We start from the raw sequence: 57,671 nt of genomic DNA, 5'->3' as shown, positions 1-57,671 counted from the left end.
GACTGGGGTTCCATAACGGCGATGGTCTGCGCATCGGTCTGCTCCTGGGAGGCGTCCGTGCGGCCCGGGGTGAAGGGTACGTTCACGTCATGCCCGGCTGCCTTGGCCGCGGCTTCAACGCCGGCGCATCCGGCCAGGACGATGAGGTCCGCCAGGGAGATTTTCTTGCCGTCCGCCAGGGCGTCGTTGAAATCCCGCTGGATGGTTTCGAGGGTCTCCAGCACTTTGGCCAGTTGCCGGGGTTGATTGACTTCCCAGTCTTTTTGCGGCGAAAGTCGAATACGTGCGCCATTGGCGCCGCCCCGCTTGTCCGAACCGCGAAAGGTCGAGGCCGAGGCCCAGGCGGTTACAACCAGTTCCGCCAGGGTCAGGCCGGAGGCCAAAACCTTGGACTTGAGGTCGGCGATGTCCCTGGCGTCGACCAGGGGGTGATCAACAGCCGGAACCGGGTCTTGCCAGATTAGGTCCTCGGCCGGGACTTCGGGCCCTAGATAACGGGCCTTGGGGCCCATGTCCCGGTGGGTCAGCTTGAACCAGGCCCGGGCGAAATCATCCGCGAATTTCTCCGGATTCTGCAGGTAGCTCCGGGCGATGGGCTCATAGATCGGGTCGTAGCGCAGGGAAAGGTCCGCCGTGGTCATCATCGGCCGACGCTTCTTCGAGGGATCATGCGCGTCAACCACCATGTCCTCTTCGGCCACGTCCTTGGCCAGCCACTGATACGCGCCGGCCGGGCTCTTGACCTTCTCCCACTCGTATTTGAACAGCACCTTCAGATAGCCCATGTCCCAGGTGGTCGGGTTCGGCTTCCAGGCGCCCTCAATGCCGCTACTGATCGTATCGCCGCCTTTGCCGCTGCCGAAGCTGCTCATCCAGCCGAAGCCCTGTTCCTCCAGGCCCGCGGCTTCTGGCACAGGGCCGACATGCGACGCATCGCCGGCTCCATGGCACTTTCCAAACGTGTGGCCGCCGGCGACCAGCGCGACGGTTTCCTCGTCGTTCATCCCCATGCGGGCAAAGGTTTCCCGCACATCTGGTCCTGAAGCAACCGGGTCCGGATTGCCGTTGGGACCTTCAGGGTTCACGTAGATCAAGCCCATCTGCACCGCGGCCAGCGGGTTGGCCAGATCGCGATTCCCGCTGTAGCGGGTGTCTCCCAGCCATTCGGACTCCGAGCCCCAAAAGATGTCCTCTTCCGGCTGCCAGATATCCTCACGGCCGCCACCGAAGCCGAAGGTCTTGAAACCCATCGATTCCAGTGCGCAGTTGCCCGCCAGGATGATCAGGTCGGCCCAGGAGATCTTGTTGCCGTATTTCTTCTTGACGGGCCAAAGCAGTCGGCGCGCCTTGTCCAGGTTGACGTTGTCCGGCCAGCTGTTGATCGGTGCGAAACGCTGATTTCCCGTGCCCCCACCGCCGCGACCGTCCGCCGTGCGGTATGTGCCCGCGCTGTGCCAGGCCATGCGGATCATCAGACCGCCGTAGTGACCCCAGTCGGCCGGCCACCATTCTTGTGAATCGGTCATCAGTGCGTACAGATCCTGCTTCAGGCCAGCCAGGTCAAGTTTGTTGAATTCCCGGGCGTAGTTGAAATCAGGTCCCAGCGGGTTGGAGGCCGGCGCGTGCTGGTGCAGGATGTCCAGGTTGATTTGGTTGGGCCACCAATCGCGGTTTGAACGGCCTCTGGCGGCCGCATGGTCGTGTATCTTTCCGGTTACAGGACATTTGCCGGCTTCGCTCATGGTACTCTCCTTTTTTGTGTGAATGTTTGATTGGTTGCGGTGATTTGATCACAAACCAGGCTTGGTTTCCGTTGCCGCGGCATCCTTCGGCCTTTTTGCGTGCTCCGCCTCCTGACAGGCTCGGCACAGTCCGAAAAAATCCAATCGGTGCGTGGATATCCGAAAACCGGTTTTCGTACTGACCTCCCGAGTCAGATCCGTCACACCGGCCAGGTTCGGGTCCTGAACAGTCCTGCACATGGTACAGATGACGTGGGGATGGGGAAAAGGCTTGTTGCCGTCGTAGCGGTTGCTGCCGTCGGGAAAACCCAGTTCGAGGACCTCGCCCAGTTCGCGAAGCAGGGCCACGGTTTTATAGATCGTGGCCCTGCTGGTTGTCGGGAAGTCTTGGTGAACCTGCTCATAAATCTGGTCCACCGAGGGGTGCCCGTCACTCAGGGCGAGAATCTTGAGCACGGCCACACGCTGCGGGGTGAGCCGAAATCCACGCTCCTTGAGCCGGTTGATCATCTGCTCAAGTCGTGCCTCGGAATCAGGGGAAAAAATGGGAGTTTGCATAGACACCGTGTCTTTGTGGATAGTATTTATCTCTGGATAATGATTATCCAGAAATTGGTCAAGTATTTTTTCTGACAACGTGGTGATCCTGGATGGCAAGCGCTTACAAGTTATGCCGGCAACACAGAAGACATTGACATAGAGAATCCAGATGTATATTTTTTTTATATACAAAGGGAGGCTCTTGTGACTCAACCTGAAACGAGAAATTCTCCAATCAACATTCGAGCGTTGCCGGTGCAAAGGGCCTTGATTGACAAGGCCGCGGACATCTTGAAGAAAAGTCGCTCCGAATTCATGCTTGAAGCGGCATGTCGGGAAGCGGAGAACGTGCTCCTGGATAGACGCCTTTTTTTCCTGGATGATGCACAGTATTTGGAGTTTGAAAAGCTGTTGCGGGCTCCTGTGGCCGAATCCGTCGGCAACCTGCTTTCGGCCAAGGCGCCATGGGAATGATCCGGCTCGATCCTCCCACCCCAGTTACGTCTCTGTATCATCTTGAGGAATTCGACTGCGGCACGCCCGTGCTCAATGCCTGGCTGATCAAGCAGGCTTTGCGAAACGAAGCATCCGGAGCTTCCCGCACGTTCATTGTCGGCAAGGAGCGAGTTGTCGTGGGGTATTATGCTCTGGCTGCTGGAAGTGTCGAACGAATGAACGCACCCGGAAGAATACGCCGGAACATGCCTGAGCCTCTGCCTGTCATGGTTTTGGGAAGGTTGGCGGTGGACATTCGGTGGCAGGGGCAGGGGATTGGAAAAGGGATGCTCAAGGATGCCCTGCTGCGGACTCTGGCCGTCTCAAGACAGGCAGGTATCAGAGCGCTTGTTGTCCATGCCATTTCCGAAGAAACCCGGTTGTTTTACATACGTCACGGCTTTCTTGAATCGCCTCTGGATGAACTGACGCTGATGCTTGGCCTGGAAAATCTCATGCCATTGCGGTGAACACGGTTCCGGACTTGAACCGGCACCTGTTTTTCCCGCGAAATGAACCACCCTGATAACTGATAACCAATAATAGCCAATAATAGATAACAGGTAACCGATAACCAAGTTCACGGCACCACTTTGGACCAGCAAATCCTCTCAAACCCCAAAGCCACCACCACGAAAGCGTGCAGGCGCAGGGCGGGGTATTTGCGATTGAGGCGTTGGGCGTATTCTTTGGCCTGGATCGAGCCCTGCCTTAGGGCTTGGCGGACCTGGGGCAGCTTGTCCAGGTCGTCCTGGGACATGGCCTTGAGCGCTTCTCCTGTCAGACTCAAATCCTTCAGGGACACGAACTTGAACTCCATGAGCACGTCCACCAGCCGGCCGTGCCGCTTGTCCGGGCGGATGATCATGGTCAAGTCGGCGTAACGTCGATCCAGCTCCGGCTCGGAATCCATGATGAACAGCAGATCGTTGTAGAGCAGGGTCAAAAACGCCGTCTTCACGGTCAGTTCGTTGGCCTGGGCATAGTCGCGGTTCTTGAACACCGTGAACAGGTGCTTTTCGACAAACGTGGCTAACTGAACCAGCTCCCCATCCTGATAGACCTTTTCCGCGGCCCAGCGCCCGGCGTCGCGCAATTGGGGATCGGGCAAAAGCATCTGCTGGAGGCGGGCGACGTACAGCCCCTGGATGACCAGATTCGGAACCCGTAGTGTCAATTGCAGAGTATCCGTCTCCCCGGCCAGGGTCAGGACGCCGAAATAGTAGAGGAACGAGGCCAGGAAGGTCTGATCCTTGGAGCTGTCCGAAAGCATTTCCCGCAGCCCGAATCGATCCGCGATCTCCGGAACGATCACTTCCCCGCCCTTGTGGCTCAAGTTCGCGATCATCTCCCGCCCACTGGGCAGGGCGGCCACATATTCCAATTTGGACTGATCCATGGCCAGGTTGGCGTCCAGCATTTTCGTCGGATACGCGCATCGTTTCTGGAAATGCTTGAAAAAATACAGGCATAGCGTGGGGTTGTAGACCATGTCCGTGCCCCTGGGCACGAAATTGTAGCCGTTGTAGTAGGTGCGAAGCAGTTCCAGGGCCTCCTGGGCTTTCTCCGCATCCAGTCCACATTCCCGGGCAATGGATCGCAAAGTCTCTGCCACCTCCTCTTCCCGGAACCCGCACAAATCCGCGAATTCGGGCTCAAAGAAAATATCCTCAGCCACATTGTACCCGCTGGTCAGATCACTCATGACCACCGGCGAGACCCCGGTGATGAACACGCGGTCGAACATGCTGGCCTGGGTTGACGCCTTGACCACCTTGAACAAGGTACGCAGGATGCCCTCATCATGCACCAGGGCCTCGTACCGGCCCCGGGAATCCGGCTCTGGCAGCATCATGACCGTGTTGGCGAAGTTGTCATACTCGTCGATGAGTAGGTAGATCGGAATACCAGAGTTCCTGGTCGCGCCGAGCAAAGACCCAATGGAAAAAAGAGCATCTTCGGTATTGAGGTCAACTTGGCCCATATCAAAGCCATTTTTTTTGTAATACTGAAGAAAGTTGGAAATTTGGACATTGATATGATTGAAAAGCGACTGCCGCATGTCCTCCGGCGTTCCGGTGGGATCAACACAGGAGAAATCCCAGCGCAGGATGAAATAACTGTTACGCAAGGGGGTCGGATTGATACCGATGGCTAGGTGGCCGAACAGGGCCGAGAACTGATCCTTGCGGGCGATGTCGTAGTAGTTTTCCAGCATGGACAGCAACAGGCTCTTGCCAAAGCGCCGCGGCCGGATGAACAGGGAGGACTTGGTCCGCTCCAGGTGGAGAATGGCCTGGGTCCGGTCGCAATAGTAGTACCCTTGGGTTGCGATTTCCTGAAAGTCCCAGATGCCGTAGGGAAAGGTGATCATCGGTTGTCCTTGCACGATTTTTCAGCGTTGAGAGGGAAATGTCTCGCTTTGTCGCGGTAGCATCAGGATTCGGCATGTGGTGAAAATCCTGACATATTCCCTCAAAAGTTAAAAGGGACACCTTTGATATCCTCATGCAACGATTCATCTCCCTGGACGAGCACCCACGCCGGCCCGATGCTTGATCCGCCTTGGCATCCGCCGACGGCACTCCCCCATATCCGGAACCTGATAATCGTTCTGGATCGGCTCAAATATTTGAAATCGTCGGGACAGGCTGTGAAAATCACCCTGACTGTATTGCTGCAAAAGCTCAAAATCTTATGTATGAGGATATACTTTCAGTCGAGTTGCTTATTGTACTGCCATCGAGTTTTGAAACTACTCAGCCCACCTGAGCAAAAACGGACAGGATACCCGCCTTCGCTGGTATGACTGACTTGCAGACGACTTTGAAAACAAGTCATTCCCGCGAAGGCGGGAATCCAGTCCATACTTGTCGCAATTCTTGAGAAAGCTACCATTTTCCGGCCCAAGCTGAGTAATTACCGAGTTTTTTTGAACAGCATGCAGAATCGGAATTTATTACAACACATTGATAGAGGTGCCATGCAATTTTCCGTTTTGACGGCGGCCATTCTTTCCCTGGCGTTGCTGGACTGTCCGACGACTCCAAACTGCGTTTCCAGTCAGGCCGCGGATTCGGCCCGGCGGGTCGAGCCTCTGACGTATCCAACCGGTCAGGATCAGTTGGCCATGCAAGTCCTGCTTCAGGTGCTTCGCGGCCTGCCGCGCACCGTGATAACCAAACAGTCGGATACCATTGTCAAAGCTGTAGTTCAAAGCGCCGTGTTTCGGTTCAAGGATGATCTGGAGTTTTATTTCGATCCCGATCATCCCGTCATCCATGTCCGTTCGGCCTCACGGGTCGGCACCTGGGATTTGGGGGTGAATCGTCGGCGTGTGGAACAAATTCGCGCCGACTTTGCCGCGCTTCTGGCCCGTGAGCCATGATTATTTTTCGGTTCGTACTGTAGCCCCATGCTCCACTGCCTCACCCAGACCCAGACCCTGCCCCTGAGCCTTGATCAGGCCTGGGAGTTCTTTTCCGACCCGGCCAACCTCAGCCGGATCACCCCCGGCTGGCTGGCCTTCACCCTGACCTGTTCACCGCATACCGCCATGTATGCCGGTCAGATCCTGACCTACTCCATCCGTCCCATCCCCTTGCTGCGTTTGCGCTGGGTGACCGAGATCACCCATGTTCGCAAGCCGTACTTCTTCGTGGACGAGCAGCGCATCGGCCCCTACCGGTTCTGGCATCACCAGCACCATTTTCAGGAGACGGACACGGGCCTTCTCATGACCGATCAGGTCCACTACGCCTTGCCTTTCGGTCCTCTGGGCGACCTGGTTCACGCACTGTGGGTCAGAAATCGCCTGCAGGCCATCTTCAGCCATCGCCGGACCGTTCTGTCCGGCTTGTTAGGCTGAAGGCGCGGACTTGTCTCATTTTGCTCGGATTGGAATGTCCTTGCGTGGGAAAAGGGTAACTTGCTCAAAAACTTGCGGCAATTGACAGGTTAAATCCTGGGAGCACCGCACCCCAGTGCGGCAATGGCGTGACGCACACAGGACAGAATTCCGGCTGGAGCGTGGACCCAGGAGCTGGGTCACGAAACTCTGCCAGGGAAACTCATCGCCAATTTTTGTGCAGTTACGAAAAGCAGGTCGGGAAGATGTTCGGGAATCAGGGCTGTCTGCGGTCCACCACGCGGCCGGAACCTGTTTCCAGTTCGGCGATGGTCTGGCGTTCCACCAGCTTGACCTTGAAGACGAGCCCCAGCTCCATGGCCAGCTGCTGGCGGGTCAGGTCGATGAAACGCTGCTGGGCCTTGATCTGATCCGGCTCCACCATGTCCGCCTCCACCAGCAGCATGGCCCGGTCCAGACCGCCGTGGCGATCCACCACGAGCAGGTAGTTGGGCTCGGCATGGTGGGTTTCGGCGAGAATGGCCTTGATCCGTTCCGGATAGACATTGATTCCCTGGATGATCAGCATGTCGTCGCTGCGGCCCTGGATGCGGTCCATGCGCTGAAAGGTGCGGCCGCAGGGACATGGTTCAGGAATCAGCCGGGTCAGATCCCCGGTCCGGAAGCGGATCATGGGCAGGGCTTCCTTGGTCAGCGTGGTCAGGACCAGTTCGCCGACTGTCCCGGGAGGCAACGGCTGCAGTGTTTTTGGATCGACGATCTCGGCCAGGAAGTGGTCTTCCTGGATGTGCATGCCCCGGCGCTCCAGACATTCTCCGGCCACTCCCGGCCCCATGACCTCGCTGACGCCGTAGTTGTCCGTGGCCGTGATATTCAGCCGGTCCTGGATGCGTTCCCTGGTGGCCTCGGACCAGGCTTCCCCGCTGAACAGGCCCCAGCGCAGGGGCAGGGCGTTGCGGTTCACGCCCAACTCGTCCATGACGTCGGCCAGGTACAGGGCGTAACTGGGAATGCAGGCCAGAGCCGTGGCCCGGTAATCGAGGATGATGCCCACCTGTCGTCGGGCATTGCCGCTGGAAACAGGCACCACGGTGGCGCCCAGAGTTTCGGCGCCATAGTGCATGCCGAAAGCCATGGTGGACAATCCGTAATTGTGGGCCACGTGGACCACGTCTTCCTTCGAGGCCCCTCCCGCGGAAAGGATGCGAGCCGTGAGCCGGGACCACTTCCGGATGTCGCTCTGAGTGTAGCCAAAGACCGTTGTGCCGCCGGAAAAGCCCGACGAAGTCTGCAGCCGGACCACCTCGCGCAGGGGCACGGCGAACAGCCCGTAGGGAGCATTGTCGCGCAGGTCCTGGCGAGTGGTCAGGGGCAGGTTGCGGACATCGGCCAGGGATTCGAAGTCATAGGGGTCAATGCCCAGTTCCTCGAATTTCTTGCGGTAGAAGGGTACGTTGCGGGAGACCCTGGTCAGGGTGGACTGCAAGCGTTCCAGCTGGAGTTGCTCCAACTCCTCCTTGGTCATGGATTCAAATTCGGCTTCAAACATCGTCGCTCCTCCACGCATAAGTATCCTGCACCTCAAGCATCACATGGCATTTCAGATTGCATTCAAAATTTTTGCAGCTACTCAGCATAGGCGGGAAAAGGTATTTTTTCAGAAACTTGTGGCAAGTATGATCAGGGTTTTCACATCGCGGGAATGACTTGTTTTTTCAATGCCGTCTCCGAGTCAGTCATGCCCGCGAAGGCGGGTATCCAGTCAGTATTCATTCGGGTGAGCTGTATGTTTCTCCGCAGATACACAGATAGGGATTAAGAAGTTTCATCCCCCACGTCCCGGCCCAGGTAGGCGCGTTGGACGTCCCGGTTCAGCAGCAGTTCCTCGGATGGCCCCTGCAGGATGATCCGTCCTGTTTCCAATACATAACCCCGGTCCGCGATTTTCAGTGCGCTTTTGGCGTTTTGCTCCACCAGCAGGACGGTCAGGCCGAACACGTCGCGGAGTTCGGCCACATGGCGGAAAATCATCTGCGACAGAGCCGGGGCCAGTCCCATGCCCGGCTCGTCCAGGAGCAGCATGCGCGGTTTGGCCATCAGGGCCCGGCCGATGGCCAGCATCTGCTGTTCACCGCCGGAGAGGTTCCCGGCGGGCTGGTCGCGGCGCTGGCCCAGGACCGGAAACATCTCATAAATCTGGTCCACGTCCTTGGAGATCAGGGCCTTGTTTGTCAGACTATAGCGGTGGTAGGCGCCAAGGAGAAGATTGTCCGCCACGGTCATGGGCTTGAAGACCAGGCGGCGTTCCGGAACCTGGGAAATGCCGGCGCTGACAATGCGTTCCGGGCGCTCCCGAGTGATGTCCCGGCCCTCGAACCCGAGGCTCCCGCCCCTGGCCCGCAAGAGGCCCGAGATGGTGGTCAGCAGAGTGGTCTTTCCCGCGCCGTTGCCGCCGATCAGGGCCACGATCTCTCCCTGGTTCACGTGCATTGAGACCCTGCGTACGGCGTGCACCCGGCCGTAGAAGACGTCCACATTTTTCAGTACCAGCATGGAACTACTCCGCCTCCTCGCCCAGGTATGCCGCGATAACTTCGGGGTTCTTCTGGATTTCCGCGGGTGTGCCCGAGGCGATGACCTGGCCGAAATGGAGAACGGTGATGGCGTTGCTGACGCCCATGATCAGATCCATGTCGTGTTCCACGATGGCCACGGTGATGCCCAGTTCGTCGCGGATGCGGCGGATCAGTTCGGCCAGGGCCCGGGTTTCCGTGGTATTCAGGCCCGCCGCGGGTTCATCCAGAAGCAGCAGCCGCGGCTGGGCCGCAAGGGCCCGGGCCAGTTCGAGCAGGCGCTGTTTTCCGTAGGGCAGTTCCCCGGCGGGCAGATCCCATCCGGATTCGATGCCGACAAAGGCCAGCTTTTCCTCGGCCAGGTCCCGGCAACGATGCTCCCCGCGAAAGTAGGCCGGCGTCTTGAACAGGGCGTTGATCGGACTGTAGCGGACCACCCGGTGCGCACCGGTCATCACGTTTTCCAGAACGTTCATGGTGGTGAAGACTTCCAGGTTCTGGAAGGTGCGTACCGCCCCGGCCCTGGATCGTGCCCATGCCGGAGCACGGGTCATATCCTGGCCCAGGAGTTCGACGCGGCCGCCGGAGCAGGGCACCATGCCGCTGACCACGTTCAGCAAGGTGGTCTTGCCCGCGCCGTTGGGGCCGATCAGGGCGGTGATGGTTCCTTCCCGGACCTGAAAATCCACATCGGTCAAGGCCATCACCCCGCCGAATCGGACATGGACCCCCTGACAGCGCAACAGGACGTCATGATCGGACACGGCTCAACCTCCCGCGAATCAGGCCGATCAGCGATTTCATCCCCCCGGCCATGCCCTGGGGCAGATACATCATGCACAGGATGAGAATCAAACCATAGATGATCACTTCCATGTTTTCATAGGCCCGCAGGAACTCCGGCATCGCTATTAGGAAGACTGTCCCGGCGATACCTCCCCAGAGACTGGCCATGCCGCCCAGGACAACCATGGTGATCAACTGCACGGAGAAATGGAATCCGAATGACGAAGGGGCCACGAAGCTGAGATAGTGGGCGTAGAGAACCCCGGCAATGCCCGCGTAGATCGCGGACAGCACGAAAATGAACAGCTTGTAGCGGGTCACGTTGATGCCCATGGACTGGGCTGCCTTGTCGCTGGCATGCAGGGCCATCAGGGCCCGCCCGGTGCGGGACTGGATCAGGTTCAGGGAGATCAGCAGGACTATGGTGACCGTGGTCCAGACAAGAAAAAAGTAAGAGAGTTCCGAATCAAAAACAAATCCGCCCACCTGGAGCTGCGGAATGCCCACGAATCCGGAAGGGCCGCCGGTCAGGCCGATGGCTTCGTTGAAAAAAATGTAGACGATCAACCCGAAACCCAGGGTGGCCATGGCCAGGTAGTATCCCTTGAGCTTGAGTACGGGCATGCCCACCACCAGGGCCACGAGTGCTGTCAGGCCCACGCCGGAAAGCATGCCCACCGCCAGAGGTAGGCCATGGGTTCCGGTGAGCACCGCGGTGGTGTAGGCGGAAATCCCGAACAGGGCCGCATGGCCCAGGGAGATCTGACCGGCAAAGCCCAGCAGCAGGTTCAGTCCCATGACGATGATGGCGATGATCCCGGCCATGGTCAGGATGCTCAGATAGTAATAGTCATGAGACAGAATCGTCGGCGTGGCCAGAACCAGCACGAAAAAGGCGGCCACAGGGGCCAGTTGACGGTAGGTGGAAGTCATGAATGCCGGAAATCAGGTTTCGGAGGTTGGTTGCGGGTTCTGTTCATAAAAAATTTTTCCGACTCTCTGGATATGTTCGACGAGGTCCGGATCGTCGATGTCGTGGTAGAGGGAGAGATCGATGGTGTACGGAAGCAGCAGGTCGTCTAGTTCGTCCATGATCTGGTAGAGATCCTTCAGATCCAGGTCCCCGATCAGCGTTAGGTCGATATCCGATCCCGTTTTCTGCGTGTCCTTGGCCCGGGAACCGTAGAGGATCGCCTTTTTCACTTTCGTGTGGCGGGCGAGGACATTGTTGATTTTTTGAACCGTACGAACCTGTAAACCATGGGTCATTGCCGGTCATCCCGATGGACCTGGTCCATGGTTTGCCGCATCAGGAGAAACTCGGGGTAGTACTCCGCAATGATTTCTCCAACAATTTTCTTGGCCAAGGATTCACTGTAGGTGTGGGAGGACAGGTTGCGGCTTTTGATCATGTTCATCACATGCGGACCGTGCCGCGGCTTTCAAGAAAATCCTTCAGTGTGTTCCAGGCCAGTTCGTGGGTGAATTCGAAGGCCTGGATCAAGCCCTGTTCCTCCAGCCGGGAAAGAGAGCGTTGGCGGGCCAGTTCCACGCCTTCGCCAAGCTGGATCAGCGCCTTGCGAAAATGGGCCAGGCGTTGGACCCAGCGGACATCATCTTCCTGCACATCCATCTCTCATTATACCCGTTCCGTGTCCGGTGCGCCGAACAGGCCGGATGGACGCCAGAGAAGGATGGCCAGGATGACCACGAAGGCGATGGCGTCCTTGTAGGCCGAAGAGATCATGCCCGCGCCGAAGGCTTCCAGGACGCCGAGGATCAGGCCGCCGGCCGCGGCGCCGAAGGGGTTGCCCAGGCCGCCGAGAATGCAGGCGGCGAAGCCTTTCAGACCCAGGAGCACGCCCACATCATAGGAGGTCATGGTCAGCGGGGTGAGGATCGCTCCGCCCACGGCTCCCACAAAGGCCGAGAGCATGAACGAGGCCATGACCATCCGCTCCACGCTGATGCCCATCAGCCTGGCCGCCTTGGGTTCGAAGGAACAGGCCAGCATGGCCCGGCCGAAAATGGTTCGGCTGAAAAAGTAGCGCATCGAGGCCAGGACCATCATGGTAATGCCCAGGATCCACAGGCTTTGCGGGGCAATGGTCGCTCCCAGGAAGGGAATTGGAACATTGCCGGAGAATGCCGGCAAAACGTAGGTGTCCTTGCCCCAGAGCAGCATCATCACGCCGCGGATGGTAATGGATACGCCAATGGTCACGATGATCAGGTTGATCACCGAGGCGTGTTGGACCGGGCGAATGGTCAGACGTTCCATCACCAGGCCGACCAGGGTGGTGGTGAACACGGCCAGGATAACGGCCACGGGAAGTCCGGGATCCAGCCAGTGGACGAAGATCACGGACAGGATTCCGCCGAGCATCACGAACTCGCCCTGGGCAAAGTTGATGATCCCCGTGGTGTTGAAGATGATGGTAAAACCCAAAGCGGCCAGACCGTAGGTGCTGCCCACGGTCAGTCCGGCCACAAGGAACTGCAGGAAACTGGAAAGCTCCATTATTCGCTCACAAGCTCCCAGTCGCCGTCCGTGATCCTGACCATCACGAAGGCGCGCTCGTCCAGGCCGTTATGATCTTCGGGGGAAAGGTTGAAAATGCCGCCCGTAGCAACAAATCCACTGATGTTTTCCAGGTTGTCCCGGATGGCCTGCGGCGTGGCTTCCCCGGCACGGGTGATGGCTTCGGCAATCAGGGCCAATGCGTCGTAGGCGTAGCCGCCAAAAGTGGAAACTTCAGTGTTGAACCGCTTTTCATAGTTGCGGATGTATTCCAGAAGCAGCGCTTTTTGGGGATGATCGTCGGGCAGTTGGTCAGCGACCGTCAGACGGCCGGCCGGCAGGATCAGGCCTTCGGCGGCCTCGCCGGCCAGTTCGATGAAGCGCTTGGAGGCAACGCCGTGGCTCATGTACATGGGGATGTTCATGCCCAGCTGGACGCGGTTGCGGGCAATGACCGCCGGGCCCGGATTGGTGCCCCAGCAGATGATCGCATCAGGATTGAGGCTGCGGATTTTGGTCAGTTGCGGCGTCATGTCCGTATCCCTGGGACCGTAGATTTCGTCCGCAACAAGGGTCATGCCGTAGGCCGGAATCAACTCCTGCAGCACCTCGCGACCCGCCTGGCCGAAACCATCTGAGACCGTGATGATCGCGATGGATTGGAAACCTTGTTCCTGGGCATGTTCCAGGATCCTGATCACGGCATGCCGATCCGACTGGGGAGTTTTGAAAACCCAAGGGTTGATGGGCTTGACGATACGTTCCGCCGCGGCCATGGACACCAGGGGAATCCTGGCCGAGGTAAATCTGGGCATGATGGCCAGGGTATTGCCGGAGGTGGTGGCGCCAATGGCCGCCACCACTCGATCCCGGCTCAGGAGCCTGTTTGCGGCGGCAACGGCCTTGTTCACCTCGGTTTCGTCATCGTAGATGATCACTTCCAGGGGGCGGCCCAGCAGGCCGCCCTGGGCATTGATCTGGTCCTGCAGCATGATCAGCGTGTTGCGCTCCGGCTCCCCGAGAAAGGACGCAGGCCCCGTGGCCGAGAGGATGGCCCCGATCTTGATCGGTTGCGCTGCCGATGCAGCCGAGGACATGACAAGGATCGTCATGGTTATGAGAACAAACAGGTGTCGAATCATGGCGCAAACTCCTTGGTTGAACAAAAGGGGGCGATCCGCCTTCGCGATGCGGAAGGGAGTATTCACATTACAAGCAAATGTCACGTGAAAACACGCTTGCCGTGCAAATTCCTCCGGTCAGCGGGCGGCGGTATAGCGGCGCATGAGATATTTCTCCCCTTCAACCAGCAGGAACAGGATTACGCCAAAAACGAAAATCCGCAGCCAAGTCCCGATATCCACTGCTTCGGTGCGGAAAAGAAACTGCATTGGTGGAAAATAGGTGAACCCAATCTGCAGGACCGTCAGTACAAGAATGGACCAGAGCACTGCTTTACTGCCTGTGAAGGTCGTGAGGCGCATGGAACTTTCGTAGATAAACCGGCTGTTGAAGAGGTAGCAGACCTGACCGAAGACCAGGGTGTTGATGGCCACGGTGGCTGCCAGTTCCTGGGATCCGTTGCCGCCCAGTATGAACATGTAGTGGCCCAGCGCGCCGACGGTCAGCAGCAACGAGACAAAGGTGATCCGCCAGAGCAGGAACCGGGAAACCAGAGGCTCGTCGCCTTCCCTGGGAGGACGCCGCATCACGTTGCTTTCCGAAGGCTCAAAAGCCAGGGCCAGAGCCAGGGAGACCGCGGTGACCATGTTGATCCAGAGGATCTGCGGAGGAGAGATGGGCAACGTGAACTCTCCGGCCGCACCGGACGCGCCCAGGCCCAGAAATATCGCGGCAATAACCACCAGGGCCTGCCCGCCGTTGGTGGGCAGGATGAACAGGATGGCTTTCTTGATGTTGTCGTAGACCGTTCGCCCTTCCTCCACGGCATTGGCGATGGAAGCGAAATTGTCGTCCGCCAGGACCATGTCCGAAGCCTCCTTGGCCGCTTCGGTTCCGCTTTGCCCCATGGCCACCCCGACGTCCGCCCGTTTCAGTGCCGGAGCGTCGTTCACCCCGTCTCCGGTCATGGCCACGATTTTGTCCTTGGCCTGCAGGGCCGTGACAATGCGCAGCTTGTGCTCGGGCGAGACCCGGGCAAAAACGTCCACATCCGGAATCTCCTCCTGCAACTGCTCGTCGCTCATGGATTCGATATCCTTGCCCGTGAGCGCGGTCTTGCCGTCGCCGATGCCCAGTTGTTTGCCGATGGCCGTGGCCGTGACCACATGATCGCCGGTGATCATTTTCACCCGGATCCCGGCCGTGTCGCATTGACCCGACGGGTCGCATTCGCCGATCAATTTGCCCGCGGCATCGACGGCTTCATCCCGCGGCGGATCGATGATCCCGTAAAAGCCCAGAAAGGTGAAGCCTTCAGCCACGTCGTCCATGTTCAGCTTACCCTGGCCGTTGTCCAGGGGGCGAATGGCCAGGCCAAGCAGGCGCTGACCCTTGGAGGCGATTTTTTGCTCTTCATCCTCCCAGAATGATGGATCCAGCGACTCGTCGCCGTCTTCGGTGCGCTGCGTCGAGCAACGTTCGAGAACTTTTTCCGGCGCCCCTTTGAGAATGATCAGGCTGCCTGATTCGGAATGCCGGTGCAGGGTGGCCATGAATTTTTGTTCCGAACTGAAGGGAATAGCATCCAGTCGCTCATACTGTTCGTTTTCTTCCTCCTGATCCAGGCCGGCTTTCATGGCCGCCACAACGAGGGAGGATTCCGTCGGGGCTCCCTGGGCCTTCCAGTCGCCGTCGGTTTTCGTGATCTCGGCTTCATTGCACAGCAAACCGAAACGCAGCAGGTCCAGAATGACGCCTTTATTCTCGCGGGGGTCAAATTTTTCATCATCCAGCTTGAATTCGCCCTCAGGAGCATAGCCGACCCCGGAAACAGTCACGGTCTTGTCCCCGGTGCGCAAGGTCTGGACGGTCATCTCGTTGCGGGTCAAGGTGCCGGTCTTGTCCGTGCAGATCACGCTCACCGAACCCAGGGTCTCCACCGCGGGCAGGTGGCGGATGATCGCATTGCGTTTGGCCATGCGCTGCACGCCGATGGCAAGGGTGATGGTCACGATGGCCGGGAGGCCTTCGGGAATGGCGGCCACGGCCAATCCCACGGCGGCCATGAACATCTCGCCCGGAGCAAATCCTTGAAATAAATAGCCGAAAGCGAAGGTCACGGCGGCCATGCCGATGATGGCCACGCTGAGCACGTTGCCGAAACGGCCAAGCTGTTTGAGCAGCGGGGTGGTCAGGGTTTCCACGTCCGACAACATTTCACTGATCCGGCCGATCTCGGTATCCGAACCGGTTCCGACAACCAGTCCCCGGCCCTGACCATTGGCGATCATGGTGCCGGAGAAGGCCATGCTGGAACGGTCACCGATGGAATCGCCCTCGTCCACGGGCTCGGTATCCTTTTCCACGGGCACGGATTCACCGGTCAGGGCAGCTTCCTCGGCCTGGAGGTCGCGGGCTTTGAACAGGCGAATATCCGCCGGTACCTTGTCGCCGGCATTGAGCAGGATCACATCCCCCGGGACCAACTCCTTGGCCTCGACCTCTTTTTTCTTGCCGTCGCGCAGAACCACGGCCGTGGGCGAGAGCATGTTCCGGATGCTGTCCAGGGATTTTTCGGCTTTCCCTTCCTGAATGAAGCCGATCAGGGCGTTGATCAGCACCACGCCGAGAATGACGCCCATATCCAGCCATTCGGCGAGCAGTCCCGTGATCACGGCCGCTGCCAGAAGCAGGTAGATGAGAACGTTGTTGAACTGGGCCAGAAAGCGCATCAGGGCGCTGCGGCCTTTGGCCTGGGGCAATTCATTCGGGCCGTAACGTTCCAGCCGACTGCTCGCTTCTGATGCACTCAAGCCCTTGGTATCGGTCTCCAGCCGTTCAAGAACGTCGGAGACGGAAAAGGCATGCCAGGGGGTTTTGTCTTTCTTTTTTTCGTTGTGTTGCGGGGTTTCTTTTTTCATAATCCGGCTCTCTGTTGCTGGTTTGAGAAAAGACCTGCTCCGCATGGAGGGAAATTCTCGGTTATTGCAAATGCAAAAAACATTATCCCGGCAGTCGGCATGAAGATGGGCTGACCCACAAGGCCGCGCCTTCCAGCTTGGCCAAGAGCGTTCTGCTGACCGAGCCCATGGAGAAAAAACCTGGAGCGGACGTGCCGGTTCGGCCGACGGCAACAACCGCGTACCGCCCATCCTCGGCTTCCTGGAGCAGGGCTTGAGCGGGGGATGAAGACCGCAGGATCTTGGTTTGGATCCGTTCTCTGGCCACGCCGTTGTTCAGGACAGAGGACAAGGCATGGTCGAAAAAAGAAAGCGCGTCCGGATCGGAAGTCTTGGAATCTGCGTTCACATAGGCCAAAACCACGGAATGATCGGGCTGATCAGCCATTACGAAACCGACATGGTCGGCAATCTGGACGCAGGGCTCGGAACCGTCCACGGCAACCAGAACATTTTTGCGTTTGCTGTCGGTTCGCTGACAAACCCAGATGGGAAATGACAGATCCTCGTTCATGATGGTTTTCGTAACGCTGTCCACGAAAAGCTCCTCAAACCGCGAAAGTCCGCGCCGTCCAAGGACAAGTGCGTCGTAATGTCCTTTGGCACACTCCTGAATCAAATCCTTGGCAGACCCAAACTGGCTGTAGATAAACTTTGTGGCAACATTGCTCGAGGAGAAACCGGAACTCACCAACATGGCGCGCCCTTTTTCCAGAAGCTCGTCAGAACGCTGCTGCTGCGCCTTCTTCCAGCCATCCGTCCATTTTTTTCGCTGGTAGACATCGCTGTCATCCAGATAAACGGCAGGCGGTTGGGGGGCCACATAAAGCAGCGTCAATCGAATGTGGTGTTTGTGGAGAAAAAAGTGATTGATGAAGCGTCCGGCAAGAAATGAGCTTTGATCGTCGCCAATTGCAAGCAAGAAGTGTTTTTCCATTCCAGGTCCTTTTTTCGACTGGTGCGGTGATGCTGCGTTATGAAAAAGGGGGGGCCACTACTCATTCAGGCTGACGACACGATGATGTCACGCGGATTAAGGCCTTTTTTCCATAAGCATGCACTTGGGGACAACCCTCGTCAACCCATGTCCGCCCTCATCCTGATCTTCTGGTCCCGGAGCTTGCATTCTTCCGGTGAATGCCGTTGAATATGGCAAAACATATAAAGAACGCGCTCAGTGACCTTGGCTGAGTAGCTACCACGCACTTATCAAATTGAAAACCTGAAGTCCCAAGAAAGGAGGGCGTGATGAAAAAATCTTTGGGAGCAAAAACCTTGGTATTCCCGACACCGGTATGGGTTGTCGGATCGTATGATCAGGAAGGAAAGCCGAACATCATGACCATTGCCTGGGGAGGGATCTGCTGCTCAAAGCCTCCCTGTTTGAACATTTCACTGCGCAAGGCAACGTATACCTACGAATGCATCACCAAGAGCGGAGGATTCACGGTCAATGTCGCAACGGAGAACAGCATCATCATGGCCGATTATTGCGGCACTGCCTCCGGAAGGACCGTGAACAAGTTCGCGGCCACGGGCCTTACCCCTGTCAAAAGCGAACTGGTAGATGCGCCTTATATCGAGGAATTTCCACTGATAGCCGAATGCCGCCTGCTGCAGACCATTGACCTGGGGCTGCATACCATGTTCATCGGAGAAATTCTGGATATCAAGGCTGACGAAGCGGTGCTTATGGCGGAAGGACTGCCGGATGTGGAAAAACTGCGTCCCGCGGTCTTCGGACCTGTGGTCCGGACCTACCATGGGTTGGGAGAGTATCTTGGACCGGCATTCACCATTGGTCAGGAAATCGAACGTCCCAAGGATGAATCGCCCAAACGCGAGCATTGAGGTTCCTTGTGCGCTCATGCCCGTTTTCAAAATCAATCTTTGCTATCATCCTTGGATGTATCGTCAGCCTGCTGCTCTTGGGTGGTCTCGGCGGATGCGGCGGCTATACTCAGGGCAATCTGGCCTTGGCCCGTGGAGACTACCGACAAGCTGAACAACACTTTCAGGAGATGCTCGTTCAGAATCCCGATGATGCCACCGCCCGGAGGCGTCTGGCCATGACCTACTTTTATATGGGCAGGGACATTGATCCGGCATATTATGCGCAATCAGTCCAGGAATTTGTGCGCATAGCTGAAATACGCGATCCAACACCGGAGGAGCAGTTTCATCAAGGTTTGGCTCTGATTGGACAGGGGAGGAGGGCTGAAGGATTCAGTCTGCTGAAGAACTTCAGCTATCCCCGCCAGTTCCGCACGCAGCAGTTCGTGCGGGAACGCGCCGCCCAACTGGAGTCGAGCCATGATCTCACGCCAGTTGAAATATTCGCACGTATGGAGCGGGCCTGGAGGGAAGGAGAAAAAGAAGATCTACGGGAACGACTGGATGAACAACGCGACCGTTGGGAAATCCGTTGATCCTTGTATTGTCGTTGCATGAGCGGCCTCGACAAGTGCCAAGACGGGAGGGGTGATTGCATTCCTCCCGTCTTGGCGCTACACACCGCGCCATGCCCATTGGAACATTTATCAATGCCGCGGCCATCATTCTCGGCAGCCTGCTCGGATTGCTGCTTGGTGGACGCTTTTCGGACCGCTACCGAACCCTCGTCTACCACTCCATCGGATTGTGCGTTCTGGTCATCGGCCTGCACATGGCCCTGAGCTTCGACAATGTCCTGATCCTTGTCTTTGCCATGCTCTGCGGCGCATTATGCGGCCAGCTCCTGCGCCTGGACGAACGACTGACCAGCGTCGGAAACATGCTCAAGACGCGTCTCGGTTCCAAAGACGCCCGTTTCACCGATGGTTTCGTCACGGCCTCGCTGCTGTTTTGCATCGGTTCCATGGCCATCCTCGGCTCCATCGACGAAGGCATCCGCGGTGACCGCACCATCCTGCTGACCAAATCCATTCTTGACGGATTCATCTGCATCCCCCTGGCTTCCACCTACGGGATCGGGGTCCTTTTCTCCTTTCTTTCCATTCTTCTCTACCAGGGCTCCATCACTCTCCTCGCCGGGCAGGCTCAAGGCGTGTTCACCGATCCGATCATCAATCAGCTGACCTCCACCGGCGGCCTGCTGATCATGGGCATCGGCATCAATCTCCTGGACTTGAAAAACATCAACGTCACCAACATGCTCCCGGCGCTTGTCTTTGCTGTGCTTTTCACAATTTTGTTTCCAGTGGGGTTGTAACTATTCAGTTTATCCGGAGGGTGGTCATTCACCTGCACTGGATTCCGGCTTTCGCCGGAATGACTTATCGTGGCAAGCTGCATCTATACAGTCATACCGGCGAAAGCCGGTATCCAGATCTTTTTCGCGGATTTTGCTGAATAGATACAATTTTTTTGAGCTGAATAGTTACGTGGGGTTTTGATTTACCCTGGTCCGCCGGAATACGCGGCTGAAAAACCAACGGTCCCGATGCTTTTCTGTCTTCGATGAAAAGTTGCTGAAGGGATGCTGTTTTGATAGCTTTTCCCAGCTCTACTGAAATCCACGAATCACTCTCATCTCCAAAACCTGAAGATAATGGTGCCTTCCTTTATTTGAAAAGCATGATTGAAACCAAGATCCCCAATGAAAAAGCCTGAGTTCGTCAAGCAAAAAATCATGCTTCGGGTGCTGTACGCACTCCTGCCCGTCGTTGTTGTGGCTACTTATTATTTTGGTCTGCGCGTTCTGGCTGTTCTCGCGGTTTCCATGTTTTTTGCCTTCTTGACGGAATGGTTTATGGCCTCGCGGCGAGGCGCGAAGGTGACCCAGGCCTGTTTTGTGACCGGAGCCCTCTACGCCTTGGCCTTGCCCCCGAGTATCCCGTTCTGGATCACCGCCGTGGGCATTGTTGTGGGCATCTTGTTTGGCAAGGAGCTGTTCGGCGGGTTCGGCAAGAATGTCTTCAATCCGGCCATCGTGGGCCGGGCATTTGTCTGGGTAAGTTTTCCTCTGGAGATGACCAACCAGTTTGTGCCGGCATTTCGTGATTTTCCCGGCGGCTTCGTTCATTGGAGCATGGCCAAGGCCGGGGAAATTCCGGACTATCTGTTGCGCGCCGGCCATGGAGCTGTGGATGTCTTTACTTCGGCGACCCCCATGGTTGCCAGCAAGACCCATGGTCATGAAACTGCTGTCGAGGATCTTTTTTTCGGAAATATCGGCGGTGTATTTGAGGCCGGAGAACAAACCCTGCTTCTGGGCGCCGGTTCCATGGGCGAGGTCAGCGCAGCGGCGATTCTGTTGGGAGCCGTCTACCTGCTCTACACCAAGACGGCACAGTGGCGCTTGATGATCCCCCCCATTCTGGGAGCAGGCTTTTTGTGCGTCGCCTTGCGCTACGGCCTGGGCGTTGACGCCGTCCCTCCGCTGGAGTTCACCTTGTTGTCGGGAGGCCTCCTATACGGAGCCGTGTTCATGGTCACGGAACCGGTCAGTGCTCCCAAGTTGCCGAAGTCGCAATGGATTTACGGACTATTCATCGGCATGATGATCGTCTTTTTGCGGACCTACGGTATCTTTTTCGGCGCCGTGGCCTTTGCCATTCTCCTGGGCAACATGATTGCTCCTTCCCTGGATCTCTGGATCAAGCGTCTGTCCGCCACGACGTCGCCACGGCCGGTCCAGACCAATGCCGCCGGCATAGGGGAACGCAAATGAAGAATGACTCCATCCCCTATGTACTGGGCTTCATGCTGGTTATCACCTTGTTTTTCGGCACCGGGGTTTCCCTGGTCCATCACGGTACCAAGGACATGCTGGCCCGCAACGAACAACTCCATCGCAACAGAACCATCGCCCAGGCCTTCAATCTGGACGTGCCGGGACGCGACGCCGAGGCCTTTGCCCAGGCTGTTCAGGAACATGTGCGCGAGTTCTCGCTGCAAACGCCCGAGCGCACCTGGGCTGTTTTTGAGCGGATTACTGAACGGGACGGCGAATCTCGTGATATCGGGTTCATTTTTCAGGGGCGCGGCGTCTGGGACATCATTCGAGGCATCATCGTTCTTGATCCGGATTTGGATAATGTTCTCAATCTGCGGATCATGGAACAGGCCGAGACCCCCGGCCTGGGGGGACGGATCGAGGAAGAGAGTTTCCTGGCACAGTTCCAAGGGTTGAGCATCAATTGGGAGCGACCGCCGGATCGCCGGGTGGTTCTTGGAACGGGGATGGATCCGGATGCCGAGGGTCGTGTGGACGGAATTACCGGTGCCACGGGAACATCACGGGCCTTGATCGAGATGTTGAACAACGAACTGCATGATTTCCGTTTTGCCTATCAGGCAAATACTCAGACCTCGAATCTCGGGATGTAAGCCATGGCCGATACATCCAAAAGCATCTTTGAAAAAGGAATCTGGGCGGAAAACCCAGTCTACCGGCAGGTTCTGGGCATTTGTTCGGCCTTGGCGGTCACCAATCTGCTGACCAACACCCTGCTGATGTGCGCCGGCGTCATCTTCACGACGGCCATGTCCAATCTGACCGTTTCGGTTTTACGCAGTTTCATCCCCAAGCGCATCCGGATGATGGTTCAGGTGTTGATCATTGCAAGTTACGTGATGATGGTGGACATTGTTATCCGTGCTGTTGCTCCGGATATTCATCGCTTTATCGGACCCTATGTGGGCCTGATCATTACCAACTGCATCATCATGGGGCGGGCTGAAGCCTTTGCCAGCCAGAATCGACCATTTCCATCCCTGCTGGACGGCCTGGCAACAGGACTTGGGTATTCCCTGGTGCTCATCGCCATCGCCTTGATTCGCGAACCCCTGGGCTTCGGCACTGTCCTGGGATATGCCCTTCCTGCCAGGGACCTGTGGTGGCAATCCTGGACCATCATGATCATGCCCCCGGGCGCTTTCTTCACCTTGGGACTGCTGACCTGGTGGGCACGGGCCAAGACGGATCCCAGCCTGAAAGAAACGCGATAGGGGCCGAACTAAAGCCGGAGAGCGCCTTCGACGTGACGGCATTTGGGCATTGAAAAGGAAAGCCCGGAAGGATCTGCTTGATCTCTCCGGGCTCTTTTTTTCTGCTAAAACAGAATCTTGGCGGATTATTCAGCTAGGAAGCGAGGATTTTTTTTGCGGTCTCGTCGTTGAAGTCCGCAACGTGCGGGATGCCGGTTTCCTGGGCGGTTTCCCTGTTGCCGGAGAACAGATCTGATCTGGAGATCTGGTTCATGGAAAACTTGCGCACCCCGGCCATCATCTGCTGCATGCCGCAGGCAAGCTTGTCCGCCATGGTCCAGAAGGCAATGGCGCCGTAGGGAATATTCTTCATCTCGTCCTTTCCGACCCGCTCTTCCACGTCATAGTAGCCGGCGAAGATCTCTTCCGGGCTGCTGCCGAGATCCTTCACCGTTTTCGGAAGCTGCTCCCAGTTACCGTAGATTTCTTCACGCCGATCCGGATGGAGCGCGCCCTCGATGTTGGTTCCGAGAAAGCCGGGGATCATGATCGCCCTGCCCATGCAGACCAGCTTGGTGAAGGGCGCGCCCAGGGCAAGCGCCTTGAAGATGTGATCTTCCAGGGCAAAGCCGCCGGCAAAGGACATGTCCACCACCTGCTGGCCGCGGGCCGCCAGAATGGAGGCGTATTCGTAGGCTTTGGCATGCAGATTGATGGAGGGGACGCCCCAGCTCTGCATCATGTTCCAGGGGCTCATGCCGGTGCCGCCTCCGGCGCCGTCGATGGTCAGAAGGTCGAGTTTGGCATCGGTGGCGAACTTGACGGCCATGGCCAGTTCTTCCATGCCGTAGGCTCCGGTCTTCAGGGAAATGCGTTGCAGACCGAGACCGCGGAGGTATTCGACGCTTTTCATGAAGTCTTCGCGAACCTGGTCGACCTTGCTCAGGTTCGTGGCCCCCAAACGGCTGTGTCTGGCAAAGGAGGTGATCGCTCCCTTCTCGAATGCCGCCTGGACCCAATCGAGTTCCGGATCCGGATCAACGATGTATCCGCGGTTTTTCAGGAACTTTGCGTATTCGATGCTGTAAACCTGGATTTCGCCGCCGATGTCTTTGGCTCCCTGGCCCCATTTGAGCTCAACGATACAATTGTTGCCGTATTTCTCGGCAATATACTCGAGGACGCCATTGCGGGTGTCTTCCACATTGACCTGGATGATGATCGCCCCATAGTCGCCGTTGTACCTGGTATAACTTTCGACGCGACGTTCCAGTTCCGGCGCCTTGGTGACCTTTCCATTGGAGATGACGGATTGTCTGTCCACGCCGACCACGTTCTCGCCGATGACAACGGGAACGCCGACGAGAGCCGCGCCGATGGCAAAGGAATTCCAGTACTTCTGGGCGATTATTGTAGACCCGAGGGCGCCGGTCATGATCGGCATCCTGGCTTTGGTCTTTATCTCCCGGCCGAAGCTTGTCTCCAGGCTGACGTTGGGGAAAGTGCAGTCGTCGGGATCCGTGGACAGGCCGGGAGCCAGTCCGTGGGCGCCGTAGGCATGGCCCTGGATGCGCAGGGAATTGTAGGAAACCCCGACATGGGTGGTATTGTTGGCGCCGGCGGTAACCAGTCCGAAGCTTCGAGGATAGAGAAGCGAACGGCCGACCAGGCTGGACATGAAGGTTTCGCATTTGCCCTGGCAATCGGCGCGGCAAAGGGTACAGAGGCTTGATTCCGCCGGATTGCCGCGGTTTGTCGTGCCAAGAACATCATTGGATTTTGAAAAACGCAATTCACTCATGATCTGGATCTCCCTGGGATGAAGCAATTTCGGGAATAGACGCGGCCAAGAAAGCCTGATGTTGAAAATAAAAAAAGACGTCTCTTCCCGGTTCAATAATAGTGGGTATAAGACGCCTTTGTCTTGTACGGCACATGAGATGTTACTTGTTCTGCACGCCTTTGTGCAAAACAGAAAGGGGCAGAATCTAATGGTGCTTGTGGGATTATGTCAAGCGGAGCTGTGTTTGTTACAGGGCAATTTTGTTCGTCGTGTGAATAAACAGCAATTGGTGCTTCAGAAGTACGCAATGGCCTGATCAAATCCTGGTTCAAAAAGGCTGCGAGACAGCATCCCGGGCAAGCTGAACCAGTTCCTTCCGTCGCAAGAGCTGTCCATGTATGGAAGAGGTTGGATTGGTTCTGGATGAGCTCAATAGATTTCTTCTGAAAGCAATACCGCCTCGGCTATTCTGCGCATGGTTTTCCGGGAGTCCATGCTTTTCTTGCGCAACCAGCGATAGGCTTCCTCCGCGTTCATTTCACTGCGTCGCATCAGAACTTCCTTGGCTCTGTCCACCAGTTTCCGTGTTTCCAGTTCCTCCTGGATGACCTTCGTCTTGATGAGCAGTTCCGAGTTGTAGATGGCCACGGCCGCCTGGTTTGCCACAGTGGTGATCAGGTTCACTTCCATATCAGAAAAGACATGATGGACGGATGTAAAACAGTTCAAAACGCCCACCACCTGATGGTCCTTGAGCAGCAGTGGAACGCTGACCATGGATTTCAGGCCGAGCTTGCCGGCCATTTCCTTTTCCTTGAACAGCGGTTCCGAAAGGACATCGTATACGATCAGGGGCTTTTTTTGCGCGGCGACATGACCGACAGCCCCTTCATTGATGTTCAGTTCCCGGTCCAGAAGATAGGCTGGTTCTATAGTCTGGGTGGCCTTCAGGCGCAGCTTTTTGCCCTTGTCGGTGTCTTCAACCAGCCATAAGGAACATATCTCGACACCCGTCACCTTTGCGGTAACCATGACAATGAGCCGCAAGATGTCTTCAAGGTACAGATCGGAATTGATCGCGCTGCTGATATCCATCAGCGCCTTGATCACCTTGTCGGCATCTTCGGAAAACTTTCCGCTATCCATTCTCAAACCTGCTTTTGTAATCAACAATCGATAGTTGCATTATGTTCAGACAGTGCTGGGCAAAAACGATGATGCGGCTCAGTCGCGCTACAGGCCCTCGTCGTGTTCTCAAGGTTTCCGGATTCCCGGAGACGGTTCCTCATGTCGCAAACATGTAGCAGAATTTGACGGAGTGGCAAGAGGATAAAACGGGGCAGCGGGATCACCTGGGGAAATATCACGTGAGGAATCACATTGATTTCCTCACGAAGTTGGCCAAGAATCATTTTTCAACCAGCCGCAAATACCCCACCTAACGACTGATCTTTCAGCCGGACCTCAGATCGGTAACGAACAGCAACAGCGGCTTCATGGTGACCCATGTCCAGGCAGACCATCGACTCCCAATGGCTGGAGAATTTGAAAAGAAAGGCGCATGACCTGTTTGCCGAAGAGAATACCGTCGTGGACGGCATCAGGTCGGGCTTTGTCAATCGCGTCGTTGTCTTTATCGATCTTGCTGGATCGACATCTTTCAAGATCGAGCACAAGGGGAGCCCGGAGAAATGGATTCTGCTCTTTCGCCAGTTCAGCAAGCTTGTTTCCGCGGCCGTCCAGGGCAGTCACGGCAATGTGGTCAAGTTCATCGGTGACGAGGTGATGGCCACATTCGAAAATGTGGAGCATGCGGTCAATTTCCTCACGCATGCCCCTGAAATCGGGGCGGCACTGTACTCCGCCACCGGGGTCCAAATGCCGATGAAGATCGCCGCGGATTTCGGCCCGGTGTACGAGTTGCATTTCGAAGGACACGAGGCTCCTGATCCTCAAGGGATTATCGTGGATCGCTGTGCCGGCATCTCTAAATACGGCGTACCCGGTGAAGTGCTGGCAAGCGCTTATCTTGTCGGGGTGACACCGACCCTGGACTGGTTTGCGGTCGGGGAGATCGAGGTCCACGCTGTGGGAAGAGTCGCCGTTTATCAGCTTGGCGGCAACACGGCGAATCTGGAACCGCGTGTCGAGATTTCCAGAAAGGAATATGTGTCGTTAAAGGAAGAGCGGGACCGGCTGAGAGAAGAACTGGAACGTTTCGGGGGCTCCCATCGTTAAGATTACTCATCAGGTCATTCCGGCGAAAGCCGGAATCCAGCGCAGGTGAATGACTACGCTGCTTGTGCTGAAAGGTTGCGTCGGATGTTGGCCGACGGGCTGCAAGGAGGCATTGATAATGGATGGAACTGTTCGTGCCGATATCACACGAGGATCAGAAGTGGCCGTGGTCCTGAAAAAGGATCAGCGCACCGGGGCGCTGACCCGGGGGCGGGTGAAGGACATCCTGACCAAGTCCCCGAAGCACTCTCGCGGCATCAAGGTACGCCTGGAAAGCGGGGAGGTTGGGAGGGTCAAGGAAATTTTGTCCGTTGGCACGGCTTCCTGACCCTTTGTTCCCACTGTCTCCGACCCATCCAAGCTTTGCGCCGTTCGGGACTTCTCTCCTGCACGGCTAGGATCACTGTTCCGTCCGGACGGTAAAACCCGATCAGCAGAAATTTGGAGCGAACCCTGTCTCCATATCTTTACTCCCCGGGCTCGGCGAGCATCCATTCGTAGGCTGGGCATACCGTCACATCCTCTGAATGTGCGCAGGTGAGCCGTCCTTGCTCAGTGTCGGCAAAAGTTTTCGGGCTCCTTGGGGCGGCCGTGTTTAGGCCAAGGCCCTGAATCTTGCTGGGCGGTTGCCGGGTCGGCGGCATCGAGGCAGATCTCGATGAGGGTTTTGTTGCCCAGGGGGGCGCAAGCCAGGAAGTCCACATCATGGGCTTCGGGGGTGCGGACATAGGTTGCGGCGCAGCGTCGTCTTTCCAACTCAAGCAGTACGGCGGTCTCCAGGGTAAGGCCGTGATTGCGGCGGCATGGTCAGCGTTGGGCTGCATTCTCCTTCATGCAAAATGAAAATAATGCTTTTTTCTCCTTCAGAATAGGAGAGTTACGCGTGATATGTTGGTCAATCAAGCCTTCGTATCAAATGCCGAGTCCACCATTTGATCCAAATCCTTCTTGAACCACGCCGTGAACCAGAACGTCGAACCATCGCCTTCGGCGCTTTGCACCCGGATTTCGCCGCCCATCAACTCCGCCAGTTCCTTGCAAATGGCCAGCCCCAGCCCGGTGCCGAAATATCGGGTGTTCACGTTTTTTCCGCGAACATACGGGGAGAACACCCCGTCCATCTGGTCCGCCGGAATGCCGATCCCCGTATCCTTGACCGTGAAACGCAGCAGAACTCTTGGGCCGTCAACCGCCTCCAGGCCACAAACCAGTTCCACCGCGCCCTGGTCCGTGAACTTGACGGCGTTGCCGACAAGGTTCAGCAGGATTTGCTGCAATCTCTCCATGTCTCCACGGAGAACATTCGGCACTCCCTCAGCAATATGCCATTTCAGGGCAAGGCTTTTTTGATGGGCCAGGGGGATCATCAGGTTCACTACGTTCTCCACGGTCCAGCGTGGACAGAACGGCTCGATCTCGAGTTCGATTTTTCCGGCCTTGATTTTGGAGAGGTCGAGCAGCGAGTTGAGCAATTTGAGCATTTTCGCCGAACTCGCGGAAATATGGGTGACGTATTCGCGTTGTTCCGCATCAAGCAAGGTGTCCACGAGAAGGCTGGTCAAACCAATAATTCCATTCAAGGGTGTTCGGACCTCGTGGCTGATCTTGGCCAGAAAGTCGCTTTTGGCCCGATTGGCCGCTTCCGCGACTTCCTTGGCTTCGGCCAACTCCCGTTCATGGTTCATCTGCTCGGTCATATCCCTGAAGAAAGCCATCATGCAAACTGGGGCACCCGTTTCGTCGTAGACCATGTTGGTCGAAGGCTGGACGGTGACCAGGGTGGCATCCGCCCTTTTGGCGATCATTCGTTCCGATGCGCTGCCATGCTCGAGCACACGGCGCATTACTTGGGCCGCATGGTCAACGTCGTGCCAAAACTCCGTGGCATGTCTCCCCAGGGCGTCCTCCTCGCGCTCCAATCCCCATATCTTGAGAAACGCCGGATTGACGTAGGTGATGCATCCATTCAGGTCGGCCAGGGCCACGGCATCCAAGGACGAGGCGATGGCCCGATCCTTGATCCTCAGCGCCCTTTCCAAGGCATTACGGGAGACGGCCGCGCCAATGGCCGTGGCGATGATCCTCAGCACGTTTATCTCTGCCTCCGTCCAGACCCGTTGCGACCGCACCGAGTCAAAGCCGATAAACCCCTGAAACTCGCCATTGACTTGGATAGGAACCGCCAAGAGGCTTTGGATTTCCTGCGATTCCAGGATGGATCGTTCTGCTTCCGGAAAGTCTCGAACATGGCCGAAGACCGGGTTTCCCTTACCCATTTCCCTGGCCCAGCGCGGGAAAAAATCGTCGTACTTGGCGTGTTGCAGGTCCGGATTGTCGATCTGCGGCGTTATCCCGGAGCGGACCCATTCGTGAGTTTGGCTGGTCAGCAAGACTCCATCTTATTGCTCCCGGTGATTTTCGAATATGTAAGCTCGATCGGTGCTGGTGGCATGCCCAAGTTCGGCAAGAATTTCCGTGATGCATGGCCCAAACTCTCGGCCTTGCAAGAGAAGTAAGTTAGCGGAGGCCGCAATCTGAAGAAGTTGTTCCCGCAATCGCAACGCGGCTTCAGCCTGTTTACGTTCCGTTATGTCCCGCAAAAAGCAGACGATTTGCCCTCCATTCCTGTTCAACCACGTCGAGGAAGCCTCGATGGTGTAGATTGTGCCGTCACTTCTACGATGTTGGATTTCGAACAGGTCGAAACCATTGTCGATGATCCGTTCTATTCTGGCCGCTATCTCGGACGGCGTCTCGTCGACATTCAGGTCTGTTATATGCAGCTTCAACAACTCTTCCCTGGTGTAGCCGGACATGCGACAGAAGGCCTCGTTGACGTCGACAAAATTACCCCCCAGGTCGACTATGCAGAATCCATCCCATGTCGTATCGAGAATTGCTCTCAGAAATGTTTTTTGATCGCGCACCGCCTTCTCGGCCAACATTCTTTCGGTAAGGTCGATGTCAATACAGAACAGATCAGAAGGACCACCTTCTTTTTTGACGATCGCGTGGCTGGAGTACACGGGGACCGGGGAGCCGTCCTTGCGCATCAGCCATAGTTCGGACGCGGGGATGGGCTCGCCGGTTATGGCCATGCGGCGCATCGCCGTTTCGACCTCCTCACGCATTTCCGGAAGAATAATCAAGTCCAGGAGATTGCGGTCCACGACTTCCTCGGCGGAGTAGCCGTAGATCTGTTCAGAAGCCTGGTTCCAGTAAAAAGTCGTGCCGTCCATGCGATACCCTTGGACGGCCACGTTGGGAACGTTGGAGAGGAGGTAGCGAAAGCGGACTTCGCTTTCCGCGAGTTGGTCGAGTGCGATCCTCAAGTGCGTGATCTCATGTATGGTGATGGCCACCCCTACTACTTTTTCTCCCTCCTTGCATGGAGTATAAGTCCTGCTGAGAAATCTGCGGCCGGACTCAGCGGAAATCCATCCCTCACGGCACATCTTCTCCCCATGCAAAAATGCCTTATCCATGCAAGGTTGAATTTCAAGGTCATAACATGATTTGCCTCGAATTCTGGAAATAAATGCTTTATATTCCTCTCCAACTATTTTAAACTTTGGTAGGTTCAATAATTTTTCATATGCAGTGTTTGCAAAGGAAATAATTCCAGTCCTTTCAACATATAATTGCGCGTCATTGGAGTATTCAACCATTAACTTGAATATTTTCAGAGACTTTTCTGTCTCAATTCGCTCAGAAATCTCATTTTTGTATAGTTTGAGTGTTGATTCAAGTTCGCTATTTGCTTTCTGAACATATTCTGCAAGTTGCTTTTTATCGTATTTGAAAGATATTTCGAGGAGAATTTTATCCGTGATGTCGTGAACAATAATGTAAAAATCTTCCGAATCACAATTTTCTCCAATAAAATGGTCCACGGAAAGGTCCACAAAGCGTTCTTCCGAAGGTTTGGTGACTATGCGAAGGAGTTGATTCTGCGTTTCTCCTGGTTTCTTCGCATCCTCAATAAAAGCCTTGAAAAGGGATTGATGTTCCGGTGAGACATGCTTCAAAAAGCGGTTCACGGTTGGTTTGACCGAAAAAGGTTTGTAGCCAAGAAGCTGGTACAGGGAAGCGGACCAGCGATGCGGTCCGGACATGCTCCTCAAGGCCCACATTCCGGTCAGTGAATGTCCACAAGTTGCATGGTTGCTTTTCGGTTTTTCGAGAAAGTCGCCTTCATCGGAAACTAAAAACAGCGGAGCCATGGACGAATCAAGGACCGTGCATATCCGCTCCAACAACGAGATGGTCGGCAGCGACTCGCCCCGCTCCACGCGGTTGTACTGTCTCAGGCTGATATCGAGCTTTTGCGCCAGCTCAGCCTGGGTCATGCTTTTCAGGGTCCGCAAATACCGCAACCGGTCCCCAAGGCGGCGAACCATGGTGCTTGGCTCTTGGTCCATTTTCCCTCCTTCTCGCTTCCCGGAGAATCCTATTGACCGATTATCTCCTTGAGTTTTCTGGAGTTCGGATTTGACACGTTTCAAGAGTTGTTCTTCATGTCGTCCACCCCCCAGGTCGTCCTTCGATCGGCATTCCAAATCCAGGCTGAAAGGATGCATAGCTTCGGAAACAAGACCAGCTTGACGTCCTTCATTAACCACCTCCTTTTGCTGTTTTCGGTTGGATAACTGGTGAGACTTTATAACCATTTAGCTTGCCATGTCGTCACTGCTCAAAAAGGTCGGGCGACGAAATCTCACGTGCAAGGATTCCCACCTGCGGGCGTTTCGTGATCCAGTTCATGGGGCCAAGCTCCAGCCGGAATCTGGTTCTGAATGCGTTACTCCGTTGCCGCACTGGGGTGCGGCGCTCCCAGGATTTATCCCGTTGATTGCCGCAAGTTTTTGAGCAGTTACGCCATGTGCCATGTTGTTTCAAAATCAGTCATGCCGGCAAAGGCAGGTCTCCATAGCACCAAAAACATTCGTACGTATACGACGCGAAACGGCGTATTTGTAGTGTTTTTTGCGACGTTCTTTTTGGTCGTCGAACAAAGTAAGCGGAAGTGGGAATCCGTAGAGTGGTTCAGGGGAGGTGCCTTTGGAGAAATACCAGTCCAATCCGTATTCTCTCTCGGAATCAGTGTGGGTATCGTTGCCGAGTCCATAAGAGGGCTGCTCAATGTTGCGATGCCGACCTCGACACTTTTTCTGGAAGGAGCTTGCGGGTGTTGTGACGGTTTAGCCTGGCACGGAGAGAGGAGGGGAAGGAAATATGCAGGGGGGGCGGTCCGGCGCGTGACCGGGGGATCATTAGAGCTTCTTGTCAAGCAAGTCGCTCTGGAACGGGAAAAGAGAACGGTATGCGTACGATGTCATGGGCAATCTTACGCGCTGTCAAGGCTGAATTTTGCAAGGAGACGCGAATCATGGTGGATCAGATGCGGACATGGATACCTCAGCTGGATACGATGCATCGCCTCACCACCTCTCAACACCCCCATACGACAATATCCCACTTCCCGAATTGCTCCCGCCGGTTCCAAATCCGTTCTTCCCAGCCTGTCTCGGGGTCCCGGTGAAAAACGACTAGGTGAGCTTCTTCCGCGCCGACCCGGTCGGCGTAGTCCGCTGTCTGCTCCAGGCCTTCGGCCAGGGTGCTTTCCAGGCTTCTCCGGGCATGGACCAGCTTCAGCTCGATGACCACCCGCTGCACCGGACCGAAAAAGCCCTGGGCCTCGTCCAGGGGCCATTCCAGGAACAGGTCCGTCCGGCGGCGACCCAGGCCGTACTCCCGGCTCAGCCGTCCCCCGCCGTTGACGATGCGCTGCAGAAAGGCCTGCAGCAGGAGTTGCGGTCCGGCCTCCTTGTAATCGAAACGCTCCAGCCAGACCTCCGAATTCTCTCGGAAGAAGCGCTGAAAAGCGGTCAGGAGCCCGTCCATGTCCAGTCGGTGATCCGGCCCCACATACCAGACCCGGTCCTGCTCGATGACCATCTGGCTGCCCCAGGACAGCTCGCGTGGAATAACCTCCCGGTAGATGGCGTTGGAAATGTCCAATTTGCCGTTGATCTCCCGCCGCAACAGGCCCAGGTCCACCAGGTAGTCCGCGTCGTCGGGCCGCACCCCTACTTCGGACAGGCCCTGGAGGAACGGGGTAATCACCGCTTGCACTCGAGGTTCCTTGAGCTTGTCCGCCAACTGGTCCAGGTGAGTGGCCCGGGACAGGATCAGCCGCTCCCGTCCGGCCCGATAATCCTCCAGGGTGATGTGCCGGGTCCGGTCACGGGCCGCCTTGTCCTTCCAGGTCGCCTCGTGTCCCAGGGCGTTGACCAGCCAGGGCTGGCCCTGGGTGTCCCGCCAGAGTTCATCGAAGATTTCCGGTGCAAAGGTCTGACCCGTGGCCACGGTGTGTTGATGCCACATGGCGCGGACTTCTTCCTCAATAAAGTTGCCCATGCGCAGGGATTCGGCTTTGATGTTGAAGGCGCTGCCGCCGGTGATGATCTCTTCTCCTGTGCCATGCATGCGGTAATCACGCACGTCCCGCACTCCGCAGAGGATCACGCTTTGGGGAAAGGCTTCTGGCCGCTGATTGTACCCGGCCCGGATTTGCCGCAGGAGCGAGATGAGCGTGTCGCCCACCAGGGCGTCTACCTCGTCAAGAAGAAGTACAACGGGCTTTGTCGAGATACGGGACCAATGCTCCAGCATTTGTTTGAGAAGATCGTTGGCCGGCTGGTCCCGGCCCGTGGTGTTCAGCCAGGCAAAGACCTCGGGCTGGTCAAGATACAGGCGGATGGACCCGGCAACGGCGCTGCACACCGTCGGAATGCCTTTAGTCTCGTCCCCCCGGGCCGCCTGGGCCCCCTCTATGTTGGCGTAGGCGCAGGCAAACCGGCCTTCGGCGTTCAGCTCGGCCATGATGGCCAAAAGGGTACTCGTCTTGCCGGTCTGGCGCGGGGCGTGGAGAACGAAATAGCGCTCCGAGCGGATCAGGTGGAGAATTTCCTCCCAGTCCATGCGGTGCAAAGGCGGGATATTGTAGTGGTGTTCGGTCTTGATGGGCCCGGAGGTGTTGAAGAATTTTTCCATGTCGGCTCCCTGGCGTTCTTTTATCTCGGCATTGAAACGATAAACTTTAGGCTCGTTATTCGTTTCGGACAGGTGAATCCGCCGGTTGGGGCATGATATCGACCATGCTCCAACGAGGCACATATCGCCGGCCCGACGGCCTGACTTCATGCTCCTTTCGTATCCGGCTCATCCCAGCTTTGCGCCGTTCGGGACTTCTTTCTCCGGCACGGCCAGGATCACTGTTCCGTCAGGGCGGTAAAAACCGGTCAGCAGAAATTCGGAACGAACCGGTCCGATCTGTTTGACCGGAAAGTTGACCACACCGACTACCTGCCGTCCGACCAGCTCATCCGGGGTATAGTGATCCGTAACCCTGGCGCTGGTTTGCTTGATGCCGATCTCCGATCCGAAATCCACCACAACGACATATGCCGGCTTGCGGGCCTTGGGGGAAGGTTTGACTTCCAGCACGGTTCCCACATGGATCGCCACCTGTTCGAAGTCCTCCCAGGAGATGGTCTTATCGCTCATCGGCAACTCCGCGGGAAATCCCGCGCAGCCTGGTGACCTGCTCCCCGCCAATGCCCCAATTGTCCGTGTCCACCTCGTCGATGACCACGACGGTTGTTTTTGGATTCTTGCCCAGGACGTCCACCAGCAGTTGCGTGACGCCCTGGATCAGCCGGACCTTCTGTTCCGAAGTGGCCCCCTCCCTGGTGATCTTGATGTTCACATAGGGCATGTTTTTACTATTCCTTGTGCGTGAAATGTTCCTGCAAGCCTGTAAAGATCAAAAAGGCTTTACTGCCAGAATGTACGCGGCGACAGCGTAATTCTCGGCATCCGCGATTTTCCAGCTGGCGATGATTTCCCTGCTTTGCGGCTTGATCTCCACCTGAACGTTCGTGAATCCGGCGGCTTCCAGCATGGGTCTCACCTGACCGGCGAGACTGGCTCCGGATATTCAGCCGCACCAGGCAGCTGGATCGTTTTTCAGGCTGTCAGGAACATCCTTTTCCAACAGCACGTCGGATATGCAGATCCGTCCTCCGGGCTTGAGCACCCTGAACAATTCTCGGTACACAGTCGGTTTGTCCGGTGACAGGTTGATCACGCAATTGGAAATGGCCACGTCGATGGATGCATCGGCCAGAGGCAGCCGCTCGATCTCGGCCAGTTCAAAACGAGCGTTCGTAGCACCGGCCTGGCGGGCATTGTCCGTGGCCGCGGCGATCATCTCCGGGGTCATGTCCACGCCGATGACGCTGCCTTCGGGACCGACCATAGTCGCGGCCAGCAGGGCGTCGAATCCCGGACCACTGCCCAGATCCAGCACAATCTCCCCAGGTTTCAAGTCGGCCCGGTTCACCGGATTGCCGCATCCAAGTCCCAGATTGGCCTGATCCGGCGTCTTTCCCAGTTGATCCGGCGAATAGCCCAGCAGGCCGGCCTGTTTGTACGGATCAAGCGTTCCGAGATGGGCGTCGCCACCCACTGGCAGACAGCAACCTCCGGCCTCGGAGACTGCCTTGGCATAGGAATCCCGGACCTTGTTTTTTATATCCTTGAACTGTTCCATGGTTCACCTTGACCTTGAATTGTAGTAACTGCTCAGCACACGTTGTGCGCTATGCTCCGAAAATCGGGGTCGGAGGCGGAATCGGAATCGGTTTTGAAAACGTTGAGGAGCACTTCGCATGGTTTCGGTTCCGATCCCGATCCCGATACCGATACCGACGGCGATGTCAAACTCCGTACGGTAGTAGCATGCTGAATAGTTACGAATTGTAAAGAGTCATTCCAGATAGCGCGTCACGTTTTCCGTTTGGACCTTTTGCGGACCCTTTGACGTGCGTTCAGGATATCCCAGGGGAATGACGGCCATGAACTCGCCTTCGGGTTCGCCCAGAAAGCGGCGCACATCTTCCTTGATCAGAAACAGAATTCCCAGCCAGACCGAACCCAGACCCAGAGAGGTGGCCGCAAGCAGCAAGTTTTGCACGGCCGCGGCGGAACTCTGGATTTCCATTGTCCGAAAAAAATCGTTCACTTCCGGGTGTTCGAGCTTGAACAGCTTATCTCCCCGGGCGATCAGCTCGCCGGTGTTCAGGATGGCCACGACCACCGGAGCGCTGTTGATGCTCCTGGCAGCCATGCGCAGCAGGGATGAAGTGGGTTTGGGAAAAACAGCGGCCCGGTCCGTGGCCAGTTTGGCCAGCTCCGCCTTTTTGTCGCCGCGAAGCACAAGGAAGCGCCAGGATTGTTGGTTGTGCGCGGACGGCGCCTGATTGGCCGCATTCAGGAGCGCTTGAATGATTTCCGGATCCACGGTCTGATCCGTGAACGTCCTGATGCTGTGCCGGGCGGCGATGGTGCGCAGGGTTTCATTGTCAACCATGAGATGACTCCGGGTGGGTTGCTGGTAACTGCTCAAAAAGATCGGGCGGCGTGGTTTCCTGTGCAAGGATTCCCATTGACGCGGAGTTTCGTGACCAAGCTTCGGGGGCAATGCTCCAGCCGGAACTTTGCCCTGAGTGCGTTGCACCGTTGCCGCACTGGGGTGCGGCGCTCCCAGGATGTATTCCGTTTATTGCCACAAATTACCGTTATTGATCCTGAAGAGTTGCATTGCCTTGCGTTTCTGGTGCCCGCGTCTGGAATACAAGGGCATTGATGCAGTTGAAACAATCACGGTATCGAACATGCATCATCACAGTCAAATGTGGGGCAGCTGCTTGGTTTTTGGTGGATACAGATTCCGACTGCCCGCGGCAGGAATTGAAAAGGCCGGAACTCATCATTCCGGCCTTGAACAGGATCCATGGTCCCGGGATATCAAGGAGAAGTTATCGCAGCCTTTCCGCCATCAGTTCGGCCACGTGTTTGACCTCGATGGGTTTTCCGGCAGCTTTCATGCCGCCGCGAATCTGCATCACGCAGCCGGGGCAGTCCGTTCCCACGGCCGTGATGTTGCCGGCTTCCAGGTCCGCAAGCTTCTTGGCCAGCAGGGTTTTGGAGATGGCCGGGAATTTCATGGAGTAGGAGCCGCCGAAGCCGCAGCAGACTTCCTCTTCGGTGGTCGGCACATACTCGCAAACCATGTTCAGGTTGTCGCGGGGCGCCTCACGCACTTCCAGCCCGCGGCAAAGGTGGCAGGGCGCGTGATAGCCGACCTTCTGGTCCGAGCGGGCGAACTTCATGGACGAGATTTTCAGCACGTCATGAACGAATGAACTGAAGTCGATGACCTTGTCCGCGAACTGGGCGACCTTGGCGGTCAATTCCGGCTCGTTTTCCAACAGCTTGGGGTATCCGTGCTTGAGGTGCGAGGCGCAGGAGGCGCACATGGTCATGATGTAGTCGTAGCGCAGCGGATCGAAGGCCGCCACGTTCTGCCTGGCCACATCAATGGCGGCCTGCTTTTCGCCCATCATGTTCACGGGCAGCCCGCAGCAGGATTGCTTCATGGGATAGTCCAGAGCCACCTTGCCGGTGGAGGCGATGACCTTCACCGCGGCCTTCATCTGCTCGGGATAGACGAAATCCTGTACGCAGCCGGAGAACAGGGCGACCTTGAGTTCCGGTTTGGCGACCACGGGCTTGATGGATTCCCATTCATCGCGAAAGGCCTTGTCGGCAATGGTGGGCAATTTGCGGAAATCCTGATTCTTGATGAAGATTGTCGGCAGGTGGCGGATGTACTGTCCTTCGCGCTCGGCAAAGGGTTTCTGGGCCCAGCGCATGTTCTTGAGCAGGGTGTGGAACATGGTGCGGTTCTTGAGCACTGTCCCGAGCAGCTTGGAGGAGGTCGGGTGTCCGTCTTCATCCTGGATGCGGGCATGGATTTCCTTGATCAGCCGCGGCAGATCGATGCCCGCGGCGCAGATCTCCTTGCAGGCCCCGCAGTTCACGCAGTTCTGGACCAGGAACTTGGCCTTGTCCTTGCCGTGGAAGAAGTAGGTCATGATCAAGCCGATGGCGCCGATGTAGACATGGCCGTACTTGTGTCCGCCCACCAGACGGTAGACCGGACAGACATTGGCGCAGGCGCCGCAACGGATGCAGCGCAGGATCTGGGAAAAGTCCTTGTCCTTGGCCAGGGCCCTGCGGCCGTTGTCCAAAAAGATCACATGCATGATCTTCTTGTTCTCCGGAGCGCTGGCGCATTCATTGGCGCCGGTGATCCAGGTGACGTAGGATGTAATCTGCTGTCCCGTGGCGTTGCGGGGCAGCCCGCGCAGGATGCGCAGGGCGTCGTGCAGGGTGGGTGTCAGCTTTTCCAGGCCGATCAAGGCCACGTGCACCCGGGGCAGGGTGGTGACCAGCCGGGCGTTGCCCTCGTTGGTCACCAGGCCGATGGTTCCGGTTTCGGCCACGGCGAAATTGCTTCCGGAAACACCCATGTCCGCTTCCACATATTCCTTGCGCAGTTCCCGGCGGGCCACCTTGACCAGTTTCTGGATATCCGGCTCCTGCTCCTTCTTGGTCACTCCGGCGAAAAGATCCGCCACCTGGTAGCGGGACAGGTGAATGGCCGGCATGACCATGTGCGACGGCCCCTCGCCGCGCATCTGGATGATCCATTCGCCCAGATCAGACTCCACGACCTCCAGCCCCTGCTCCTCAAGATGATGGTTCAGGTGGGTTTCCTCGGCAGTCATGGACTTGGCCTTGATCACCTTCTTGCACTTGTTTTCCCTGGCGATGCGCGCGACGATCCGGTTGGCCTCGTCGGCTGTTTCGGCGAGATGGACATGGACGCCCATGGACTCGGCCTTGGCCTTGAACTGGTTGTACAACTCGTCCATGCGGGCCAGGGACTCATCCTTGGCCTGGCCGATTTCCTGAATCAGACCTTTGACGTCCATCCCGGAAAAGGCATTGGCCCGGCCGGTGCGGTAGGCCACGGCGAACGTGTCCAGGGCCTTGCGCTGGAATTCGTTGCCCAGTGAATCCTCTATTTCCTGAAGATATTCTTCAATTTTAACGGCAGTTTGCATCAGCTATCCTCCAGCAGCAAAATATGCAGTTCCAGTGGGCCATGAACGCCGAGGGCCAGAACCCGTTCAATGTCGGCAGTCCGGCTGGCTCCAGTGATGAAGGCCAGGTAGTTGGGAGTCTTCTGCATCATGGGCAGCAGTTCAGGTTCCGCTTCGTAGCTGGTGGCCCGCAATCTGGAAAGGGGCAGAACCACGACGTTGATTTCGCAGATCATGGTGGACAGACGCAGGTCCTCGTAAGAGGAGTCCAGCACCAGGGTTCCGGTCTCGGCCAGGCCCAGATCGGCCACGGCAAAACCAATGTCGATCCCCGCCAGATGATTGCGCAGACCTTCGGCAATGAGCTTGACCCCCGCCTTTTCGGCTGCCGCGGCCAGTTCCGCATACTGATCGTCCACCAGTTTCGGGGCGGCAATGACCTTGTCCGACGCCTTGGCAAAACACAAGTCCGCGGCCTCGTCCGAGATGGCGTTTTCGCAACCGGACAGCAGCAACTGGCAGGCATCCTTGTTCACGCACACTTCCACCGCATAGGCATAGGCCTCCTGCATGGAGCCGATGGGTTTCACAATGGCGGAAACGGCTTCGGCTTTCTGGGTGAAAAGCTTGATGTGTTCCTGGTTCACATTCGACCTCCTGTAGAAAGGATCACGTTCGATGATTATTGGATTGAAATCGTATCTTTGTTGTATCAATTGCGATTGCGATTTCGATTTCGACTGAATTGCGGCCTTTGAGATGATCCGTAATCTGGACGAGACCGACAACAAACATGACGCTGTTTGTCTGGCGGTTGAGGAAAAGGTTTCCTACCCCAGCACCTCCAATGTCTGGGTGGCGATTTCCAGCTCTTCGTTGGTGGGTATGATAAATATTTTTATCCGGCTGTTCGACGCACTGATTTCCGTTGCCTTTCCGCGAGGAGCCTCGGCGTTGCGCTGGGTGTCCAGGATTGCCCCGACTCCGGAGAGAGAGGCGCAGGACAGGCGACGGACCATGTGGTCGTTTTCACCAATGCCAGCGGTGAAGCAGATGGCGTCCGTGCCGTCCAGCAAGGCAAGATACTGTCCGATGTACTGGGTGACGCGCCGACAGAAAACCCGTAGCGCAAGCTGTGCGTCCTGGTCCCCCTGGGATATCAGGTCATGAATATCTCGCATGTCGTTGTGTCCGCACATGCCCTTCAAGCCGCTCTGCTTGTTCAGGATGGTGTCGATCTCGCGAATGGTCAGGTTCTTGTTGTCCGCGAGAAAGGCATGCAGGGCCGGATCAACATCCCCCGAGCGGGTGCCCATGACCAGTCCTGCCAGAGGCGTCAGGCCCATGCTGGTGTCGACGCATTTGCCGTTTTTCACGGCGGCCATGGAACAGCCGTTGCCCAGGTGCACGGTGACGCAGGTGGTTTCCTCGAGAGGCTTGGCCAAAATTCGGGCGCACTGTTTGGCCACGTAGAGATGCGAGGTGCCGTGGAAACCATAGCGCCGGATTTTCAGCTCGGTATAGAGGGATTTGGGAATGGCGTACCGGTAGGCCTCCGGCGGCATGGTCTGGTGAAAGGCCGTATCAAAGACCGCCACATTGGGCACCCCGGGCAGAAGTCGCTGAGCGGTCTCGATGCCGGCCAATCCACCCGGGTTGTGCAGGGGGGCAAGGGGAATCTGGGCCTTGATGCCCTCAATGACCGCCTCGTCGACCAGGGTCGGGGTACTGAAGGATTCGCCGCCATGGACGATGCGGTGGCCTATGGCGTTGATCTCCGAGACGGCGGAGATCACTCCGGTTTCCGCGCTGGTAATCAATTCCACGACCCGGGCCAAGCCTGTGGCGTGATCCTGAATCGGCATCTCTTCGGTAAAGGTTTGTTCCTGGTCAGTGGACGGCCGGCGCTTGTGCCGGACCAGACCACTGGGCTCGCCTATCCGCTCCACCAGGCCAGTGGCCAGGACTGTCTGCGTTTTCATGTCCAGGAGCTGGTACTTGACCGAGGAACTGCCGGAGTTGAGGACAAGTATTATCATGAGTCGGTCACCCTTTGTTGCGGCGTCGCATCTATCCGTTGCCGGATTGGTCATATTTCGCCGGATTGAATTTGATCGGTTTTCGCTTTCAAGGCATGCTGGGCCTGGATGGCGGTAATGGCTACGGTGTTCACGATGTCCGGTACGGTGCAGCCGCGGGAAAGATCGTTAACCGGTTTGTTCATGCCCTGGAGCACCGGACCGATGGCCACGGCGTTGGCGGCGCGCTGAACAGCCTTGTAGGTATTGTTTCCGGTGTTCAGGTCCGGAAAAATGAAGACCGTGGCCCTTCCGGCCACCTGAGAATCGGGCATTTTGGTCATGGCCACGTCCGGATCATAAGCTGCATCATACTGGATCGGACCTTCAATGAGCAGATCGGGAGCCATGCGCTGTGCGATTTTCGTGGCTTCCCGAACCTTTTCCACTTCCTGGCCGGAGCCAGATTCGCCGGTGGAATAGGACAGCATGGCTACCCGCGGTTCCACCCCGAACTGAACGCCGGTTTCAGCGGAGGCCACGGCGATCTCCGCCAACTGGCTTGCCGTGGGATTGGGGTTCACGGCGCAGTCGCCAAAGACCAGGACCCTGTCCGACATGCACATGAAAAAGACGGAGGAGACCAGGGAGATGCCGGGTCTGGTCTTGATGAACTGCAAGGCCGGGCGGATGGTCTGCTGGGTTGTGGTGATGGAGCCGGAGACCATCCCGTCCGCGTGTCCCTTCTGGACCATCATTGTTCCGTAATAGGTCACCTCGGCCATGGTGTCGTGGGCCACTTCCTGCGTCATGCCCTTGGATTTGCGCATTTCGTAGTAGGTTTGCCAATACTCTTCGAAAAGTGGTGAAGAAGCGGGATCGATGAACTCGGCCTTGTCCAGGGCCAGCCCCATCTGGGCAGCCTTGGCCCGGATTGCGTCCGGATTGCCCAGGATGGTCAGGTCCACGATGCTGCGACGCAGCAGAATGTCCGCTGCCTGCAGAATGCGCGTCGAAGAACCTTCGGGAAGGACAATGTGGCGCCGGTCGGCCTTGGCCTTCTCGATCAGGCTGTATTCGAACATGATCGGAGTGACCTTGGTGGATTTCTTGGCTTCCAGGCGTTGCAAGAGTTCCGCGGTGTCCACATGTTCTTCGAAGGAGCCCAGGGCGGTGGCAATTTTCTTCTGGTCCTCGGGCTCGATGCGGCCGTACATTTCCATGAGAATCCGGGTGATCTTGTAGGTATGTCCCTGAACGGAAAGAATCGGCATGGGCACGCCGGTCCAGCCTTCCAGAAGCTTCATGATTGATGAAGACGGCTTGATGCCTCCCGTAAGAACAATACCGGCCACCTCAGGATATGTCTGGGACTGCCGGGTGGCGATACAGCCCAGGAGAATGTCGGAACGGTCGCCGGGGGTGATGACCAGGGAATTTTTGGCGACATATTCCAGAAAGTTGTTCACCTGCATGGCCGCAACGACGTAATCGTCAATCTGGACGTCCAGCAGTTCCTGGCCGATCACCACATCGGCATCCAGCCATTTCTTGACATCGCTGATGGTGGGTTTGCCCAGGGAAGGCACTTCAGGGATGACGTATGTCAGGCATTCCTCATGCATTCTGTACTTGCAGCGAAGCCCGCCGATAATTTCCTGCTTGTTCACCTCTTCGGCGCGATTGATGATGGTAGCCAGGACGTCAAGCCCCTTGTCCGTAAAAGTATCTATGGCAATCTGGGTCTGGGCGACAATCTGCTTCGGGGTCTTGTTCTGCCCATTGGCCACGAGGATGACAGGGGACCCGAGGTTGGCGGCGACTTCCGCATTGATGTCGAATTCAAAGGCCGAGTCGCCGCCGATAAAGTCCGAGCCTTCGCACAAAATGAAGTCGAAGCGGGCCTCCAGCGCCTTGTACTTGGCCAGAATGTTTTCCATGAGCACGGCGTGTTCACCCTGGTTGATCAGGTCTCTGGCCTGCTCCAGCGTGTAAGCGTATGCATCCTGATATGTTTCGTTGAGATGGAACTGCGTCAGGATCAGGTTGGTATCATGATCGCGCTTGCCGTTGCCCTGAACGCTGATGATCGGCCGAAAAAAACCAACGCGCCGGATGTTGCGCATCAGCATCTGCATCAGACCAAGACAGATGGCTGATTTGCCGCTGCGGGACTCCGTGTTGATGACGTAGAGATTTTTGGCCATGAGCAGGTTCCTTTCGTTGTTAAATGTGCGTATGGATCCGCGAATTGAACAGCAAGAGGGGGTGGTCCGGTCTGTCGTTCAGCAAGAACGCAACGGCAGGCCGGACCGTGGGCGAGTAGCTACATCGACCTTCTCATAATGTTTCCGCGTACAATTCCGCGACATGCTTCACTGGAATAGAATGCCCGGTCTTGGAGAGCATGTCCGCAAGCTGGAGCATGCAGGCCGGGCAGCTGGTGGCCGCGACCGAGGCTCCGGTTGCGGAGATGCTTTCGGCCTTTTTGCGGCCGATGATGTCGGAGAGCTTGTAGTGCTTGATGTTGAAGCTCCCGCCGGAGCCGCAACAGGAAGGACCGCCCGGAAGCTCCGCTGTTTCGTACTTGCCGCCTGCAGCCAGAACATTGCGGGGCTGGGCCGTGACTTTCAGCGTGTTCCGCAAGTGGCATGGGTCATGGTAGGCAACCTTGGCCGGTTCCGCAGAGGCCTGAACAGAGCTGATTTTCAGCACGTCGGTGAGGAACTGGCTGACGTCCATGACCTTGGCCGCAAGTTCCTGGACCCGGACGGTGTCCATCTTGTCGCCGTAGTATTTGGGCCAGAGTTCGGCAATGGTCGCCGTACAGGTGGCGCATGGGGTGACCAGGTAGTCCCATTTGCTCTTGGCAAACAGGTCCAGGTTCTGCCGGACCAGCTTGTCGAAGCTGCCAGTCTCCCCGCTGGACAGAGCCGGAATGCCGCAGCAGGCCTGATTGGGCGGCATGTACACGCCAATATCGTGATGCTCCATGATCTTGAGCACGGCCTGCGCGACCTGGGGGAAGACCTTGTCCGTGACGCATCCCGGAAAAAAGGCGACCCGGAGTCCCGGTTTGCCGGGAGGCGTATCTTTTTTGGGCACCTGTGCATGGAACGGCTTGGATGCCAATTTCTTGAAGTGTCGGTCCGCGATGAGCGGGGCGTTGAACCGGGCGCAGGACGTGCCGATGACTCCGTCCGCCTCCTTGGTGAAGAGGCTTTGCATGGACGCCCCCAGGGAAAGCAGATTGTTCATCAGTTTGGGGTTGGTCAGCAGTCTGCGGAAGATCAGCCGCTGGGCCGGGGGCAGGCCCAGGTAGCCGGAAAGGATGGCCCGGGCGCGCAGGAAGATGTCCGTCACCTTGACGCCGGAGGGGCAGTTGGCCTCGCAGGTGCCGCAGAGCAGGCAGCGTTGCAGCTTTTCATTGACTGCCACGGGATCCTTCAGGATTTCATCCGAAAGACCGGAAAGCAGGGCCAGTTTGCCGCGGGTGACGTCGGTTTCCCGCCCGGTCTGAGCAAATACCGGACACTGGGCCTGGCACAGGCCGCAGCGCATGCAGCCGGTGAGCAGATCGTCCAGCTCCTTGAGCATGGATACAAGTTTTTTGATGTCGGCCATGATGTTCTCCCTGAGTTACGCGAGCAAGGGGCCGAGGATCTTGCCCGGGTTGAGGATGCCCTTGGGGTCGAGCACGCTTTTCATCTTGCGGGAATATTCCATGGCCGCGATGCCGCATTCGTTTTTCATGTACTTGGACTTGGCCAGGCCGATGCCGTGTTCTCCGGAAAGCGTGCCGCCCAGGGCGAGTGCTTCGTCGAAGATTTCGTCAATGGCCGCCTCCACCTTGTGCCATTCCTTCTGGTCGCGCTTGTCCGTGAGGATAGTGGGGTGCAGATTGCCGTCTCCGGCATGACCGAAGGTTCCGATGGTCAGCTCGTATTTCTTGGCGATCTTGTCCAGGGCCTGCATCATGGCTGGAATCTTGGAACGGGGCACTGTGGCGTCTTCCAGAACCGTGGTCGGACGGACCCGGGCCAGGGCCGGAAGAGCGTCGCGGCGAGCCTGCCAGACGGCGTTGCGTTCGGCATTATCCTTGGCAACGCGCACGCTGATGGCCTTGTGTTCCTTGCAGATGGCCTCCACCTTGGCCGCATCGTCTTCGACCTGAGTTGGGTGTCCGTCCACCTCGATCAGCAGCATGGCCGCGGCATCCACGGGAAGGCCGGCCTTGCGGAAGTTTTCCACGGTGCGGATGGTGAAATTGTCCATGAATTCCAGGGTAGCGGGTACGATCTTGTTGGCAATGATCGCGGCCACGGCCCGGGACGCGTCCATGACGTCCGGAAAAACGGCCATCATGGCCTTGAAGGCGGCCGGAGGCGGTACCAGCTTGAGGATGAACTTCTCGAAAACGCCCAGTGTGCCTTCGGAAGCGATCATCAGGCCGGCCAGGTTGTAGCCGGTGACGCATTTCACGGTCTTGCCGCCGGTGCGGACCAGCTCGCCATTGACGTCGAAAAAGTCCACGCCCATCACGTAATCCTTGGTGACGCCGTATTTCAAAGCCCGCAAGCCACCGGCATTCTCGGCCACGTTGCCACCCAGGGTGGAGACGGCCTGGGAGCCCGGATCCGGAGGGTACAGCAATCCCTTGGACGCGACGTGGGCCGCGAACTTGGCCGTGATCACACCGGGCTGGACCACGGCGTACAGGTCTTCCTCGTTCACTTCCAGTATCTTGTCCAAGGCCGTGGTCAGGCAGACCACGCCGCCGGAGTGGGGAATGGTTCCACCGGAAAGATTCGTGCCCGCTCCGCGAACCGTCAGTTTCAAGCCGTTGTCGTTGCACAGCTTGACCACTTTGCCCAGAGCCTCGGACTGCTCCGGTCGAACCACGATCCCGGGCTGGACCTGTTCCAGGACGGCAGAGTCATAGGAATACGCATGCAGGTCCGCAGCTTCGGTCATCACGTTGTCCTTGCCCACCGCGGCCTCAAATTCTTTTTTCAGTGCATCGTTTATCATTGCAAACTCCTTTACATGGGTTCAGGTGTCAATGTTCAGTGTTCACGGCAGGAAAGTAGTGTCTAAAATGATAATAGGAAGAGCAAAGATGAGGTGAACCATGAATATGAACCCTGAAGTATCTGGATATCCCTCCGGACGGTTAAACCGTCCGGAGGGATAGGCAGAGTTAGAAAAGGTTAGCCGGTAGCAGATAAATCATCAGTGTAACCATGATGCCGACAACCACGCCATAGAGCAGGAAGGGCCAGAAGGTCTTGCGCAGGATGGCGCCTTCCTGTCCGGACAGACCTACCACGGCGCACACAGCCACGATGTTGTGGATGCAGACCATGTTGCCCATGCCGCCGCCCACGGCCTGGGCCGCGACGATGATCTGGCGGGGCAGGTCGAGCTGGGTGGCCATGCCCCACTGGAACTCGGCGAAGAGCAGGTTGGACACCGTGTTCGAACCGGTGATGAAGGCTCCCAGGCCGCCGATGAAGGAGGCGAACATCGGCCAGCCTTGGCCTACCAGCTCGGACAATGCACTGGCCATGGCCAGGGGCATGGAGGGGTAGGCGTTGGGGTTCAAGGACAAGTCGCCGATGCCGGACCCGCGGAAGATGGAGACCAGACCCACGGCGAAGAACAGGGCAATGGCCGGGTTTTTCATCTTCTTGATGGAATCCACCCAGGCGGTTTTGACCTTTTCGCCGGGCATGCCATGAATGAAGATGGTCAGGATGGCCACCAGCATGAACGGAATGGTGCCGGGCAGGTAGAGGTAGGCGATGGAGCCGCTGACGGATTCATAGCCCAGGATGCCGGTCCAGGCGATAGTTTGGGATGAGAGCCAAGCCTTGAGTCCCAGCTCGTTGATGCGGGTGAGCACCAGGATGATGCCGATGAGCACGTAGGGCAGCCACGCCTTGAACTGGCTCATCCGGGCTTCGAATTTGCAGCCTTCCGCCGAGGTGCTGACCGTGCCGGTCCATTCTGGATCCCAATTCTTCTGGGAACCGAAGGTCCAAGTGTCCTTGGGCACGGCGATGCCGCGCTTGGCGCCCCAGACCACCACGCCCAGGCCGACCAGGCCGCCGATCAGGGACGGGAATTCCGGACCCAGAAACCAGGCGAAAATGAGGTAGGGGATGGAGAAGGCCACGGCGGCGAAGACGCAGAACTTCCAGGCGCCAAAGCCCTCGGACCAGGAGCGATTCGGGCCGAAGTAGCGGGAGATAAAGCCGAGCATGAAGATGGGCAGGATGAAGATCATGGGCAGGTGCATCAGGGTGGCCCACTGGCCGATGAGCATGCCGAAGGACTCATAGCTGGTGAAGTTCACTCCCACGGCACCGGTGGCCACGGCGTCGCCGACCAGGTCGCGCAGGAAGGTCAGGCCGATGATGACCGGGGTGCCGACGGCGCCGAAGGTGACGGGAAAAGAGTTGAAGACGAGGCAGATGACGGCCGCTGCCAGGGGCGGGAAGCCCAGGGCCAGCAGCAGCGGAGCGGCCAGGGCCGCTGGAGTGCCGAAGCCCGCCGCGCCCTCGATGAAGGCCGCGAACAGGTAGCCGATAATGATGGCCTGTACGCGCATGTCCGGAGAGATGCTCTGCATTCCGCACTGGATGGTCTCCATCCCCCCGGAATCGCGCAGGGTATGCAGAATTAAAATTGCACCGAAGACAATGATCAAAATGCCGATGGCCGTAATCACCCCTTGAATGGACAGCGCGGCGACGTAGCCGACCGGAAGGCTCCATACGGCGACGCCGGCCACGGCTGTGACCAGCCAGGCCAGGGGCATGGCTTTGGTGGCAGGCCAGCGAAAGCCGACCATGAGCACCAGAGCGAGGGCAATGGGAAGTGCGGCGATTAACGCCAGGACTCCAACGGACATGTTTTAACTCCTCCTTGAAAAAGTTCACCTCATTCTTGCGAGCCGAAAGGCTCCCAAACCTTCCCAACCCGAAACGAGTGGGACGCTACCTCAGCCGTTACCGTCCGATGTTCGTGAATGCCATATCAAGAATCGTGCCCTCTACTTGATTTGGAATATGCACGAAAAAGCCGATGCCTCCGTGTAGCGAAGAAATGGCCGGGCCGATACCGGGCGAATCAAAAAGAGCGAAATCATTGGAATGTTTCTTGGCGGATTGTGCCCGTATCCTGGCCTCTCCCCTCCACAGGGCAGCTTTCCCTGGGGTGATACAAGCTTTTTGAATTCTTGAAAAGGTGGTTGTGAACCAAAAGGTCAGCGTCGGATTGCCTTTGTCGCGGTGGATCTGGTGTGGTGTCCGATAAATAGGACTTGTCCGAAAAAAAAGACTCTATGTTGCCGCGGCCGTAATGATGGTTGTAACTACTCTGCGTTCCGGTTTGTTGCGAGATGTGCTGAGTCGTTATCGATGGTTTCCGCATAACGAGCTGAGACATCTAACTGTTCTGTATGCTACTGTTGTTGCCGAGTTGATATCGGAGTCGGAGTCGGAGTCGGTATCGGTATCGGTATCGAAAGCGAAATTATGTGAAGGCTCCTCAACATTTTGTAACCGATTCCGGCCCCGATTCCGACCCCGATTCCGACCACGACTCGTAACTGCTCAATAAGGCAGGGCAACCAACCACCGCGGATCCGTGCTGCCTGGATAGCGGAACGCGCCGGCCTGCCGGTATGACGGAGTGGAGTACCTCGAAAGCGAGTTCTCTCGGTCGTCACCCCCCGGGGTCCAGGTGTTTTTTCTATGGTTCACTGCCCGGAGTTATTGAGTAGTTACCGCGACTCCGATTGTCGGAGGCAGATCGCCCAATGTATGCTGAGTAGTTACTGAGACATAAAAAAACGCCGGACCCGTTTTCGGATCCGGCGTTGATGCGTACTTTTTCAGGTGTTGTAGCTACTTGGTACCGGCTCTTCCGGCGTCACATGGCTCGATGTTCGTGTCCGGCCGGACATGCTCGGCGGTCTCGGAGAGAACGCAAACCGGCAGTGGAGCGACAACTCCGTCGCCATAGGGATTGGCCTCCGCCAGCAGATTCAGGATCCGCCAGCGCTCATTGACCTCCTGTTCCACGGCCTCGCGCAACTTCTTGGCGTCTTCGGGGTTGGACTTGGCCAGAGCCGCGAAGCGGTTTTCGGTCATCAGGAAGTCCAGGATGGTGCCGTCCGGAGCCTTGGAGTCAATGACCAGCGGATTCTCGCCGCGCAGAGCCCGGCGGGGGTCGTAGCGGAACAGGGGCCAGTAGCCGGATTCCACGGCCTTCTGGGTCTGCTCCTGGGTCTTGCCCATGCCCTTCTTCAGGCCCTGGTTGATGCAGGGGGCATAGGCGATGATGATCGACGGCCCCTTGTAGCTTTCGGCTTCGGTCAGGGCCTTGAGGAACTGGTTCTTGTTCGCGCCCATGCCCACGGCGGCAACATAGACGTAGCCGTAGGTCATCAGCATCCGGGCCAGATCCTTCTTGCGGATCTGCTTGCCCGCGGCGGCGAACTTGGCGATGGCCCCGGTGGGCGTGGCCTTGGAGGACTGTCCGCCGGTGTTGGAGTAGACCTCGGTGTCCATGACCAGGATGTTGATGTCCTCGCCGGAGGCCATGACATGGTCCAGGCCGCCGAAGCCGATGTCGTAGGCCCAGCCGTCGCCGCCGAAAGACCAGACCGACTTCTTGGTGTACAGATCGGCGCATTCCTTGATTTCCGCGTATTTCGGGTCCGAATTGTCAGCCAACAGGGCCTTGAGCTTGTCGCCGGCTGTCCGGGAGGCTTCGGGATCATCCTTGCCGGCCAGCCAGGACCGCATGGCCGAGGCCAGATCGCCCTCCGCGCCGTTGCTCAGCGCTGCTTCCATGAGCTGGGCCAGCCGCTCCCGGCGCTGCCGGATGCCCAGGCCGATGCCGAAACCGAATTCGGCGCAGTCCTCGAACAGGGAATTGCCCCAGGCCGGGCCGTGGCCGTCCTTGTTCACCGAATAGGGGGTGGTGGGAGCCGACGCGCCCCAGATGGAGGAGCAGCCCGTGGCGTTGGCGATGATCATCCGTTCGCCGTAAAGCTGGGTGATGACCTTGACGTAGGGCGTTTCACCACATCCGGAACAGGCTCCGGAGAATTCCATCAGGGACTTCTGGAACTGGCTGCCCTTGACCGAAGTCCGGCTCATGACCTTGTCCTTGAGCGGTACGGTCACGCCGAAGTCGTAGTTGGGGACCTGGACCGGTGTCTGGGTGGCCAGGGGCTTCATGACCAGGGCCTTTTCCTTGGACGGGCAGATGTCCGCGCAGTTGCCGCAGCCCATGCAGTCCAGGGTGTCCACCTGAACCCGGTACTTGAAACCCTTGAGCTCTTTGCCCTTGGCTTCGACGGTCTCGAATTCGGCCGGAGAGCCGGCAAGTTCCTCGTCCGTCGCGAGCACGGGCAGGATCGCGGAGTGCGGGCAGACAAAGGCGCACTGGTTGCACTGGATGCAGTTCTCGAGAATCCATTCCGGGACCATGATCGCCACGCCGCGTTTTTCGTACTGGGACGTGGCCGTGGGGAAGGTGCCGTCCGGGGTGAAGCAGGACACGGGCAGCTTGTCCCCCTGCTGGGCCAGCATGGGCCGCATCACCTTGGAGACGAATTCCGGCTCCTGAAGATCCTTTTTCGTTGCCCCCGACGCATCGGCCCAGGAAGATGGATATTCAATCTGCTGGACGGCTTCCGCGGCCTTTTCCACCGCGGCGATGTTCATGTTGACGATCTTGTCGCCCTTGGAGCCGTAGGCCTTCTTGATGGAGCCCTTGAGCATTTCCACGGCCTGTTCAAAGGGCACGACCTCGGCCAGCTTGAAGAAGACGGTCTGCATGATCATGTTGATCCGCCCGCCCAGACCGACTTCCTGGGCGATCTTCACCGCGTCGACGGTGTAGAACTTCATCTTCTTGGAGGCGATGTCCCGTTTCAGGGACGCGGGCAGCTTGGTCTCCAGCTCGTTCAGGGACCAGGGCGCGTTGAGCACGAAGGTTCCGCCGGTCTTGGCCCCTTCCAGAAGATCGTACTGGTTGACGTAGGCCGGATTGTGGCAGGCCACGTAGTCGGCCTGGGTGATCAGGTAGGTGGACTTGATGGGCGATTTGCCGAAGCGCAGGTGGGAAATGGTGATTCCGCCGGACTTCTTGGAGTCGTAGGCAAAGTAGGCCTGGACGTACATGTCCGTGGCATCGCCGATGATCTTGATGGCCTGCTTGTTGGCGCCCACCGTGCCGTCCGCGCCCAGTCCCCAGAACTTGCACTGGATGGTTCCCGCCGGGGTGACGTCCGGAAAGGAGGGATCCAGAGGCAGAGAAGTGTGGGTTACATCGTCCTCGATGCCGACTACGAAGTGGTTCTTGGGCTGATCCTGGGCCATGTTCTGGTAGACGGCCGCGGCCATGGCCGGGCTGAATTCCTTGGAGCCGAGGCCGTAGCGCCCGCCCAGGAACTTCACGCCGCTGATGCCGCGCTCCAGGGCCGCGGTACAGACGTCCAGGTAGAGGGGGTCGCCCAGAGCGCCTGGTTCCTTGGTCCGGTCCAGGATGGTGACGGTCTTGGCCGTGTCCGGCAGGACGTCGAACAGGGCGTCCGGAGCAAAGGGGCGGTACATGCGGACCTTGATCAGGCCAATCTTCTCGCCCTTGGCCTGAAGATGGGCGATTACTTCCTCGATGGTCTCACAGCCGCTGCCCATGGCGATGATCACCCGGTCCGCGTCCGGTGCGCCCACGTAATCGAAAAGCTTCAGGGGGCGACCGGTCAGCTTGCTTACCTTTTCCATGTTTGCGGCCACAATGCCCGGAACCTTGGCGTAGAAGGAGTTGGCGGCTTCCCGGCCCTGGAAATAGATGTCCGGGTTCTGGGCCGTGCCCCGGATGTGTGGATGCTCCGGGTTCATGGCGCGGGAACGGAACCTGGCCAAGGCTTCCTGGTCCACCAGCTTGGCGATGTCCGCATAGTCGGCGAGTTCGATTTTCTGGATTTCGTGGGAAGTACGGAACCCGTCGAAAAAGTGCATAAAGGGCACGGACGAATCAATGGCGCTCAAGTGGGCGACCATGGCCATGTCGTGGGCTTCCTGGACCGAATTGGAAGACAGGATGGCAAAACCGGTCTGGCGGGTGGCGTAGATGTCCTGGTGATCGCCGAAGATGGACAGGGCATGAGCGGCTATGGCCCGGGCCGAAACATGGAACACGCCGGGCAGCAGTTCGCCGGAGATCTTGAACATGTTAGGAATCATCAGCAGCAGGCCCTGGGCAGCCGTAAAGGTGGTGGTCAGGGCGCCCGCGGCCAGGGAGCCGTGCACCGCGCCGGCCGCGCCGGCTTCGGACTGCATTTCGCGGATGGCCAGGACTTGATTCCAGGCATTCTTGCGACCCACGGAGGCCCAGTCGTCACAGATTTCGCCCATGGGCGTGGAGGGTGTAATTGGATAGATGGCGGCGACCTCGCTCAGGGCGTAGGCCACATGAGCCGTTGCGGTGTTTCCGTCGACGCTTTGCATTTTCTTGGCCATGAAATAACCTCCGGGAAATGGTTCAATGGAAAGGGGTGGCGCAGTGGCCCATGTTTCAATGCCCTGGCCTTACCAAAATCGTGCCGAGCAGTGAAGCACGATACGTGTATATGATCAGTTTCCGAAATGATGCAGGCAATAACCGGTGAAAGGGAGATTGAGCATGGTGTGCGTCTCAAAAAAGAAACCATTGGTGAAAGAGCAACCTGGTATTTGAACGCTTGTCTGAAAAAAAAGACAAGCCCAATCCCGACGCAGTTGAGCAGTTGCGTTCCGGATGCAAATGAGCAGTGGCCCCCGGGCTTTGCCTTGAATTCTTCCTGCACCCGGCGTTCCAACTCTTCACGCTGGGAGCATCCTGATTGGAGCTTGGAAAACATCCACGCTCAAATAATGCGCAATGCGCCGGGTGCAAGTGCTTGATCCTGCCTTGACCCACTTACGCACCTTGTTTACGCTTGCCAGTAGTCAAAAGAGGAATCCTGCTGAAGCAGTTAATGGAATGTATTATCATTCAATCCTCAAGGAGAGAAACATGAAACCAACGGATCTGTTGCACATCGGACTGGGAGCCGCCTTCATGGCCAAGGAGAAGATCGAAGCGCAACTCAAGGATTTGGAACAATTGGGTACCATCAGCAAGGAGGAATTGAACCGTTTCATTGAGGAGGCCCAGCAGCGCGCCCAGCAGGAGCAGGATGCCCTGGATGCCAAGATCAAGGAAAAGGTCAATGAATCGGTTCGGGAAATGGGTTTGGCCACGAAAGAAGACATTGCTGAACTCAAGGCTCTGCTGATGACGCGGAATGCATAGCTATTACGCCCCGCGAAGAATTTGGGGCGCCTTTCGGTTCCTGGTCACCATCTTTGCCACGGTTCTGAAGCGATCGAGGATTCTGTTCATACCGCCCCTGGGGCCGGTGGATTTGAAAAGAACAGTATTGGAACTGGGCGTCAGCTTCATCAAGCTTGCTCAGGTTCTGGCCACCAGGGCGGATTTCTTTACCGAAGACTATCTTCGAGAACTGCGGACCATCCATGACGAAGTCGCGCCCATGCCGCAGGCAGATCTGGATGAAATGTATCGTCGTTCATTTGGTACGTCGCCGCCTTTTGCCCGCTTCGATGCAGTACCCATGGCCAGCGCCTCCATCGGGCAGGTCCATCGGGCGCAACTATTGGACGGTACGGAGGTGGCAGTGAAGATCCGCCGCCTGGATATCGAGCGCAAGGTCAGCGTGGATATCAGCATCCTCGATTTTTTCATGCACCTGTTTCGTCCTTTTTTCAGCGTCTATACCCGCAATTCATTGGAAGCCATCCTGACCGAATTCTCAAACATGATCCACAAGGAAGTGGACATGAACATCGAGATGGACAACCTGCGCAAGTTTCGTGATCTGTATGCCCGGGACGATGTTCGGTTTCCGAAATATTATGCCCAATACAGCAACCGGGACGCCCTGGTCATGAGCTTTGAACAGGGTGTGCGGGTGGACGACGCCGCGGCTCTGGAGCGATTGGGCATCCCCTTTGATCGGATCATGGACGTCTTGATTGATTTCTACACCGAACAAATGCTGGTCAAGGGGTTGTTCCATGCCGACCCCCATCCGGGCAACCTGTTCGTGAGCGAGGATGGGAAGCTGATCCTGCTGGACTTCGGCATGGTCAAGCGGCTGACCAACTCGTCCAAGGTGGCCATGATCGAGATGGTGGAAGCGGCCTCGGCCAGGGATTTCGAATTGTTCATCGCGGCCAGCGAGCGGCTCGGCGTGGTCACGCCGTCGGCCCCGCCCGAGGAAATGCTGGAATTTGCCGAGAGGATGTTCGACATCTTCGGGAATGTGGATTTGGATGCGGCCAGCATGCAGACCCTGGCCCTGGACGTGCTGTTCTCCATGAAGGACATGCCCTTCAAGATGCCCCAGGAGGTTGTGTACGTGCTCCGGGCAAGTACGTTGATCGAGGGGCTGGGCACCAATTACGTGCCAAATTTCAATGGGGTGAAGGATATCCTGCCGGTACTGCAGGAAAAACTGCCCAAAGCCCTGGGCTTTGACCAGGGGTTTGTCAGTCAGGTCCGGCGGGAGATCAGCACCTTGCCCATGACCTTCAAAAGGGTCAAAACCATCATCACTGATCTGAGCGATCAGAAACTGCAGATCAAGATTTCGCGGCATACGGTTGATCAGATCAACGACCGGCTCCGGAATCTGTTCCGTCCCCTGGTGGGTGGATTCTTGTTCATTCTCGGGGCTTTTTTCATGCTTCAATTGGACCTTGCTTATGGGCGCGGGATCGCTTCTGCGTTGTTCAGCATTGGAGTGTTGCGGATGTATCTGGGCGTGCGTTGAATACTCAGCCTGATCTTTCCCGGACCTGATGACTGCCCTGACTGAGAAATATTCCGATCAAAACAACCGCGGAAGCAAGATATTGCAACGGAACAAGACGCTCTCCAAGAATCAGCCACCCGAGAAACAGCGTGATCACAGGAATCAGGTTGACGAATACCGAGGCCTGGCCGGCGGGAATGCGGCTGACGCCGTAGTTGTAAAGCCAGTAGGCAACGATGGTTACGCCGAAGCCCAGATAGATGATGGAAAGCACGGCCTGCCAGTGGAAGCTGTCCGGCATGGTCGTACCGGGCAGAAACACGATGGGCAGAAAAAAAATGCATCCCGTAAAGGCCTGAACCGATGTCAGGAACAACGGGCTGAAGCGGACGCAGAGTTTCTTCAGGGCAATCATGCTCCCCGCGGCGCAGCACATGGCCAGAAACTCAAGGAAGTTGCCCAGGAGAGGGTTGGGGGCGTGTTCCGTGCTTTCCGAGAGCAGGGTCAGCCAGATGACTCCCATGATGGCTATGACAAACCCAAGCCAGATTCGCCGGCTCAGTCGTTCCTTGAGAAAGAACCGGGCTGCCACGGCAACCATCAAGGGCAGGATGGCCACGATCATCCCGGCCTGGGATGCACTGGTATAGGTCAGGGCCATGGCCTCGAAAATGAAATAGAGGCAGGGTTCGCACAAGGCCATGAAAAGCAGCAGTTTCCAGTCGCCTTTCTGGTAGCGTTCGGATTTGAAACGCCCGACCAGCAACAACAGGCAGCAACTGGCCAGGGCCATGCGCGCCAATACGACAACCATCGGGCCATATACACCGATCGCGAACTTCATGGCGATGAAAGAGCCGGCCCAGAGCACCGTAGCCAGAAACAGCGCTCCCGTGGCCAAACGATCCACACCTTGAAACATGCTCTTTCCTCGATTTAAAGTTTTTGGGCGTAATTATCCCGCACTGCGCCCTCTTCATCCGGTTTTCGGTATCAGAATCGGTGTCGGATCGGTTTTCGAAAATATCGGGATGCTCTTCACTTGGCTTCGCGTCCGACCCCGAGCCCGATACCGACTCCGACTCGATGCCAGACTGGAAATGGGTCCATTTCAAACAGCATCTTGCTGAGTGATTGCTTTGGGCTTGATGAACCAAGATCCCGCTTGCGGGATGTGCCAGTTCGCCCACGGAGAGTCAATTTCTCGAATGCGGACTTTTTTCTTACCTTAATAAAGGAGGTTGACAATGACCCAGACCCGGACGGACGCTCATCTGCTTTCCAAGTCATTATATGATGCCGTGATTTTCGACATGGACGGCGTTGTCACGGATACCGCCAGCCTGCACGGCAAGGCCTGGAAGGAAATGTTCGATCAGTTTCTGGAGCATCATGCCCGACAGACTGGTCAGCAGCAGGCGCCCTTTGATCTTGGCCATGACTATCTACAATACGTGGACGGCAAACCACGTTTTGACGGCGTGAGGAGTTTTCTCGCGTCTCGCGGCATTTCACTTCCCGAAGGAGACCTTGAGGCTCCTCCGGGCATGGACAGCGTTCATGCTTTGGGGAACAAGAAAAACGCGCTCTTCGGAAAGATGCTGGAGGATGAGGGGGCAATGGCCTATCCAGGCACGGTGCAACTGATTCAAAAATTACATCAAGCCGGGATAAAAACTGCCATCATATCATCGAGCAAGAATGCCGAAAAGATTCTGCGTTCAGCAGATGTTCTGGATCTTTTCGAGGCAAAGGTGGACGGGGTGGATTCACTGGAGCTGGGAATATCAGGCAAGCCCGCGCCGGATATCTTTTTGCAGGCAGCTCGAGAACTCGGCGCCGAACCAAAGCGTGCCGTGGTTGTCGAGGACGCGATATCCGGAGTGCAGGCTGGTCGTGCCGGAGGTTTCGGGTTGGTGGTGGGGGTGAATCGGGGCGATGATCCGCAGGACCTGCTCGACAATGGAGCCGATATCGCTGTCTCTGACCTGGATGAGATGGAAGTCGTGTGAGCGCCGGATGATATCCGGATGAAAAACCGGTCAACAGCTTGATTTGCTCATTTATTCTGCGCCGTGGAAGCGGATTGTGGGTTGCGGCTCAAAATCCGATAATGCCGCAAGAGCAGGCCAATGGCCAGCAAGAGCCCGACGAAGGCCACGACATCATGGCGAAGTGCGGAAAGAGCCGCCCATGATCCGATTCCAAGGAACAATGAGGCCAGAGCTGGCCGGGAAGGCGGGACAGATGATGAACTTGCGGATCCTCGGGGTCGTCGGGCGGTCCGCTCGATAAAAAAGATCATTGCCCCAAGAAGGCCAATGAGAGCCAGAACTACTTGCAGGAAGTTGTACAAGATTCGTAGACTATAGGTTCGAACAGGTACTGCTCACATAATTGGACACCCAAAAACAAAGCAGGCCGAATTTTTCCTGGATGCATGGTTCGCTTTGTGGATACACCAGATGGCTGACCGTATACTCAGCGATCAGTAAATGCAATTTGGGCTGGATGCGTTTCAACTCAGATGAACAATCACACTCTTCCGGAGGTAACATGCGAGCCTGCTTCATAGGCGTGGGTGAAGCTTGTGACGAGCATTATCCGAACACTTCCTTGCTCGTATCCGTACCCGGAAAGGGCCGGGAGCGTCATGTCCTGCTGGATTGCGGGTTCACCGTTCCCGCGGCGTTTTATCTCCATGCGCCCCGGAGCGCTCGGCCTGATGTGATCTGGCTGTCGCATTTTCACGGGGATCATTTTCTTGGCTTGCCTTTGTTGCTGCTGCGGTTTCACGATGAGAAGCGTACGAATCCCCTGACCATTATCGGCCAGGCCGGGGTGCGGGATGTGGTGTCGGCCGCATTTGACCTGGCTTATCCTGGCTTCAAGAACAAGATCGAATATCCCCTGGAATTCATCGAGGTTGATCAGGACGCGAAGATGGAGGTGAGCGGTATTCAATGGTCCTTCGCGCTCAACAATCATAGTTCCGGAGCGCCTTGCCTTTCCGTTCGACTGGATCATCAGGCCACATCCCTGGTATATAGTGGAGACGGCCAATCCACGCCTGAGACAAAAGAGTTGGCCTTCCAGGCAGGATTGCTGGTTCATGAAGCGTATGCGCTGGAAGACAACAAGCCCGGACATGGAACCGTGGCCCAATGTATTGACTTCGCAAAGAAAGCCCAAGTC

The 57,671-nt window shown here is 57.1% G+C and carries 51 protein-coding genes and 1 pseudogene (2 of these 52 running past the window's edge); 18 read left to right on the top strand and 34 right to left on the bottom strand.

Annotated features, from left to right (window positions below):
• Positions 1-1,742, bottom strand: the 5' portion of a protein-coding gene (katG, locus tag ACYQ15_RS09415; protein WP_459937257.1) for a catalase/peroxidase HPI. 454 nt of this gene lie to the left of the window's left edge; the window shows 1,742 of its 2,196 coding nt (coding positions 1-1,742); the start codon lies at positions 1,740-1,742; the stop codon falls past the left edge of the window.
• Positions 1,743-1,790: 48 nt separating this feature from the next.
• Positions 1,791-2,300, bottom strand: a complete 510-nt coding sequence (locus ACYQ15_RS09410; RefSeq protein WP_459937256.1) for a Fur family transcriptional regulator — start codon at positions 2,298-2,300, stop codon at positions 1,791-1,793.
• 186 nt (positions 2,301-2,486) lie between these two features.
• Between ACYQ15_RS09410 and ACYQ15_RS09405 the strand changes: the two genes are divergently transcribed.
• Both ACYQ15_RS09405 and ACYQ15_RS09400 read left to right on the top strand, forming a co-directional pair.
• Positions 2,487-2,756 (top strand): type II toxin-antitoxin system TacA family antitoxin, encoded by a 270-nt coding sequence (locus ACYQ15_RS09405; RefSeq protein WP_459937255.1) that lies wholly within the window; start codon positions 2,487-2,489, stop codon positions 2,754-2,756.
• A complete protein-coding gene (locus ACYQ15_RS09400; protein WP_459937254.1) occupies positions 2,753-3,247 on the top strand; it encodes a GNAT family N-acetyltransferase in 495 nt (164 codons plus the stop codon). Before ACYQ15_RS09405 ends, ACYQ15_RS09400 begins: the two co-directional genes overlap by 4 nt.
• 110 nt (positions 3,248-3,357) lie before the next feature.
• Here ACYQ15_RS09400 and ACYQ15_RS09395 read toward each other — a convergent pair whose 3' ends face one another.
• Positions 3,358-5,151, bottom strand: a complete 1,794-nt coding sequence (locus tag ACYQ15_RS09395; RefSeq protein ID WP_459937253.1) for an AAA family ATPase — start codon at positions 5,149-5,151, stop codon at positions 3,358-3,360.
• 609 nt (positions 5,152-5,760) lie between these two features.
• On the opposite strand from ACYQ15_RS09395, the gene ACYQ15_RS09390 reads away from it, so the two are divergent.
• Both ACYQ15_RS09390 and ACYQ15_RS09385 read left to right on the top strand, forming a co-directional pair.
• Complete coding sequence (locus ACYQ15_RS09390) at positions 5,761-6,165, top strand: DUF1499 domain-containing protein (RefSeq protein WP_459937252.1); 405 nt, start codon at positions 5,761-5,763, stop codon at positions 6,163-6,165.
• A gap of 27 nt (positions 6,166-6,192) precedes the next feature.
• Positions 6,193-6,645, top strand: coding sequence for an SRPBCC family protein (locus ACYQ15_RS09385; RefSeq protein ID WP_459937251.1), 453 nt, complete (start codon positions 6,193-6,195; stop codon positions 6,643-6,645).
• 256 nt (positions 6,646-6,901) lie between these two features.
• Here the strand turns inward: ACYQ15_RS09385 and ACYQ15_RS09380 are convergent, their stop codons facing one another.
• The 12 genes and pseudogenes from ACYQ15_RS09380 to ACYQ15_RS09325 form a co-directional block, all read right to left on the bottom strand.
• On the bottom strand, positions 6,902-8,194 hold the full coding sequence (locus tag ACYQ15_RS09380; RefSeq protein WP_459937250.1) for a phenylacetate--CoA ligase family protein: 1,293 nt from the start codon (positions 8,192-8,194) through the stop codon (positions 6,902-6,904).
• Positions 8,195-8,460: 266 nt separating this feature from the next.
• Positions 8,461-9,198: an ABC transporter ATP-binding protein gene (locus ACYQ15_RS09375; protein ID WP_459937249.1), complete on the bottom strand. Its 738-nt coding sequence runs from the start codon at positions 9,196-9,198 to the stop codon at positions 8,461-8,463.
• Positions 9,199-9,202: 4 nt separating this feature from the next.
• Entirely contained in the window at positions 9,203-9,982 is a 780-nt protein-coding gene (locus ACYQ15_RS09370) for an ABC transporter ATP-binding protein (protein WP_459937248.1), read from the bottom strand.
• Positions 9,969-10,937 (bottom strand): branched-chain amino acid ABC transporter permease, encoded by a 969-nt coding sequence (locus tag ACYQ15_RS09365; RefSeq protein WP_459937247.1) that lies wholly within the window; start codon positions 10,935-10,937, stop codon positions 9,969-9,971. The genes ACYQ15_RS09370 and ACYQ15_RS09365 overlap by 14 nt, the downstream gene beginning before the upstream one ends.
• A 12-nt stretch (positions 10,938-10,949) precedes the next feature.
• Complete coding sequence (locus tag ACYQ15_RS09360) at positions 10,950-11,273, bottom strand: nucleotidyltransferase domain-containing protein (protein WP_459937246.1); 324 nt, start codon at positions 11,271-11,273, stop codon at positions 10,950-10,952.
• Positions 11,270-11,422 carry a nucleotidyltransferase substrate binding protein gene (locus tag ACYQ15_RS09355; protein WP_459937245.1) on the bottom strand — a complete coding sequence of 51 codons (153 nt, stop codon included), beginning with the start codon at positions 11,420-11,422 and terminating at the stop codon, positions 11,270-11,272. The genes ACYQ15_RS09360 and ACYQ15_RS09355 overlap by 4 nt, the downstream gene beginning before the upstream one ends.
• Positions 11,422-11,631 carry a nucleotidyltransferase substrate binding protein gene (locus tag ACYQ15_RS09350; RefSeq protein WP_459937244.1) on the bottom strand — a complete coding sequence of 70 codons (210 nt, stop codon included), beginning with the start codon at positions 11,629-11,631 and terminating at the stop codon, positions 11,422-11,424. The genes ACYQ15_RS09355 and ACYQ15_RS09350 overlap by 1 nt, the downstream gene beginning before the upstream one ends.
• 12 nt (positions 11,632-11,643) lie before the next feature.
• On the bottom strand, positions 11,644-12,525 hold the full coding sequence (locus ACYQ15_RS09345) for a branched-chain amino acid ABC transporter permease (protein ID WP_459937243.1): 882 nt from the start codon (positions 12,523-12,525) through the stop codon (positions 11,644-11,646).
• Positions 12,525-13,667: an ABC transporter substrate-binding protein gene (locus ACYQ15_RS09340; RefSeq protein ID WP_459937242.1), complete on the bottom strand. Its 1,143-nt coding sequence runs from the start codon at positions 13,665-13,667 to the stop codon at positions 12,525-12,527. Before ACYQ15_RS09340 ends, ACYQ15_RS09345 begins: the two co-directional genes overlap by 1 nt.
• A gap of 117 nt (positions 13,668-13,784) precedes the next feature.
• A complete protein-coding gene (locus ACYQ15_RS09335) occupies positions 13,785-16,568 on the bottom strand; it encodes a cation-transporting P-type ATPase (RefSeq protein ID WP_459937241.1) in 2,784 nt (927 codons plus the stop codon).
• An 82-nt stretch (positions 16,569-16,650) separates the two neighbouring features.
• Positions 16,651-17,145 carry a universal stress protein gene (locus ACYQ15_RS09330; RefSeq protein ID WP_459939565.1) on the bottom strand — a complete coding sequence of 165 codons (495 nt, stop codon included), beginning with the start codon at positions 17,143-17,145 and terminating at the stop codon, positions 16,651-16,653.
• Between the two features lie 30 nt (positions 17,146-17,175).
• A pseudogene (locus ACYQ15_RS09325) lies at positions 17,176-17,544 on the bottom strand (hypothetical protein); the annotation flags it as partial.
• Between the two features lie 311 nt (positions 17,545-17,855).
• Between ACYQ15_RS09325 and ACYQ15_RS09320 the strand changes: the two are divergent.
• The 6 genes from ACYQ15_RS09320 (at position 17,856) to rsxE (ending at position 22,559) form a co-directional block, all read left to right on the top strand.
• On the top strand, positions 17,856-18,458 hold the full coding sequence (locus ACYQ15_RS09320; protein ID WP_459937240.1) for a flavin reductase family protein: 603 nt from the start codon (positions 17,856-17,858) through the stop codon (positions 18,456-18,458).
• An 8-nt stretch (positions 18,459-18,466) separates the two neighbouring features.
• Positions 18,467-19,036: a tetratricopeptide repeat protein gene (locus ACYQ15_RS09315; RefSeq protein ID WP_459937239.1), complete on the top strand. Its 570-nt coding sequence runs from the start codon at positions 18,467-18,469 to the stop codon at positions 19,034-19,036.
• A 56-nt stretch (positions 19,037-19,092) separates the two neighbouring features.
• Positions 19,093-19,818: a DUF554 domain-containing protein gene (locus ACYQ15_RS09310; protein WP_459937238.1), complete on the top strand. Its 726-nt coding sequence runs from the start codon at positions 19,093-19,095 to the stop codon at positions 19,816-19,818.
• Positions 19,819-20,205: 387 nt separating this feature from the next.
• Positions 20,206-21,279: an RnfABCDGE type electron transport complex subunit D gene (locus ACYQ15_RS09305; RefSeq protein ID WP_459937237.1), complete on the top strand. Its 1,074-nt coding sequence runs from the start codon at positions 20,206-20,208 to the stop codon at positions 21,277-21,279.
• Positions 21,276-21,938 carry an FMN-binding protein gene (locus tag ACYQ15_RS09300; RefSeq protein ID WP_459937236.1) on the top strand — a complete coding sequence of 221 codons (663 nt, stop codon included), beginning with the start codon at positions 21,276-21,278 and terminating at the stop codon, positions 21,936-21,938. The genes ACYQ15_RS09305 and ACYQ15_RS09300 overlap by 4 nt, the downstream gene beginning before the upstream one ends.
• A gap of 3 nt (positions 21,939-21,941) precedes the next feature.
• Complete coding sequence (rsxE, locus tag ACYQ15_RS09295; RefSeq protein WP_459937235.1) at positions 21,942-22,559, top strand: electron transport complex subunit RsxE; 618 nt, start codon at positions 21,942-21,944, stop codon at positions 22,557-22,559.
• Positions 22,560-22,692: 133 nt separating this feature from the next.
• Here rsxE and ACYQ15_RS09290 read toward each other — a convergent pair whose 3' ends face one another.
• Positions 22,693-24,339, bottom strand: a complete 1,647-nt coding sequence (locus tag ACYQ15_RS09290) for a glutamate synthase-related protein (protein ID WP_459937234.1) — start codon at positions 24,337-24,339, stop codon at positions 22,693-22,695.
• 411 nt (positions 24,340-24,750) lie between these two features.
• Complete coding sequence (locus ACYQ15_RS09285) at positions 24,751-25,467, bottom strand: GAF domain-containing protein (protein ID WP_459937233.1); 717 nt, start codon at positions 25,465-25,467, stop codon at positions 24,751-24,753.
• 360 nt (positions 25,468-25,827) lie between these two features.
• Between ACYQ15_RS09285 and ACYQ15_RS09280 the strand changes: the two genes are divergently transcribed.
• The 3 genes from ACYQ15_RS09280 (at position 25,828) to ACYQ15_RS09270 (ending at position 27,402) form a co-directional block, all read left to right on the top strand.
• Positions 25,828-26,559: a hypothetical protein gene (locus ACYQ15_RS09280; RefSeq protein WP_459937232.1), complete on the top strand. Its 732-nt coding sequence runs from the start codon at positions 25,828-25,830 to the stop codon at positions 26,557-26,559.
• 118 nt (positions 26,560-26,677) lie between these two features.
• Complete coding sequence (locus ACYQ15_RS09275; RefSeq protein ID WP_459937231.1) at positions 26,678-26,887, top strand: YwbE family protein; 210 nt, start codon at positions 26,678-26,680, stop codon at positions 26,885-26,887.
• 287 nt (positions 26,888-27,174) lie between these two features.
• Positions 27,175-27,402 carry a hypothetical protein gene (locus tag ACYQ15_RS09270; protein WP_459937230.1) on the top strand — a complete coding sequence of 76 codons (228 nt, stop codon included), beginning with the start codon at positions 27,175-27,177 and terminating at the stop codon, positions 27,400-27,402.
• 56 nt (positions 27,403-27,458) lie between these two features.
• Here the strand turns inward: ACYQ15_RS09270 and ACYQ15_RS09265 are convergent, their stop codons facing one another.
• The 16 genes from ACYQ15_RS09265 to nifJ all read right to left on the bottom strand — a co-directional run bounded on the left by ACYQ15_RS09265 (position 27,459) and on the right by nifJ (position 52,137).
• On the bottom strand, positions 27,459-28,949 hold the full coding sequence (locus ACYQ15_RS09265) for a sensor histidine kinase (protein WP_459937229.1): 1,491 nt from the start codon (positions 28,947-28,949) through the stop codon (positions 27,459-27,461).
• A 9-nt stretch (positions 28,950-28,958) separates the two neighbouring features.
• On the bottom strand, positions 28,959-30,959 hold the full coding sequence (locus tag ACYQ15_RS09260; RefSeq protein WP_459939564.1) for a PAS domain S-box protein: 2,001 nt from the start codon (positions 30,957-30,959) through the stop codon (positions 28,959-28,961).
• A gap of 1,051 nt (positions 30,960-32,010) precedes the next feature.
• A complete protein-coding gene (locus tag ACYQ15_RS09255) occupies positions 32,011-33,615 on the bottom strand; it encodes an AAA family ATPase (RefSeq protein WP_459937228.1) in 1,605 nt (534 codons plus the stop codon).
• Between the two features lie 168 nt (positions 33,616-33,783).
• Complete coding sequence (locus tag ACYQ15_RS09250) at positions 33,784-34,128, bottom strand: tRNA-binding protein (protein ID WP_459937227.1); 345 nt, start codon at positions 34,126-34,128, stop codon at positions 33,784-33,786.
• Positions 34,118-34,339 carry a 2-hydroxymuconate tautomerase family protein gene (locus ACYQ15_RS09245; protein ID WP_459937226.1) on the bottom strand — a complete coding sequence of 74 codons (222 nt, stop codon included), beginning with the start codon at positions 34,337-34,339 and terminating at the stop codon, positions 34,118-34,120. Before ACYQ15_RS09245 ends, ACYQ15_RS09250 begins: the two co-directional genes overlap by 11 nt.
• 48 nt (positions 34,340-34,387) lie before the next feature.
• Entirely contained in the window at positions 34,388-34,525 is a 138-nt protein-coding gene (locus tag ACYQ15_RS09240; RefSeq protein WP_459937225.1) for a hypothetical protein, read from the bottom strand.
• A gap of 36 nt (positions 34,526-34,561) precedes the next feature.
• Positions 34,562-35,176 (bottom strand): methyltransferase domain-containing protein, encoded by a 615-nt coding sequence (locus tag ACYQ15_RS09235; RefSeq protein ID WP_459937224.1) that lies wholly within the window; start codon positions 35,174-35,176, stop codon positions 34,562-34,564.
• A 216-nt stretch (positions 35,177-35,392) separates the two neighbouring features.
• On the bottom strand, positions 35,393-35,995 hold the full coding sequence (locus ACYQ15_RS09230; RefSeq protein WP_459937223.1) for a nitroreductase family protein: 603 nt from the start codon (positions 35,993-35,995) through the stop codon (positions 35,393-35,395).
• Positions 35,996-36,443: 448 nt separating this feature from the next.
• A complete protein-coding gene (gene ldhH, locus ACYQ15_RS09225; protein WP_459937222.1) occupies positions 36,444-38,597 on the bottom strand; it encodes an L-lactate dehydrogenase (quinone) large subunit LdhH in 2,154 nt (717 codons plus the stop codon).
• The gene (locus ACYQ15_RS09220) at positions 38,597-39,223 is read right to left on the bottom strand and encodes a LutC/YkgG family protein (RefSeq protein ID WP_459937221.1); all 627 of its coding nucleotides are present in this window, start codon (positions 39,221-39,223) and stop codon (positions 38,597-38,599) included. The genes ldhH and ACYQ15_RS09220 overlap by 1 nt, the downstream gene beginning before the upstream one ends.
• A gap of 183 nt (positions 39,224-39,406) precedes the next feature.
• Entirely contained in the window at positions 39,407-40,615 is a 1,209-nt protein-coding gene (locus ACYQ15_RS09215) for an acetate kinase (RefSeq protein WP_459937220.1), read from the bottom strand.
• 50 nt (positions 40,616-40,665) lie between these two features.
• Positions 40,666-42,801, bottom strand: coding sequence for a phosphate acetyltransferase (gene pta, locus ACYQ15_RS09210; protein ID WP_459937219.1), 2,136 nt, complete (start codon positions 42,799-42,801; stop codon positions 40,666-40,668).
• A gap of 133 nt (positions 42,802-42,934) precedes the next feature.
• Positions 42,935-44,218 carry a (Fe-S)-binding protein gene (locus tag ACYQ15_RS09205; RefSeq protein ID WP_459937218.1) on the bottom strand — a complete coding sequence of 428 codons (1,284 nt, stop codon included), beginning with the start codon at positions 44,216-44,218 and terminating at the stop codon, positions 42,935-42,937.
• A gap of 15 nt (positions 44,219-44,233) precedes the next feature.
• Positions 44,234-45,625 (bottom strand): FAD-binding oxidoreductase, encoded by a 1,392-nt coding sequence (locus tag ACYQ15_RS09200; protein WP_459937217.1) that lies wholly within the window; start codon positions 45,623-45,625, stop codon positions 44,234-44,236.
• A 169-nt stretch (positions 45,626-45,794) separates the two neighbouring features.
• On the bottom strand, positions 45,795-47,510 hold the full coding sequence (locus ACYQ15_RS09195; RefSeq protein WP_459937216.1) for an L-lactate permease: 1,716 nt from the start codon (positions 47,508-47,510) through the stop codon (positions 45,795-45,797).
• A 997-nt stretch (positions 47,511-48,507) separates the two neighbouring features.
• On the bottom strand, positions 48,508-52,137 hold the full coding sequence (gene nifJ, locus ACYQ15_RS09190; protein ID WP_459937215.1) for a pyruvate:ferredoxin (flavodoxin) oxidoreductase: 3,630 nt from the start codon (positions 52,135-52,137) through the stop codon (positions 48,508-48,510).
• Positions 52,138-52,263: 126 nt separating this feature from the next.
• Between nifJ and ACYQ15_RS09185 the strand changes: the two genes are divergently transcribed.
• The 3 genes from ACYQ15_RS09185 (at position 52,264) to ACYQ15_RS09175 (ending at position 54,494) form a co-directional block, all read left to right on the top strand.
• The gene (locus ACYQ15_RS09185; RefSeq protein WP_459937214.1) at positions 52,264-52,560 is read left to right on the top strand and encodes a hypothetical protein; all 297 of its coding nucleotides are present in this window, start codon (positions 52,264-52,266) and stop codon (positions 52,558-52,560) included.
• Between the two features lie 112 nt (positions 52,561-52,672).
• Positions 52,673-52,951, top strand: a complete 279-nt coding sequence (locus ACYQ15_RS09180; protein ID WP_459937213.1) for a hypothetical protein — start codon at positions 52,673-52,675, stop codon at positions 52,949-52,951.
• The gene (locus tag ACYQ15_RS09175) at positions 52,944-54,494 is read left to right on the top strand and encodes an ABC1 kinase family protein (RefSeq protein ID WP_459937212.1); all 1,551 of its coding nucleotides are present in this window, start codon (positions 52,944-52,946) and stop codon (positions 54,492-54,494) included. Before ACYQ15_RS09180 ends, ACYQ15_RS09175 begins: the two co-directional genes overlap by 8 nt.
• A 4-nt stretch (positions 54,495-54,498) precedes the next feature.
• Here the strand turns inward: ACYQ15_RS09175 and ACYQ15_RS09170 are convergent, their stop codons facing one another.
• On the bottom strand, positions 54,499-55,398 hold the full coding sequence (locus ACYQ15_RS09170) for a DMT family transporter (RefSeq protein WP_459937211.1): 900 nt from the start codon (positions 55,396-55,398) through the stop codon (positions 54,499-54,501).
• Positions 55,399-55,723: 325 nt separating this feature from the next.
• Here ACYQ15_RS09170 and ACYQ15_RS09165 point away from each other — a divergent pair, with 325 nt between their 5' ends.
• Both ACYQ15_RS09165 and ACYQ15_RS09160 read left to right on the top strand, forming a co-directional pair.
• A complete protein-coding gene (locus ACYQ15_RS09165; protein WP_459937210.1) occupies positions 55,724-56,488 on the top strand; it encodes an HAD family hydrolase in 765 nt (254 codons plus the stop codon).
• 544 nt (positions 56,489-57,032) lie between these two features.
• Positions 57,033-57,671 carry the 5' portion of an MBL fold metallo-hydrolase gene (locus tag ACYQ15_RS09160; RefSeq protein WP_459937209.1) on the top strand. The gene runs 135 nt beyond the window's last position, so 639 of the gene's 774 nt are visible here — the first part of the coding sequence; its start codon is at positions 57,033-57,035; its stop codon lies beyond the right edge, outside the window.

The sequence above is a fragment of the Desulfonatronum parangueonense genome, from assembly GCF_054656975.1.
The sequence above is the reverse complement of the archived record's forward strand: the minus strand, read 5'-3'. Positions and strand labels throughout refer to the sequence as shown.

Coding starts and splice junctions, on each gene's coding strand:
- ACYQ15_RS09355 (WP_459937245.1), bottom strand. CDS start 11,422: ATGAACATGATCAAAAGCCGCAACCTGTCCTCCCACACCTACAGTGAA.
- ACYQ15_RS09365 (WP_459937247.1), bottom strand. CDS start 10,937: ATGACTTCCACCTACCGTCAACTGGCCCCTGTGGCCGCCTTTTTCGTG.
- ldhH (WP_459937222.1), bottom strand. CDS start 38,597: ATGCAAACTGCCGTTAAAATTGAAGAATATCTTCAGGAAATAGAGGAT.
- ACYQ15_RS09170 (WP_459937211.1), bottom strand. CDS start 55,398: ATGTTTCAAGGTGTGGATCGTTTGGCCACGGGAGCGCTGTTTCTGGCT.
- ACYQ15_RS09410 (WP_459937256.1), bottom strand. CDS start 2,300: ATGCAAACTCCCATTTTTTCCCCTGATTCCGAGGCACGACTTGAGCAG.
- ACYQ15_RS09340 (WP_459937242.1), bottom strand. CDS start 13,667: ATGATTCGACACCTGTTTGTTCTCATAACCATGACGATCCTTGTCATG.
- ACYQ15_RS09180 (WP_459937213.1), top strand. CDS start 52,673: ATGAAACCAACGGATCTGTTGCACATCGGACTGGGAGCCGCCTTCATG.
- ACYQ15_RS09375 (WP_459937249.1), bottom strand. CDS start 9,198: ATGCTGGTACTGAAAAATGTGGACGTCTTCTACGGCCGGGTGCACGCC.
- ACYQ15_RS09165 (WP_459937210.1), top strand. CDS start 55,724: ATGACCCAGACCCGGACGGACGCTCATCTGCTTTCCAAGTCATTATAT.
- ACYQ15_RS09285 (WP_459937233.1), bottom strand. CDS start 25,467: ATGGATAGCGGAAAGTTTTCCGAAGATGCCGACAAGGTGATCAAGGCG.
- ACYQ15_RS09305 (WP_459937237.1), top strand. CDS start 20,206: ATGAAAAAGCCTGAGTTCGTCAAGCAAAAAATCATGCTTCGGGTGCTG.
- ACYQ15_RS09345 (WP_459937243.1), bottom strand. CDS start 12,525: ATGGAGCTTTCCAGTTTCCTGCAGTTCCTTGTGGCCGGACTGACCGTG.
- ACYQ15_RS09200 (WP_459937217.1), bottom strand. CDS start 45,625: ATGATAAACGATGCACTGAAAAAAGAATTTGAGGCCGCGGTGGGCAAG.
- ACYQ15_RS09320 (WP_459937240.1), top strand. CDS start 17,856: ATGAAAAAATCTTTGGGAGCAAAAACCTTGGTATTCCCGACACCGGTA.
- ACYQ15_RS09290 (WP_459937234.1), bottom strand. CDS start 24,339: ATGAGTGAATTGCGTTTTTCAAAATCCAATGATGTTCTTGGCACGACA.
- ACYQ15_RS09250 (WP_459937227.1), bottom strand. CDS start 34,128: ATGAGCGATAAGACCATCTCCTGGGAGGACTTCGAACAGGTGGCGATC.
- ACYQ15_RS09175 (WP_459937212.1), top strand. CDS start 52,944: ATGCATAGCTATTACGCCCCGCGAAGAATTTGGGGCGCCTTTCGGTTC.
- ACYQ15_RS09240 (WP_459937225.1), bottom strand. CDS start 34,525: ATGCTGGAAGCCGCCGGATTCACGAACGTTCAGGTGGAGATCAAGCCG.
- ACYQ15_RS09205 (WP_459937218.1), bottom strand. CDS start 44,218: ATGGCCGACATCAAAAAACTTGTATCCATGCTCAAGGAGCTGGACGAT.
- ACYQ15_RS09335 (WP_459937241.1), bottom strand. CDS start 16,568: ATGAAAAAAGAAACCCCGCAACACAACGAAAAAAAGAAAGACAAAACC.
- ACYQ15_RS09360 (WP_459937246.1), bottom strand. CDS start 11,273: ATGACCCATGGTTTACAGGTTCGTACGGTTCAAAAAATCAACAATGTC.
- ACYQ15_RS09235 (WP_459937224.1), bottom strand. CDS start 35,176: ATGGAACAGTTCAAGGATATAAAAAACAAGGTCCGGGATTCCTATGCC.
- pta (WP_459937219.1), bottom strand. CDS start 42,801: ATGGCCAAAAATCTCTACGTCATCAACACGGAGTCCCGCAGCGGCAAA.
- ACYQ15_RS09380 (WP_459937250.1), bottom strand. CDS start 8,194: ATGTTTGAAGCCGAATTTGAATCCATGACCAAGGAGGAGTTGGAGCAA.
- ACYQ15_RS09280 (WP_459937232.1), top strand. CDS start 25,828: ATGTCCAGGCAGACCATCGACTCCCAATGGCTGGAGAATTTGAAAAGA.
- ACYQ15_RS09385 (WP_459937251.1), top strand. CDS start 6,193: ATGCTCCACTGCCTCACCCAGACCCAGACCCTGCCCCTGAGCCTTGAT.
- ACYQ15_RS09400 (WP_459937254.1), top strand. CDS start 2,753: ATGATCCGGCTCGATCCTCCCACCCCAGTTACGTCTCTGTATCATCTT.
- ACYQ15_RS09195 (WP_459937216.1), bottom strand. CDS start 47,510: ATGTCCGTTGGAGTCCTGGCGTTAATCGCCGCACTTCCCATTGCCCTC.
- ACYQ15_RS09275 (WP_459937231.1), top strand. CDS start 26,678: ATGGATGGAACTGTTCGTGCCGATATCACACGAGGATCAGAAGTGGCC.
- rsxE (WP_459937235.1), top strand. CDS start 21,942: ATGGCCGATACATCCAAAAGCATCTTTGAAAAAGGAATCTGGGCGGAA.
- ACYQ15_RS09215 (WP_459937220.1), bottom strand. CDS start 40,615: ATGATAATACTTGTCCTCAACTCCGGCAGTTCCTCGGTCAAGTACCAG.
- ACYQ15_RS09260 (WP_459939564.1), bottom strand. CDS start 30,959: ATGGTTCGCCGCCTTGGGGACCGGTTGCGGTATTTGCGGACCCTGAAA.
- nifJ (WP_459937215.1), bottom strand. CDS start 52,137: ATGGCCAAGAAAATGCAAAGCGTCGACGGAAACACCGCAACGGCTCAT.
- ACYQ15_RS09185 (WP_459937214.1), top strand. CDS start 52,264: ATGATGCAGGCAATAACCGGTGAAAGGGAGATTGAGCATGGTGTGCGT.
- ACYQ15_RS09255 (WP_459937228.1), bottom strand. CDS start 33,615: ATGGAAAAATTCTTCAACACCTCCGGGCCCATCAAGACCGAACACCAC.
- ACYQ15_RS09395 (WP_459937253.1), bottom strand. CDS start 5,151: ATGATCACCTTTCCCTACGGCATCTGGGACTTTCAGGAAATCGCAACC.
- ACYQ15_RS09300 (WP_459937236.1), top strand. CDS start 21,276: ATGAAGAATGACTCCATCCCCTATGTACTGGGCTTCATGCTGGTTATC.
- ACYQ15_RS09390 (WP_459937252.1), top strand. CDS start 5,761: ATGCAATTTTCCGTTTTGACGGCGGCCATTCTTTCCCTGGCGTTGCTG.
- ACYQ15_RS09245 (WP_459937226.1), bottom strand. CDS start 34,339: ATGCCCTATGTGAACATCAAGATCACCAGGGAGGGGGCCACTTCGGAA.
- ACYQ15_RS09230 (WP_459937223.1), bottom strand. CDS start 35,995: ATGGTTGACAATGAAACCCTGCGCACCATCGCCGCCCGGCACAGCATC.